This window comes from Mycolicibacter longobardus, assembly GCF_002102265.1.
In the GTDB taxonomy this organism is placed as follows: Bacteria; Actinomycetota; Actinomycetes; order Mycobacteriales; family Mycobacteriaceae; genus Mycobacterium; species Mycobacterium longobardum.
In genome coordinates this window covers 111,148-162,945 of the sequence record NZ_LQPG01000028.1, presented here as the reverse complement: position 1 = coordinate 162,945, position 51,798 = coordinate 111,148, and the positions used below count along the sequence as shown (strand labels likewise).

49 protein-coding genes (1 of these 49 only partly in view) are annotated in these 51,798 nt (G+C 69.0%); 29 read left to right on the top strand and 20 right to left on the bottom strand.

The annotated features are described in order from the left end of the window. The 3 genes from AWC16_RS15935 to AWC16_RS15925 form a co-directional block, all read right to left on the bottom strand. The coding region (locus AWC16_RS15935) for a transglycosylase domain-containing protein (RefSeq protein ID WP_085265730.1) at positions 1-2,315 on the bottom strand (2,315 nt) is incomplete at its 3' end. Positions 2,316-2,849: 534 nt separating this feature from the next. Continuing rightward, positions 2,850-5,351 (bottom strand): transglycosylase domain-containing protein, encoded by a 2,502-nt coding sequence (locus tag AWC16_RS15930; RefSeq protein WP_085265701.1) that lies wholly within the window; start codon positions 5,349-5,351, stop codon positions 2,850-2,852. Continuing rightward, the gene (locus tag AWC16_RS15925; RefSeq protein WP_085265700.1) at positions 5,344-5,769 is read right to left on the bottom strand and encodes a DUF5318 family protein; all 426 of its coding nucleotides are present in this window, start codon (positions 5,767-5,769) and stop codon (positions 5,344-5,346) included. Before AWC16_RS15925 ends, AWC16_RS15930 begins: the two co-directional genes overlap by 8 nt. Before the next feature lie 111 nt (positions 5,770-5,880). Between AWC16_RS15925 and AWC16_RS15920 the strand changes: the two genes are divergently transcribed. From AWC16_RS15920 to AWC16_RS15880, 9 genes are all read left to right on the top strand, one after another. After that, a complete protein-coding gene (locus tag AWC16_RS15920; RefSeq protein ID WP_109561445.1) occupies positions 5,881-6,735 on the top strand; it encodes a DUF1707 SHOCT-like domain-containing protein in 855 nt (284 codons plus the stop codon). Between the two features lie 130 nt (positions 6,736-6,865). Continuing rightward, a complete protein-coding gene (locus AWC16_RS15915) occupies positions 6,866-7,408 on the top strand; it encodes a PadR family transcriptional regulator (RefSeq protein ID WP_085265699.1) in 543 nt (180 codons plus the stop codon). Positions 7,409-7,484: 76 nt separating this feature from the next. After that, complete coding sequence (locus tag AWC16_RS15910) at positions 7,485-8,576, top strand: inositol-3-phosphate synthase (RefSeq protein WP_085265698.1); 1,092 nt, start codon at positions 7,485-7,487, stop codon at positions 8,574-8,576. A gap of 57 nt (positions 8,577-8,633) precedes the next feature. Next, positions 8,634-9,509, top strand: a complete 876-nt coding sequence (locus tag AWC16_RS15905; protein ID WP_085265697.1) for an alpha/beta fold hydrolase — start codon at positions 8,634-8,636, stop codon at positions 9,507-9,509. A gap of 4 nt (positions 9,510-9,513) precedes the next feature. Further along, positions 9,514-10,308: an LLM class F420-dependent oxidoreductase gene (locus tag AWC16_RS15900; protein ID WP_085265728.1), complete on the top strand. Its 795-nt coding sequence runs from the start codon at positions 9,514-9,516 to the stop codon at positions 10,306-10,308. Continuing rightward, positions 10,290-12,071 (top strand): ABC transporter substrate-binding protein/permease, encoded by a 1,782-nt coding sequence (locus AWC16_RS15895; protein WP_085265696.1) that lies wholly within the window; start codon positions 10,290-10,292, stop codon positions 12,069-12,071. The genes AWC16_RS15900 and AWC16_RS15895 overlap by 19 nt, the downstream gene beginning before the upstream one ends. After that, positions 12,068-12,814, top strand: a complete 747-nt coding sequence (locus AWC16_RS15890; protein WP_109561444.1) for an amino acid ABC transporter ATP-binding protein — start codon at positions 12,068-12,070, stop codon at positions 12,812-12,814. The genes AWC16_RS15895 and AWC16_RS15890 overlap by 4 nt, the downstream gene beginning before the upstream one ends. Positions 12,815-12,872: 58 nt before the next feature. Continuing rightward, positions 12,873-13,385: a MarR family winged helix-turn-helix transcriptional regulator gene (locus AWC16_RS15885; protein ID WP_085265695.1), complete on the top strand. Its 513-nt coding sequence runs from the start codon at positions 12,873-12,875 to the stop codon at positions 13,383-13,385. Next, positions 13,385-14,062 (top strand): SDR family oxidoreductase, encoded by a 678-nt coding sequence (locus tag AWC16_RS15880; RefSeq protein ID WP_085265694.1) that lies wholly within the window; start codon positions 13,385-13,387, stop codon positions 14,060-14,062. Before AWC16_RS15885 ends, AWC16_RS15880 begins: the two co-directional genes overlap by 1 nt. A gap of 67 nt (positions 14,063-14,129) precedes the next feature. Here the strand turns inward: AWC16_RS15880 and AWC16_RS15875 are convergent, their stop codons facing one another. Both AWC16_RS15875 and AWC16_RS15870 read right to left on the bottom strand, forming a co-directional pair. Further along, positions 14,130-14,801: a sensor domain-containing protein gene (locus tag AWC16_RS15875; RefSeq protein WP_085265693.1), complete on the bottom strand. Its 672-nt coding sequence runs from the start codon at positions 14,799-14,801 to the stop codon at positions 14,130-14,132. Between the two features lie 47 nt (positions 14,802-14,848). Continuing rightward, positions 14,849-15,511, bottom strand: a complete 663-nt coding sequence (locus AWC16_RS15870; protein WP_165759242.1) for a sensor domain-containing protein — start codon at positions 15,509-15,511, stop codon at positions 14,849-14,851. 157 nt (positions 15,512-15,668) lie between these two features. On the opposite strand from AWC16_RS15870, the gene AWC16_RS15865 reads away from it, so the two are divergent. The 5 genes from AWC16_RS15865 to AWC16_RS15845 are packed head-to-tail and all read left to right on the top strand — an operon-like array spanning position 15,669 to position 19,129. Continuing rightward, entirely contained in the window at positions 15,669-16,379 is a 711-nt protein-coding gene (locus AWC16_RS15865) for a sensor domain-containing protein (protein WP_165759241.1), read from the top strand. After that, positions 16,376-17,185 (top strand): sensor domain-containing protein, encoded by an 810-nt coding sequence (locus tag AWC16_RS15860; RefSeq protein ID WP_165759240.1) that lies wholly within the window; start codon positions 16,376-16,378, stop codon positions 17,183-17,185. Before AWC16_RS15865 ends, AWC16_RS15860 begins: the two co-directional genes overlap by 4 nt. A gap of 26 nt (positions 17,186-17,211) precedes the next feature. After that, positions 17,212-17,901, top strand: coding sequence for a sensor domain-containing protein (locus AWC16_RS15855; protein WP_085265690.1), 690 nt, complete (start codon positions 17,212-17,214; stop codon positions 17,899-17,901). Positions 17,902-17,924: 23 nt separating this feature from the next. Continuing rightward, positions 17,925-18,542: a hypothetical protein gene (locus AWC16_RS15850; RefSeq protein WP_085265689.1), complete on the top strand. Its 618-nt coding sequence runs from the start codon at positions 17,925-17,927 to the stop codon at positions 18,540-18,542. Then, positions 18,539-19,129: a hypothetical protein gene (locus tag AWC16_RS15845; RefSeq protein WP_085265688.1), complete on the top strand. Its 591-nt coding sequence runs from the start codon at positions 18,539-18,541 to the stop codon at positions 19,127-19,129. Before AWC16_RS15850 ends, AWC16_RS15845 begins: the two co-directional genes overlap by 4 nt. 251 nt (positions 19,130-19,380) lie before the next feature. Here AWC16_RS15845 and AWC16_RS15840 read toward each other — a convergent pair whose 3' ends face one another. Continuing rightward, positions 19,381-20,892 carry a hypothetical protein gene (locus AWC16_RS15840; protein WP_234812298.1) on the bottom strand — a complete coding sequence of 504 codons (1,512 nt, stop codon included), beginning with the start codon at positions 20,890-20,892 and terminating at the stop codon, positions 19,381-19,383. Next, positions 20,889-23,756 (bottom strand): leucine--tRNA ligase, encoded by a 2,868-nt coding sequence (gene leuS / locus AWC16_RS15835; RefSeq protein ID WP_085265724.1) that lies wholly within the window; start codon positions 23,754-23,756, stop codon positions 20,889-20,891. The genes AWC16_RS15840 and leuS overlap by 4 nt, the downstream gene beginning before the upstream one ends. 259 nt (positions 23,757-24,015) lie before the next feature. Here leuS and AWC16_RS15830 point away from each other — a divergent pair, with 259 nt between their 5' ends. Beyond that, complete coding sequence (locus AWC16_RS15830; RefSeq protein WP_085265687.1) at positions 24,016-24,900, top strand: LpqN/LpqT family lipoprotein; 885 nt, start codon at positions 24,016-24,018, stop codon at positions 24,898-24,900. 25 nt (positions 24,901-24,925) lie between these two features. Beyond that, on the top strand, positions 24,926-25,372 hold the full coding sequence (locus AWC16_RS15825; RefSeq protein ID WP_085265686.1) for a hypothetical protein: 447 nt from the start codon (positions 24,926-24,928) through the stop codon (positions 25,370-25,372). Positions 25,373-25,387: 15 nt separating this feature from the next. Here AWC16_RS15825 and AWC16_RS15820 read toward each other — a convergent pair whose 3' ends face one another. After that, positions 25,388-25,993, bottom strand: a complete 606-nt coding sequence (locus AWC16_RS15820; protein ID WP_085265685.1) for a YqgE/AlgH family protein — start codon at positions 25,991-25,993, stop codon at positions 25,388-25,390. Between the two features lie 125 nt (positions 25,994-26,118). On the opposite strand from AWC16_RS15820, the gene AWC16_RS15815 reads away from it, so the two are divergent. The 4 genes from AWC16_RS15815 (at position 26,119) to AWC16_RS15800 (ending at position 30,987) form a co-directional block, all read left to right on the top strand. Further along, a complete protein-coding gene (locus AWC16_RS15815) occupies positions 26,119-27,426 on the top strand; it encodes an MFS transporter (protein WP_085265684.1) in 1,308 nt (435 codons plus the stop codon). Further along, positions 27,413-28,186, top strand: a complete 774-nt coding sequence (locus AWC16_RS15810; protein ID WP_085265683.1) for a TIGR03084 family metal-binding protein — start codon at positions 27,413-27,415, stop codon at positions 28,184-28,186. The genes AWC16_RS15815 and AWC16_RS15810 overlap by 14 nt, the downstream gene beginning before the upstream one ends. A 458-nt stretch (positions 28,187-28,644) precedes the next feature. Further along, a complete protein-coding gene (locus AWC16_RS15805; protein WP_085265682.1) occupies positions 28,645-29,826 on the top strand; it encodes a PPE family protein in 1,182 nt (393 codons plus the stop codon). A gap of 21 nt (positions 29,827-29,847) precedes the next feature. After that, a complete protein-coding gene (locus AWC16_RS15800) occupies positions 29,848-30,987 on the top strand; it encodes a PPE family protein (RefSeq protein ID WP_085265681.1) in 1,140 nt (379 codons plus the stop codon). Positions 30,988-30,996: 9 nt separating this feature from the next. Here the strand turns inward: AWC16_RS15800 and AWC16_RS15795 are convergent, their stop codons facing one another. From AWC16_RS15795 to AWC16_RS15785, 3 genes are all read right to left on the bottom strand, one after another. Beyond that, the gene (locus tag AWC16_RS15795) at positions 30,997-31,854 is read right to left on the bottom strand and encodes a PE-PPE domain-containing protein (RefSeq protein WP_085265680.1); all 858 of its coding nucleotides are present in this window, start codon (positions 31,852-31,854) and stop codon (positions 30,997-30,999) included. Between the two features lie 112 nt (positions 31,855-31,966). Continuing rightward, the gene (locus AWC16_RS15790; protein ID WP_085265679.1) at positions 31,967-32,506 is read right to left on the bottom strand and encodes a pullulanase; all 540 of its coding nucleotides are present in this window, start codon (positions 32,504-32,506) and stop codon (positions 31,967-31,969) included. 25 nt (positions 32,507-32,531) lie between these two features. Next, positions 32,532-33,974, bottom strand: a complete 1,443-nt coding sequence (locus AWC16_RS15785; RefSeq protein ID WP_085265678.1) for a CCA tRNA nucleotidyltransferase — start codon at positions 33,972-33,974, stop codon at positions 32,532-32,534. Between the two features lie 105 nt (positions 33,975-34,079). Here AWC16_RS15785 and AWC16_RS15780 point away from each other — a divergent pair, with 105 nt between their 5' ends. The 8 genes from AWC16_RS15780 to AWC16_RS15745 all read left to right on the top strand — a co-directional run bounded on the left by AWC16_RS15780 (position 34,080) and on the right by AWC16_RS15745 (position 44,665). Next, positions 34,080-34,844 (top strand): NUDIX hydrolase, encoded by a 765-nt coding sequence (locus tag AWC16_RS15780; RefSeq protein ID WP_207572333.1) that lies wholly within the window; start codon positions 34,080-34,082, stop codon positions 34,842-34,844. A gap of 29 nt (positions 34,845-34,873) precedes the next feature. Beyond that, positions 34,874-37,195, top strand: coding sequence for a DUF6049 family protein (locus tag AWC16_RS15775; protein WP_420094305.1), 2,322 nt, complete (start codon positions 34,874-34,876; stop codon positions 37,193-37,195). Next, positions 37,192-40,578 carry a murein biosynthesis integral membrane protein MurJ gene (murJ, locus tag AWC16_RS15770; protein ID WP_234812297.1) on the top strand — a complete coding sequence of 1,129 codons (3,387 nt, stop codon included), beginning with the start codon at positions 37,192-37,194 and terminating at the stop codon, positions 40,576-40,578. The genes AWC16_RS15775 and murJ overlap by 4 nt, the downstream gene beginning before the upstream one ends. A gap of 111 nt (positions 40,579-40,689) precedes the next feature. Beyond that, on the top strand, positions 40,690-41,310 hold the full coding sequence (gene sigM / locus AWC16_RS15765; protein ID WP_085265675.1) for an RNA polymerase sigma factor SigM: 621 nt from the start codon (positions 40,690-40,692) through the stop codon (positions 41,308-41,310). A 34-nt stretch (positions 41,311-41,344) separates the two neighbouring features. Then, on the top strand, positions 41,345-41,848 hold the full coding sequence (locus AWC16_RS15760) for a hypothetical protein (protein ID WP_207572332.1): 504 nt from the start codon (positions 41,345-41,347) through the stop codon (positions 41,846-41,848). Between the two features lie 97 nt (positions 41,849-41,945). Continuing rightward, positions 41,946-42,947, top strand: a complete 1,002-nt coding sequence (gene trxB / locus AWC16_RS15755; RefSeq protein WP_085265674.1) for a thioredoxin-disulfide reductase — start codon at positions 41,946-41,948, stop codon at positions 42,945-42,947. Continuing rightward, entirely contained in the window at positions 42,944-43,276 is a 333-nt protein-coding gene (trxA, locus tag AWC16_RS15750; RefSeq protein ID WP_085265673.1) for a thioredoxin, read from the top strand. Before trxB ends, trxA begins: the two co-directional genes overlap by 4 nt. A gap of 168 nt (positions 43,277-43,444) precedes the next feature. After that, complete coding sequence (locus tag AWC16_RS15745; protein WP_085265672.1) at positions 43,445-44,665, top strand: N-acetylmuramoyl-L-alanine amidase; 1,221 nt, start codon at positions 43,445-43,447, stop codon at positions 44,663-44,665. 10 nt (positions 44,666-44,675) lie between these two features. Here the strand turns inward: AWC16_RS15745 and AWC16_RS15740 are convergent, their stop codons facing one another. The 9 genes from AWC16_RS15740 to rpmH all read right to left on the bottom strand — a co-directional run bounded on the left by AWC16_RS15740 (position 44,676) and on the right by rpmH (position 51,084). After that, the gene (locus AWC16_RS15740; RefSeq protein ID WP_085265671.1) at positions 44,676-45,407 is read right to left on the bottom strand and encodes an acetyltransferase; all 732 of its coding nucleotides are present in this window, start codon (positions 45,405-45,407) and stop codon (positions 44,676-44,678) included. A gap of 224 nt (positions 45,408-45,631) precedes the next feature. Next, positions 45,632-46,645: a ParB/RepB/Spo0J family partition protein gene (locus AWC16_RS15735; RefSeq protein ID WP_085265670.1), complete on the bottom strand. Its 1,014-nt coding sequence runs from the start codon at positions 46,643-46,645 to the stop codon at positions 45,632-45,634. Between the two features lie 58 nt (positions 46,646-46,703). Further along, positions 46,704-47,705, bottom strand: a complete 1,002-nt coding sequence (locus AWC16_RS15730) for a ParA family protein (RefSeq protein ID WP_085265669.1) — start codon at positions 47,703-47,705, stop codon at positions 46,704-46,706. Then, a complete protein-coding gene (gene rsmG, locus AWC16_RS15725) occupies positions 47,702-48,436 on the bottom strand; it encodes a 16S rRNA (guanine(527)-N(7))-methyltransferase RsmG (protein WP_085265668.1) in 735 nt (244 codons plus the stop codon). The genes AWC16_RS15730 and rsmG overlap by 4 nt, the downstream gene beginning before the upstream one ends. A 69-nt stretch (positions 48,437-48,505) precedes the next feature. Beyond that, positions 48,506-49,060, bottom strand: a complete 555-nt coding sequence (locus tag AWC16_RS15720) for a Jag family protein (protein WP_207572337.1) — start codon at positions 49,058-49,060, stop codon at positions 48,506-48,508. 72 nt (positions 49,061-49,132) lie between these two features. Further along, positions 49,133-50,176 (bottom strand): membrane protein insertase YidC, encoded by a 1,044-nt coding sequence (gene yidC, locus AWC16_RS15715; protein WP_234812299.1) that lies wholly within the window; start codon positions 50,174-50,176, stop codon positions 49,133-49,135. A 43-nt stretch (positions 50,177-50,219) separates the two neighbouring features. After that, positions 50,220-50,543, bottom strand: coding sequence for a membrane protein insertion efficiency factor YidD (yidD, locus tag AWC16_RS15710; protein ID WP_085265665.1), 324 nt, complete (start codon positions 50,541-50,543; stop codon positions 50,220-50,222). Then, a complete protein-coding gene (gene rnpA / locus AWC16_RS15705) occupies positions 50,543-50,923 on the bottom strand; it encodes a ribonuclease P protein component (RefSeq protein ID WP_085265664.1) in 381 nt (126 codons plus the stop codon). Before rnpA ends, yidD begins: the two co-directional genes overlap by 1 nt. A gap of 17 nt (positions 50,924-50,940) precedes the next feature. Beyond that, positions 50,941-51,084: a 50S ribosomal protein L34 gene (gene rpmH, locus AWC16_RS15700; protein WP_005142265.1), complete on the bottom strand. Its 144-nt coding sequence runs from the start codon at positions 51,082-51,084 to the stop codon at positions 50,941-50,943. Between the two features lie 603 nt (positions 51,085-51,687). Here rpmH and dnaA point away from each other — a divergent pair. After that, a protein-coding gene (gene dnaA / locus AWC16_RS15695) for a chromosomal replication initiator protein DnaA (RefSeq protein WP_085265663.1) crosses the window boundary here: on the top strand, positions 51,688-51,798 show its 5' portion. The gene runs 1,356 nt beyond the window's last position; only the first 111 of its 1,467 coding nucleotides appear in the window; it begins with the start codon at positions 51,688-51,690; its stop codon lies beyond the right edge, outside the window.

Here is a 51,798-nt window from a genome sequence, read left to right as displayed (position 1 = left end):
TGTGGTGGGGGCGGCGGAGGCGGGAACGGCTCCGGCATCGGGAAGGCCGGCGGCGGAGGCGGCGGTGGCGGCGGCTCGTACCAGTCCTGTTGCGGCGGTGAGTACCACTCCGTCGGCGGCGGTAGCGGCGCCGACGCCGGCACCCCGGCGGACCCACCGATCTCGGTGGGCTTGGGGAACTGCAGGATCGGATCTCCCCACAGCGCGCCGTCCATGCTGGCCTTCCAGATGTCACCCGGAAGGCCCGCGCCGTAGACCGGCCCGCCCCACTTGTTGGTCAGCGGCTCGTCACCCTTGTCGGTGCCGACCCAGACCGCCGTCGACAGCGTCGGCGTGTAGCCGACCATCCAGGCGTCCCGGTTGGCGCCGGTGTTGCCGAGCTGGGTGGTGCCGGTCTTGGCGGCGGCGGGACGGCCACCGGCCAAGTCGTGCCCGCCCGAAAAACTGGGGATCGCCTTCATGGCATCGGTCACGTTATCGGCGACCGCTTTCGGGATACGCTGCTCGCCGCTGTCCTCGGCCGCGGCGATGTCGAAGAGCACCCGGTTGTCGGGCCCGACGACCTTCGCGATGAAGTGCGGCTTGTGGTACATCCCCGAGTCGGCCAGGGTGGCGTACGCCGACGCCATATCGATCACCCGGGTCTGGTACTGGCCCAGCACAATCCCGTTTTCGGGCGGCCCACCGCGGCCGTCCTCGGACAGCGTGTAGGGGACGCCCGGGAAACTCTTGGCGATCCCGGCGTCGTGCGCGGCTTCGGCGACGTCTTCGGGGCCGTGCTTGAGCTTGAGCATCAGCCGGTAGTACGACGTGTTCAGCGACCGCTTGAGGGCCTCGGCGATGTTACAGACACCGCAGCTGGCGCCGCCGACGTTGCTGATCTTGGTGCGGCCGACGGTCAGCGGTGCACTGTCGACCTGGTAGCCCAGTCCGATGCCCTGTTTGAGCGCCGCCACCAGGGCGAACACTTTGAACGACGAGCCGGTCTGCAAACCGGCCTGGGCGAAGTCGAAGCCGCCGGCCTCCGCGCCGCCGTAGTAGGCCACCACCGCGCCGTTGCGCGGGTCGATGGAGACCACCGCGGTCCGCAGGGCCGGCTTCTGCCCGGCCATGACCCCCTCGACCGCCCTCTCCACGGCCCGCTGCGCCTTCATGTCGATGGTGGTGGTGATCCGGAAGCCCTGCATGTTCAGCATCTGCTCGTCCATGTGGAACATGTCGAGCAACTCTTCGGTGACCTGGCGCTGAATCAGCCCGTTGGGCCCGGAGGCCTGGTCGGCGTTACGCGCCTGGTCCGGCGGGACCGTCGTCGGGAACATCTGCTTGGCCCGCTCGCTGAGCGTCAGGGCGCCGGTTTCGACCATGCCGTCGAGTACCCAGTTCCAGCGGTCCACAGCCAGGTCCCGGTTGAACGCGGGGTCCAGCGTCGACGGGCGCTGGATCATCGCTGCCAGCAGCGCACCCTCGGAGACGGTCAGTTCCTCGACCGGTTTGTCGAAGAACGCCCGCGCCGCCGCGGCGATCCCGTAGGCGGTGCGTCCGAAGTAGATGATGTTGAGGTAGGCCTCCAGCACCTCGTCTTTGGACCACACCTCGGACATCTTGGTGGCGATGACGAGCTCTTTGCCCTTGCGGACCACTCCCCGCACACCGGCCCGTTCGGATCCGACCAGCGCGTTCTTCACATACTGCTGGGTGATGGTCGAAGCGCCCTGGGTGTCACCGCCGAGCAGGTTGTTCTTCACCGCCCGGAAGACCCCCGAGAAGGAGTACCCGGAGTTGGTGTAGAAGTCGCGGTCCTCGGCGGCCAGCACCGCGTCGCGCACGTGGACCGGCACCTGGTCGATCTTGATATCGATGCGGTTGCCTTCCGGCGGAACGATTCTCGCCAATTCGGTGCCGTCGGCGGCGACGATCGTCGACACCTGGTTGGTGTGCATGTCGCCGGGTTGGGGAACCTCGACCGTGTGGTAGGCCATGGCGAAGGTGACCACCGGGGCCACCAGCATGGTCGCGGTGGCGGCGTACAGACCGCGCCGGATCCAGGCCCAGTTGACCCGCCGTCGCGAACCCGCCTCCTCCTCGTCGTCGGGGTCAGCAGGTGAATCGGCAAGCGCTTTGGCGGGCGGGCTCGGCTTCAGCCGGTCCAGGGCCGCCCTGACCATTTCGAGGGGATCCGGCTCCGGCTCCGGCACTGCGGGAACCTCGTAGACGATCTTGTCCGCGACATCGTCGGGGACGGTGACCGGAGCTTTGGCCAGGTCCTCCTCGACCGGAGCGCTGGCCGGATTCTCCTCGACCGGAGCGCTGGTCAGATCCTTGTCCGGCGCGGCTGCCGGAGCCTTCTTCGCCGGAGCCTTTCTCGCCGGAGCCTTTCTCGCCGGAGCCTTCTTCGCAGTCTTGGCGGGTGCCTTCTTGGCGGGCGTCTTCTTCACGGCTTTCGCCGGAGCCTTCTTCGCGACCGCTTTCTTGACGGCTTTCGCCGGAGCCTTCTTCGCGGCCGTCTTCTTCTCGACCTTGGCCGGTGCCTCTACCGGTGCCTCGACCGGCGAGTCGTTCGCCTCGACAATCTCAGCGACCGACGGTCGGTCACCGACCGTCGAGCGTTCGTCATCAGCGCTGTCCGCCTCCGGCGCTGTCGGACCCTGGCCTCTCACTGGCTCGCGGGGCGTCCCCGCAGGTAAGAACCGGGCTTTCGAGTCTCGCCCCTTGCAGTCGGGGCGCAGCCCATTGCGGCAGTCGGCGAAGTGCTCTGCACGTCTTCATCCCCCCAGCGTCGCTGCAGTCGCATGGACAACAGAGTACTTCCGCGGACCGCGGTGACAAGTTGAAACCGGGTCACAAAGGCGCTACGGCACCGGGGGCGGCGGTTCCCCGGGCGGCGGCGCCGCCGGCTCGGGAGCCTGCGGCGGAGCCGGTGCCTGCGGCGCGGGTGGCGCCTGCGGCGGAGGCGGCCCGGCCGGGATCGTGGTGGGCGGACCGATCGGGATGGTGATGCCCGGCGCTATCTCGATCGTCGGCTGGATAACGGTCTCCGACGGCGGAGGCGGCGGGCCGTAGTCCTGCGGCGGAGGCGGCGGTGCGGCCGGAACGCCGGCGTAGCCGCCGATCTCGGTGGGCGTGGGGAAGGATTCGTTCGGGGTGCCCTGCAGGGCGCCGTCCATGGTGGCCTTCCAGATGTCAGCCGGAATGCTCGCGCCGTACACCGGGCCGCCCCACTGATTCACCAGAGGCTCGTCGCCCCCGGTGGTGCCCACCCACACCGCCGTCGACAACGACGGTGTGTAGCCGACCATCCAGCCGTCCCGGTTGGCTCCGGTGTCGCCCAGCTGCGTGGTCCCGGTCTTGGCCGCCGACGGCCGTCCCCCGGCCAGATTGTGCCCGCGCGACCAGCCGGCGATGGGCTGCATGGCGGCGGTGACGTTGTCGGCGACCGCCTTGGAGATGCGCTGCTCGCCGGTGTCTTCGGCGGTCTGCGCGTCGAAGAGCACCTGGCCGTCGGCGCTGACCACCTTCTGCACGAAGTGCGGCGGGTGGTAGACGCCGGAGTCGGCCAGCGTCGCGTACGCCGATGCCATGTCGATGACCCTGGTCTGGTACTGGCCCAGCACGACGCCGCCTTCCGGCGGACCGCCGTCCTGCGACAGGGTGTGCGGCACACCGGGGAAGCTCTTGGCGACGCCGGCCTGATGCGCCGCGTCGGCGACGTCCTGCGCACCGTTCTTGAGCTTGAGCATCAGCCGGTAGTAGGCGGTGTTCAAGGAGCGTTTGAGCGCCTCGGCGATGTTGCAGACCCCGCAGCTCTCGCCCTCGGCGTTGGTGATCTTGATCCGGCCGTTCTCGACGGTCAGCGGTGAACTGTCGATCTGATAGCCCAGCCCGATGCCCTGCTCGAGCGCGGCCACCAGCGCGAACACCTTGAACGACGACCCGGTCTGCAAACCCGCCTGGGCGAAGTCGAAGCCCGCCGCATCCGAGCCCCCGTAGTAGGCGCGCACCCCGCCGTCGCGCGGGTCGATGGACACCACCGCGGACCGCATGTTGGGGATCTGGTCCTTGAGGTAGGTGGTCACAGCTTCCTCGGCGGCGTCCTGCGCCTGGGGATCGATGGTGGTGGTGATCTGCAGACCCTGGGTGTTCAGGGTCTGCTCGTCGATGTTGAACAGCTCCAGCAGTTCCTGGGTGACCTGCCGCTGGATCAGCCCGTTGGGGCCGGTGGTGATGTTGCGCGAACGAGCCAACTCGGGCGACACCGTCGACGGAAACTCCTGGGTGGCACGCTCACCGGCCGTCAGCGCACCGGTCTCCACCATGCCGTCGAGCACCCAGTTCCACCGTTCGAGAGCACCTTCGGGATCCACGGCGGGATCTAGCGTGGACGGCCGCTGAATCAGCGCCGCCAGCAGCGCCCCCTCGGCGACATCGAGGTGCTCGACGGGCTTGTCGAAATAGGCCTTGGCCGCCGCGGCGATCCCGTAGGCGCTGCGGCCGAAGTAGATGATGTTCAGGTAGGCCTGCAGCACGTCGTCCTTCTGCCACGCGCTGGACATCTTGGTGGCGATCACGAGTTCTTTGGCCTTGCGGACCAACCCGCCCATCCCGGCCCGCTCGGACCCGACCAAAGCGTTCTTGACGTACTGCTGAGTGATGGTCGAGCCGCCCTGGGTGTCGCCGCCGAAGAGGTTGTTCTTGATCGCGCGAGCGAAACCCGACACCGAGAATCCCGGGTTGGAGTAGAAGTCGCGGTCTTCGGCGGCCAACACCGCGTTACGCACGTAGACCGGCACCTGGTTGATGTCGATGTCGACGCGGTTGCCTTCCGGCGGAATGATTTTGGCGAGCTCCGACCCGTCGTTGGCCAGGATGGTCGACACCTGATTGGTCCGGATGTCACCCGGCGAGGGCACGTCGGTGATGGAGTAGGCCATCGCGAACGTGATCACCGGCAGCAGCAGCATGACCGCCGCGGAGATGTAGAGCCCGCGCCGGATCCATCTCCAGTTCGGCGGGTGCTGACGCAGCCACTCCAGCGGATTGGGCGCGACGGGCCGATCGGCGTCGTCGGAACGCTCGGGACGCCGCGGCGGCTCCTCGGGGGGCGCCGCCTTGTCCCGGGGCGGCTCGCGCCGCGGGATGCGGCCGCTCAGCGTCTGCTCGCGTTGCCGGGGCTCTCCGTCGAGGGCCGCCTTGACCGCGTCGATCGGGTCGCGCAGGTCGGCGGTCACGGCGTCATCGACCGCCGGAATGATCGCGGTGAGCCGGTCGTCCGGCCCGGCCGGCGGGCGCTGGCCGCCGCCATCGGAGGGCCCGGTCGAGCCACCATCCGACCGGTCGTCGTGGTGTTTACTCACTGGCGGTACGGGCTCCGCTGCGTGCCGTCCGCCGACCGCGGGATCCTTTGGGCGGGCGCGCGATACCCAGTACGTATGACTTCACCAGATGATTCCAGCTGCAGGTCCGGCACACCTCGACCACGTGCACCGAGAACTCCGGGTAGCGGGTGGCCAGCAGTACCAGTTCCTCGGCGGAACGCGCCGAACCCGACACCGCACCCAGGTGATCGCCGTACACCCACGACACCAAGGTGAGCTGCTCCTTGCGGCAGATCGGACAGACCACGGCACTCTGCTTGCCGTGGAACTTCGCAGCCCGAAGCAGATACGGGTTGGCGTCGCACACTTCGGAAACCCCGGTGCGCCCGGAGTAGACCTCGGCCAGCAGGGAACGGCGCCGAAGCGCGTAGTCCACTACCTGTCGCTGCAATCGCACGGTGACCAGAGTACGTCGGGTGCCTGCGGACCGTGGTGATGAACGCCCCTATCCCGCGTGACGGGCAGATTCGGGAGTCCTGCGGCGTCGAGTTCTTCTACTATCGTCGCCGTGGCAACGCGGCAGACATCCGGAACCCGGGCCAAGGACAGCGATCGGGACGACGTCTGCCGAATCCTGGACAACGCCCTGGCTGAGGGGCAGTTGTCCAGCGCCGAACATCGGGAGCGGGTCAGCGCGGCAACCCGTGCTGTCACGCTGGGCGATCTGCACGCCCTGGTCACCGATCTACAGACCGCGAGCGCACCGGTGAAACTGCCGACGCTGAGCAAACCCACGAAGTTCAGCGTCCGCGGCGTCGGCCTGACCGCGCTGGCCGCTCTGGGCGCGGCAGTGCTGTTGGGGATGGGCCTCGGCTGGGGGGTCTACGGAAACACCAGCTCCCCGCTGAACTTCACCTCCGACCCCGGTGCCAAGCCCGACGGCGTCACGCCGGTGGTGCTCACCCCGCCGCGGCAGCTGCACTCGCTGGGCGGACTCAGCGGCCTGCTGGAACAGGCCCGTGCCAAGTTCGGCGACACCATGGGCTACCGGCTGGTGGTCTACCCCGAGTACGCGTCCCTGGAACGGCCCGATCCCACCGAGCCACGCCGCCAACTGAGTTACCACTACCGCGGCGGCTGGGATGACCCGTCCACCTCGGCCAGGAGCAGCGGCGACACGGAATCGGTCAACCTGGCCGGGTTCGACCTGAAGGCCGCGGTGGGGATTCTGCGGGGAGCCCCCGAGACGCTCGGAATCAAGCCCACCGAGGTCAAGAACACCTACCTGATCATCGGCCCGGCGAAGGATCCGACGGCGCCGGGGGCGGTGTCACTGTCGGCGTACGTTTCCAGCGATTACGGCAGCGGCTACATCGCGTTCGCCGGTGATGGAACTATCAAGCGCGTCAATTACCCTTCTTGAACCGCTGAACTGCCCGTTTCGGGGATCTGAATAGCGAGCGAACAGTAGCGACTTGGGATCGGTTATATCGGCGCGATACTATGGCGCGAACCGTCGACCGGTCGTAGCTGATCATCACAGGAGGTGACTCGTGCTGGAGCTTGCCATTTTGGGCTTGCTGCTCGAGTCGCCGATGCACGGCTACGAGCTCCGGAAGCGGCTGACCGGTCTGCTGGGTGCGTTCCGGGCGTTCTCCTACGGCTCGCTGTACCCCGCGCTGCGGCGCATGCAGGCGGCCGGGATGATCGCCGAAGACGCCGCGCCGGCGGGGACCCCGGTGCGCCGGGCCCGCCGCGTATACCGGCTGACCGACGCCGGTCGTCAGCGTTTCAACGAGCTGGTGGCAGACACCGGCCCGCAGAACTACACCGACGACGGCTTCGGAGTCCACCTGGCGTTCTTCAACCGCACCCCCGCCGAAGCGCGGATGCGGATCCTGGAGGGCCGCCGCCGGCAGGTGGAGGAACGCCGGGAAGGCCTGCGTAACGCGGTGACCCGGGCCAGCAACTCATTGGACCGCTACACCCGCCAACTGCACCAGCTCGGGCTGGAATCCAGTGAGCGGGAGGTCAAGTGGCTCAACGAGCTGATCGCGGCCGAACGGGTGTCGCAGGGCCGGGCCGAACAACCTTGATCCTGCCGGACGCGGGCATCGGGACAACACAACACAGCACGTCAGCAGTGCAAGCAGAAAAAGGAGAGCGTCGGATATGACTGAGCAAACGACGGATGTGCGGGTCGCCATTGTCGGCGTCGGTAACTGCGCGTCCTCGCTGGTCCAAGGCGTGCAGTACTACCAGAACGCCGACGACAGTTCGACGGTGCCCGGTCTGATGCACGTGCGCTTCGGTCCGTACCACGTCCGCGACGTGAAGTTCGTCGCCGCGTTCGACGTGGACGCCAAGAAGGTCGGCTTCGACCTCTCGGAGGCCATCTTCGCCTCGGAGAACAACACCATCAAGATCGCTGACGTGCCGCCGACCAACGTGGTGGTGCAGCGCGGCCCGACCCTCGACGGCATCGGCAAGTACTACGCCGACACCATCGAGGTCTCCGACGCCGAGCCCGTCGACGTGGTCGCGGCGCTGCGGGAGGCCAAGGTCGACGTGCTGGTCTCCTACCTGCCGGTGGGCTCGGACGACGCCGACAAGTTCTACGCCCAGTGCGCCATCGACGCCAACGTCGCGTTCGTCAACGCGCTGCCGGTGTTCATCGCCTCCGACCCGGTGTGGGCCAAGAAGTTCGCCGATGCCGGCGTTCCCATCGTCGGTGACGACATCAAGAGCCAGGTCGGCGCCACCATCACTCACCGGGTGATGGCCAAGCTGTTCGAGGACCGCGGTGTCACCCTGGACCGCACCTACCAGCTCAACGTCGGCGGCAACATGGACTTCAAGAACATGCTCGAGCGTGAGCGGCTGGAGTCCAAGAAGGTGTCCAAGACCCAGGCCGTCACCTCCAACCTGACCGGTTCGCTGGCCGGCAAGGTCGAGGACAAGAACGTCCACATCGGCCCGTCCGACCACGTGGCCTGGCTGGATGACCGCAAGTGGGCCTACGTGCGGCTGGAGGGCCGGGCCTTCGGTGACGCCCCGCTGAACCTGGAGTACAAGCTCGAGGTGTGGGACTCGCCGAACTCGGCCGGCATCATCATCGACGCGGTGCGGGCGGCCAAGATCGCCAAGGACCGCGGCATCGGCGGCCCGATCCTGCCGGCCTCGGCGTACCTGATGAAGAGCCCGCCCAAGCAGCTGCCCGACGACGTCGCGCGCGCCGAACTCGAACAGTTCATCGTCGGCTAGACGTTCACTCTGCGCCCAGGGCGTGACCGACTCGCACTTCTACGCCATGGACGCAGAGTGAGCGAGGAAACACCTGACGAGTTCGCGTTCCTGAGCGGCAACGCCGAACAGGCCGGCGTGGCCGGTCCGCTGCCAACCGTGCAGCGCATCCAGGCCGGCGACACCAGTGCGCTGCGCTGGGGGACCGCCCCACCGCGTGTGGTGTTCCTGCATGGCGGCGCGCAGAACGCCCACACCTGGGACACCGTCATCGTCGGGCTGGGTGAGCCCGCGCTGGCCGTAGACCTGCCCGGCCACGGCCGCTCCGCCTGGCGCGACGACGGCGACTACTCACCCCAGCGCAACGCCGCCGCCCTGGAGCCGGTGCTGCGTGAGCTGGCGCCGAGGGCCGAGTTGGTGGTCGGTATGTCGCTGGGCGGGCTGACCGCGATCCGGTTGGCGGCCACCACACCGGACCTGGTCCCCCGGTTGGCGATCGTGGACGTCACTCCTTCCGCGCTGCAGCGGCACGCACAGATGAGCGCCGCCGACCGCGGGACGGTGGCTTTGGCCCAGGGCGATCGGACCTTCCCCGATTTCGAGTCGATGCTGGCCGTGACGGCAGCGGCGGCGCCGCACCGGGATCCGGAGTCGCTGCGGCGCGGCCTGTTCCACAACACCCGCCGGCTGCCGGACGGCCGCTGGACCTGGCGCTACGACACCATCCGCACCGTCGGCGACTTCACCCCGCTCTGGGCCGATGTCTCGGTGGTCTCCGCGCCGACCACCTTGATCCGCGGCGGTGCTTCGGGGTTCGTGACCGAGGAGGATGTCGCCGAGTACGCGCGGCGCTCGCCGGGCCTGACGACCCACGTCGTGGCCGGTTCCGGACATTCTGTGCAAAGTGATCAACCCCGCGCGCTGGTCGAACTGCTGCGCGCGGCGTTACCGTGACGACGTGAGCCGTCCCAGGATCGGTGTACAACTACAACCCCAGCACGCCCCGCGCTATCGCGCGATCCGCGACGCCGTCCGGCGCTGCGAAGACCTCGGCGTCGACATCGCCTTCAACTGGGATCACTTCTTCCCGCTCTACGGCGACCGCGACGGCCCGCACTTCGAATGCTGGACCATGCTGGGCGCCTGGGCTGAGCAGACCTCGCGGATCGAGATCGGTGCGCTGGTGTCGTGCAACTCCTACCGCAACCCGGAGCTGCTCGCCGACATGGCCCGCACCGTCGATCACATCGGCGACGGCCGGCTGATCCTGGGCATCGGCTCGGGCTGGAAGCACCGGGACTATCGCGAATACGGATACGAGTTCGGTACCGCCGGCAGCCGGCTCGATGATCTGGCCGCCGCGCTGCCAAGGATCAAAAGCCGCCTGGCACAGCTCAATCCGCCGCCCACCCGGCCTATCCCGATGCTGATCGGAGGCGGCGGCGAGCGCAAGACGCTGCGCCTGGTCGCCGAGCACGCCGACATATGGCACAGCTTCGCCGACGCCGACACCTACCCGCACAAAGCGGCGATCCTCGCCGAGCACTGCGCCGCCGTTGGACGCGATCCCGCCACAATCGAACACTCCGCCGCTCTGGGTGGCGACCAGACCCGCGGCAGCGTGGCCGACCTGCTCGCCGAGGCCGACGCGTTGACCCGACTCGGGGTGCGGCTGCTGACCATCGGCAGCAGCGGACCGGACTATGACCTGAGCGCCGTCGAGGCGCTGTGCCGATGGCGCGACCAGCAGTAAGGCTGGCGGCGTTGGTCGCCACCGTGCTGATCGTCGGCGGCCTGGCGGCGGTCCCCCCGGCCGGGGCGGCCCCCGAGCTGTGCGCCCCTCCCGGGGAGCAGGCCGCGGTGACGCTGCCGCTCAAGCTGGCCACCGCCAAGCGCCCGCGCGAGGACAAATACACCACGGCCGGCGTCGACCCGCTGAGTTCGATCGACATCAGCAAGCTACGGCTGGGCACACCGGGCGTGCTGACCGTCGGCACCCTGACCGAGAGCCCCCCGACCAACTGCATCAACGCCAAAGGCCGTTACAGCGGATTCGACAACGAACTGCTGCGGGCCATCGCCAAGAAGCTGGGCCTGCGGATCCAGTTCGTCGGCACCGACTTCTTCGGGCTGCTGGCCCAGGTGGAGTCCGGACGCTTCGACGTCGGGTCGGCGTCGATCAACGCCACCGAAGAACGCCGTCGCACAGTCGGTTTCACCAACGGCTACGACTTCGGCTACATGGCGCTGGTGGTTCCGGCGGGGTCGGGAATCACCGGGTTCGACAACCTGACCGACGGACGCCGCGTCGCGGTGGTCCAGGGCACCGTGGAGGACGCCTACGTCGTCGACACCCTGGAAGTCGAACCCGTGCGGTTCCCCGACTCCATCACGCTCTACGCCAGCCTGAAAAGCCACCAGATCGACGCGTGGGTGGCGCCGTCGCTGACCGCGCTGAACCTGCTGCGGCCCGGCGACCCGGCGCAGATCGTGGGCTACACGTTCAGCCCGGCCGGCTTCGAGGCGTTCGCGGTGGCCAAGAACAACCAACCTCTGATCAACGCGTTGAACTCCGGTCTGGATGCGGTGATCGAGGACGGCACCTGGCCGCAGCTTTACACCGACTGGGTGCCGCGACCGCTGCCGCCGGACTGGCAGCCGGGGTCCAAGTCGGCACCCACCCCGCACCTGCCGGACTTCGCCGCGATCGCCGCCCGTCACCACAAGCCCGAGGCCGAGCCGTACGCGCCCAAGTCGATGCTGGCGCAACTGCGCGACTCCTTCTTCGACTGGCAGCTGTACCGGCAGGCGCTGCCGGACCTGCTCAAGACGGGCCTGCCCAACACCGTGCTGCTAACTTTGAGCGGCGGCGCCATCGGCTTGGTGGCCGGGCTGGGGCTGGCCGTGGCCGGGCTCTCCCGCAGCCGATGGCTGCGCTGGCCGGCCCGGATCTACACCGACATCTTCCGGGGCCTGCCCGAGGTGCTGATCATCCTGCTCATCGGCCTGGCGGTCGGACCGCTGGTGAGCGGGCTGACCCACAACAATCCGTACCCGCTGGGGATCGCGGCACTGGGGCTGACCGCCGCGGCCTACATCGGGGAGATCCTGCGTTCGGGCATCCAGAGTGTGGAGTCCGGTCAGCTGGAGGCCTCGCGCGCACTGGGTTTCGGCTACCCGGCCGCGATGCGCCTGGTGGTGATTCCGCAGGGCATCCGCCGGGTGCTGCCGGCGCTGGTCAATCAGTTCATCGCGCTGCTGAAGGCGTCGGCGCTGCTGTACTTCCTGGGCCTGGTCGCCGGCCAGCGGGAACTGTTCCAGGTGGGCCGCGACTACAACGCCCAGACCGGCAGCCTTTCGCCGCTGGTGGCCGCCGGCATCCTCTACCTCGCGCTGACCATCCCGCTGACGCACCTGGTGAACGTCGTCGACCACCGGTTGCGGCGCGGCAGGCCGGCCGAGGCCGACGATTCCGTCGAGCTGAGCCCGGCGATCTCAAGTCAGGAGATGACGTGACGGTCGACTCCTCCGCTGGGCCGGTGTCTCTGGCGGCCAAAGGAATCCAGTTGTCCTTCGGCAGGCATCAGGTGTTGCGGGGAGTCGACCTCGACGTGCCCGCGGGCTCCACCGCGGCGGTGATCGGTCCCTCCGGCTCGGGCAAGTCGACCATGCTGCGGACCTTGAACCGGCTGCACGAGCCCGACGGCGGCGACGTCCTGCTGGGCGGCCGATCGGTGTTGGCCGACGACCCGGACCTGCTGCGCCAGCGGATCGGGATGGTGTTCCAGCATTTCAACCTGTTTCCGCACCGCAGTGTGCTGGACAACATCACCTTGGCCCCGCGCAAGCTGCGCGGTATGTCCGACGACGCCGCACGCGAACTCGCGCTGGGGCTCCTGGAGCGGGTCGGGCTGAAGAACAAGGCGGCGGCCCGCCCGGCGGCGCTGTCCGGCGGCCAGCAGCAGCGGGTGGCGATCGCGCGGGCCCTGGCGATGCAGCCGCAGGTGATGCTCTTCGACGAGGCGACCTCCGCTCTGGACCCGGAGTTGGTGAAGGGCATCCTGGCGTTGATCGCCGAACTCGGCGCCGACGGCATGACGATGGTGGTGGTCACCCACGAGATGGGCTTCGCGCGGTCGGCGTCGGACACCGTCGTTTTCATGGACCGCGGCATGGTCGTCGAATCCGGCCCGCCGGATCAGATCTTCGACAACGCCGAGACCGAGCGGCTGCAGAAGTTCTTGTCCCAGGTGTTGTGACACCGACCTTCGCCGACCTATCACCCCTAGTGGGGGCCGCCGGTTAGACTGGCGAACTATGACGGAGGGCACGGCCGACACGTCGCAGGTGCCGGCGATCGCGGAGAGCTTGCACCGCTCGCTGTCCAGACTGTTCTCGATACTGCGACGCGGCGACATCAGCGGGGGCACCCCGACCGGCGAGTTGACCCTGGCTCAGCTGTCGATCCTGATCACCCTGCTGGACCGCGGCCCCATCCGGATGACCGAGCTGGCCGCCCACGAGCGGGTTCGCACTCCCACCACCACGGTGGCGATCCGCCGCCTGGAGAAGATCGGTCTGGTCAAGCGCAGCCGGGATCCCTCTGATCTGCGGGCGGTGCTGGTCGACATCACCCCGGAGGGCCTGGCGAGTCACCGCGAGTCGCTGGCCAACCGGCACGCCGCCCTGGCGGCGATGCTGAGCAAGCTCAGCCCGGAGGACCTGGACACGCTGACCCGTGCGCTGGAGCCGCTGGAGCGGCTGGCCACCTGTGATGCGATCGAAGCGGCCGCCGCCGACGGGGCGGGCTGCCCCGTGGACTGCGGTTGATGCCGACCGCCCTGATCACCGGTGCCGGCGGCGGAATCGGATCAGCGATAGCGGCGGCCCTGGCCCCCACCCACACGCTGCTGCTGGCCGGCCGGCCGTCGGCCCGCCTGGACGCGGTGGCGGAGCGGCTCGGCGCCACCACCTGGCCGCTGGATCTCACCGACATCGACGGGATGGAGGCGGCCACCGAGATCGTCGACGAGCTCGACGTGCTGGTGCACAACGCCGGGGTGATGCTGCCCGGCTCGGCCGGAGAGTCCTACATCGAGGAGTGGCGGGCCACCTTCGAGGTCAACGTGTTCGGCGCGGTTGCACTGACGCTGGCGCTGCTACCGGCATTGCGGGCGGCTCGCGGGCAGGTCGTGTTCATCAACTCCGGGGCCGGACAGCGGGTTTCCGCCGGCATGGCCTCGTATTCGGCAAGCAAGTTCGCACTGCGGGCGTTCGCCGACTCGCTGCGCAATGACGAGCCGGCCCTGCGGGTCACCACGGTCTACCCCGGCCGCGTCGACACCGACATGCAGCAGGCCCTGGTCGCCTATGAGGGCGGCGAGTACGACCCGGCCCGATTCCTGCGGCCCGAGACCGTTGCCGAGGTGGTGGCTGCCGCGGTGCGCACCCCGCCGGACGGGCATCTGCAGGAAGTGGTGGTCCGGCCGGGCACCAGCAATTCCTAGTTCCGGATAGCCTGCCGACACCCCCACTGCGGTGCGGCGCAACGTGACATTCGCTGAAGCGCGTGGGTCAGCCGCTGATCCCGGCCCGAACCTGGTCGGCGACCCTGACCGCCTGGTCGGAGATCAAGCCGGTGGTGCACGCCAACACCTCGATGGACGCGTTGGCTTTGCCGGTGATCACGTGCGAGCAAGTCGAGTGATCGGACACCCGGTTGGTCCGCACCGCGAAACCGTTGGCGGTCTCCGAGGGGGTCTGCACGTACCATTTCTCGTCGTCCTGCCCGGCCAATGTCAGGTTGACCTCGTCGCCGGCGCAGTTCTGCCAGGACTGGGCGGTCTCGCTCACGAACGACGTCGCGGCTTCCTCGGTGGGGAACGCCGCGATGGCCGTCGTCACCCGCACCCGGACCGGGCCGGTGGTGTCGCTGGTCAGCGTCTGGATGTCGATCCCCCGGTGAGAACTGCCCCGATAGGCCGATTCCGTCCCGGGATAGACCGCCCCGACGCAGGACCGCTCGGTGGACACGTAATTCTGCAGGTTGGTCGAACGGTCGGTCACGGTCAGCGACGGGTTGCGCAGGCCCGGCCCGGCGAACAGGTCGTTGACCGCCGCGGGGCCAGGCTGCAGGGCAGCGAGGTCACCGGCATCGACCGGAGCGGCGACCGCCGGTGCGGCGAGCACCAGCCCGGCCGCGGCGATAACGGTGGCGAACATGCCGAGGTTGTGCGAATCGCACATGGGGAGCGGGCCTTTCGTCGACGTGGTTCGAGAGGTTTCGGGGGCGGCTAGCCGAGGTTCCGGACGATCTGCGAACGCAGGCTGCGTCCCTTGCCGCCGGGGTTGGTGTCGTTGCACAGCCGGACATCGACGATGTAGTTGTTCTTCGCCTGCAGCACCCGTTCGCAGCCGGCGCTGCCCTTCATCGGGTTGACGAACAGGGTGGCGAACAGCTCCAGCCCGCCCGCGGTGACCACGCCGGCCTTCAGGTCAGAGGTCATGCCGTTGGTGTATTCGGCAGTGAACGGCGTGCCCTTGCAGCTTTTCCAGATGGCCGCCTGGTCGTTGAGGTAGGTCTGCGCCGCCTTGGCGTCGGCGAATTCGGCGACGGCCTGCACCACGTTGGGGGTCACCTCGCCGCCAGGCTGCCGCAGGGTCTGCACAACGATGTCGGTATACCCCGAGCCCTCGTAGCCCGCCGCGGATCCGGGTGCATACACGGCCGCGCAGTTGGCCGGCGCCGTGGTCGGAGCGGTCATCGGGTGGGTACCGGATTCGGCACTGATCACCTGCATCGGGGCGTCCATCCGCTGGCTGACCTCATCGGCGGGAACCAGCACGTCGGCGAGGTCCACCGGCTTGGGAGCCGCCTGCGCGACCGTGCCGTCCAAACCGGCTAATGCGGCACCGATCAACGCCACCGCAGACACCGCGACTACCTGAATACGCATCGCAAACCATTCCGTTTCGCCGTGTTGATGTTCCCCCGAACCGGCGGCTGGGGCTGAACGCATGTTATCCGGAGTTCGCCGCACACCCCACCGACGGCTTGCCCGATGTGGTTCCATCGATAACCGAACCGCCCAACTCCAACGCGAAGGACGTGCAATGCAACGGGATGACACCGGCCGGTGTATCGGTTATCTGGCGCTCGCGATTGCGACCTGCGCCGCCGGGGCGCTCACGGTGCTGCCTGGCCCGGCTTCGGCCACCCCCGGCGCCCCCGGGATCGACACCATCACCACCGTCGACCTGGCCGCCCTGCAACTCACCTCGGAAGATGCGGCGCCCATCGTGAAATGGCCGTCCGACCCGCCGTCGGAGCTGACCGTGTACAAGACCCAGACCCAGCCCGTCGCCGGTTCGGCGGGCACCTCCGACGCACAGTGCGCCACCGCGGTCTACGCCGGGCTGGACAGCACCTACAACGGCAGCGGGTTCACCGGACTGAACTACCAGGAACTCACCGGATTCGGTTCCAAGAACAGCTATTCGGTGGTCTCGGTGGCATCGAGCTACGACGACGAGCACGCCGCGACCAACATGGTCGCCAACACCATTCAGAAGTGGAACGACTGCAACCGCAAGAAGGTGACCGGGGATGTCAGCGGGTCGACCGAGACGCGGACCGTCAACAACGTGGTCTCCACACCGGACGACATCTACCTCGTCAACAACATCACCGACGGCGGCGCCTGCTCGCATGCCATGACCTCGCAGCGCAACGTGGTCGTCGAGGTGTCGGCGTGCCGAACCAATATCGGCCTGGTCAAGCAGGGCCTCCAGCTGGCCAACAAGATGCTGGTCAAACTGCCGTGACGAGCCGGCTTATCGCAGCCTGCTGTGTCGGGTTGACGGCGTGGACCCTCGCCGGCTGCGCCGGCGACGACCCCGACCAGGACGCCGCCGCGGCGGTGACGCCCGCCGCCCCCGCCGCCGAGCCCAGCGTCCAGCAAGATCCAACGGCTCCACCGGTGCCCGCTGCCGCTCCGAGTGTGCCCCGAGAGCCAACGCCGACCCCGGTGGCCGGGCCCCGTTTGGTGACGCCGGGCAAGCTCAGCGCGCTGTTGGTGCCCATCGAGGAGCTGAACGATCTGGTCGGCGCGAAACTGGGCTTCGAGACCGTGTTCACCAGGCCGGGTGCGCCGGCCGGTGGGCTGGGCGACAAATCGGGATGCGCGGTGCTGTTCGGCTCAAATACCGACAGCTACGCCAACGAGTACACGGCGTTCCGGCGCCAGAGCGTACGAGACGGCGAGGACAGCTCCCAGTACTTCGTCGCCCAGGAGGTGGCCACCTTCGCCGATGTCGCCACCGCGCGGGAGAACTTCGGCAAGGCCTACGACAAGAACGCCCTGGCCGGCTGCGACGGCGCCGTCGTGCACCGCCAAGGCGACGATGACCGCATCAAGTGGCGGCTCAACCTGACCGGTATCACCGCCGACACAGCCCGGTGGACGCTGACCCAATACGCCGACGACAAACCCGACGACTGGATCTGCGCGCACGAGGCACGAACCCGCAGCAATGTCGAATTGGCCGTCACCGTATGCCAATTCGGCAACGCCGCACCGGCCGCGACAGCGATCGGCAACCAGATCACCGACTGGATTCCACAACCGTGAACGCCACGCGAAGGGATGGGGCAGCCATGCAGGCACCGCAGGGACGGCTTTTCGGGGTCAGCGTCGCGTGCCTGGGCGTGCTGCTCGCCGGATATCTTCCGGTCGCCGCAGCCGACTCGACCGAGGCGACTGTGCCTGCCGGAAAGGTCGAGTCACTGCTGTTGCCCAGCGAAGCGATCGGCGACATCGTCGGCGTGACATTCGACTGGCAGAAGACCAACCGGCGCCCCTACAAGTCGGATGACCTGGGCAAGGACTCCGCGTGCGCCCTGCTGACCGGTCCAGACGTCGAAACCTTCGGACGGGACTACACCGGCTACCGATTCCAGGCTGACCGGGACAACGCCGAGAACTGGGAGTTCACCGTTCAACAGCGGGTGGCCGCCTACGCCGACTCCGACACGGCGACCCGGGCCTTCGGCAAGGCGTTCAACAAGGGTGTCATGGCCAAGTGCAACGGCACCATCGCCGCGATCAAAGGCAACACCAAGGCGCAGTGGCGGTTCCGGATCCAGACGATCAGCCCCACCGCCGCACGGTGGGTCGAGGATCAACTCGTGAACGAGGAGCCCATCGGCTACGGCTGCTCGAACGTCGCGGGGGTGACTCGCAACGTGCTCTACAGCGCGAAGGTGTGTCAGTACGGCAACGGCGGGCCCGCCGCGGCCACTATGGCCGAACGCATCACCACGCAGGTGGCAGGCGTACGGGCCTGAGTCGAACGGCAACTCCAGGATCGATGGTTCCCAACAACGTCAAGTCCCGCATCGCATCGCTCGGCCAGTGGCTGCGCGGCGAACTCAACCGTCTGAAGCTGCGTCAACTGCGCACGGTTGCGGCCGGATTGATCCTGGCCGTTGCCGGCCTTTTCGGAGGGTTGGACACCGTCGACACCGGGCCCACGGTGTTCGCCGCCGACGAAGCGCACAGCGACGGTGAGTTCACCCTCACGGTCGCCCGCGCCACCGTGGTCGACGAGCTGCGCGCCGGACGCCGGACCATCGCGCCGGCCCAACCCGGCTTCCGCTACCTCGGCGTGGTGAGCACCGTGCGCAACGACGGGACGATCCCGGGCCGGTTGCTCGGCGAAATGCAGCTGCGCGACCAACCGCAAAGCACCTCCGTCGGGGTGTTTCGCCTGGCCGACGGCTCCCCCATCGCCCAGCTCGGGCCGGGGCTGGAGGAGAATCTGGTCTTTGTGTGGCGGGTACCGGACAGCGCGATTCATCCCGACCTCCACGTGACGCTACGAGTCGCGCAGAAGCGCTTCGCCGAGCTGCTGGTCACCTACGGCAAGGACTGGGTGGACAGCTCGACCGACTATGCCGAGATCACCCTGCCGGTGACCATCAAATGAGCGCGCCGGTCCGGCGATCACGCCGCGGACTCCCCGTCCTGGCCGTGGCGCCGATCCTGGTCGCCGCCACACTGCTGTGGCAACACCTTCCCGACAGCACCCTGGTCTACGGGCCGTTCGACGTCCACGGCCGGTTCGGTGTGGAGACCAGCGGTCGGACTTTGGCGGTCACCGTCGACGACGTGCAGCTGACGCGGGAGGTCCAGGGTTCCGCACGGTGGTCGAATCCGCCGCCGGTCACCGCGGCCGGCAGATGGGTGGTGGTGCGGGCGTCGGTGACGGCGACCCAGCAGACCGTACGACCCAACGTGGAGCTACGGGTGGGCCCCAACACCTACCGGCCTTCGGATCGGTTCCCCAGCTACACGTTGAGTTCCCGGGCCGACCCCGGGATCACCCAGCACGGCAGCTGGGTGTTCGACGTGGCGCCGGAGTTGTTCGACCCGCCCGGTGCCGATCCGGTCGAACTGCGGGTGTGGCCGGGACTCGACGAGCGCCTGGACAACCGGTTGGTCATCGACCTGCGCGGGCACCTGGAAACCCGCTCCGACACCGTCATGGTGGTGACGCCCGAGGTGACCGGATGACCGCCCCCACCCTCACACTGTGGCAGCGCAACCTGATCGGTCTCGCGGTGGCCGGTGTCGCCGCAGCGGTCCTCGGTGTGACGGACCTGTACCCGCACTGGTCGGCCTACCACGCGCGAGTCACCCCCGCCGTGCTGGTCGCCAAGGGCAACACGGCCACAGCGTACGGCCAGACGTGGCGGCTCGGCACTGTTCACCACCTCAACGCGGTGCCACACGCCCCCACGGTGACGCTGCCCACCCACACGGCGCTAGCCGTCGTCACGATCGAGCGGGCCGGTACGCCACCACCCGGGGAATGCACCGCCGTCATCACCGACGGGAGGCGTCGTTGGCAGACCGCGGCCATCGGAAATGGAGCGCCACTGATCGACGGCGCCACCGACCGGTGCAGCAGGACCGGGCCTTTGCAACTGAGCTTCCTGCTGCCCTCCGACGCTGTGCCCACCGCCGTAGACCTGATTGCCACCGACGGGGCCATCCTGCTGCGAATCACCTTGTGATCCAGTGATTTCACCACTCAAAGCCGGCAGGTTGGCGCGGCGTACGCAGTAGGCGAACATTGCGGCGATAAGCGTTATCCGCAGCGGTTGCACAATCAGCTGTGAGGCCAGGCTCATGGTGCCGCCGAAGGCCGACCAGAACTCCGGTCCGTGCGGCCCGAGAAGCTTCGCCATGCCCCGGAACAGGTAGCCCTCGGTCAACTGGGTGCGATAGAAGCTTCCCCTCATGTCCAGCCATGCCAGCACGAGATACGCCAGCACGTAACCCGACAGGCCTATCGGGCCACCATGCAGGATCAGCCGGGCCGCGTCGACGATCGGCCCGAACCGCCCGGTCTTCGACTTTGCGTACTCCGACGCCCGGGACCGCAGCTGTTCGGGTGTCTGGCGCCAGCGCTGGGTGATCCCAGCCGCTGCTTCACCGGAGCGATTGGGCCTCCGCAGCATGGTGGGCCAGTCGATCTGTGTCGACACCCCGTAGACGATCCCGGCCGCGGCCAACCACATCAGCGGCACCGCGGCACCACCGAACGCCGTCCGCAGCAGCCACATAGCACCCTTCCATAGCGCTCCCAGCGGCTCGATGTGGGAGAACGCATCAGCGCGAACATTGTCGAACCAGACCACCAGCCGGCGGTGACTGAACCATTCGCCCGGTTTGATCAGGACGGTGATTCCGGCCGCCAAGGAGAAGGTCAGCACCAGGAACACCCACAATGCGTCGACGTAGACCCGCACGGCGGTCAGCGCTGCCGGCAGCCGACTACTGAAGTGCGACAGCAGGAATCGGGACGCCAGCGCAAGGCCGACCACCACCCAGGTGATCCGCGAGATCGGCAGCAGTTCGACGTTGATGCCGCTCATCGCGTCCGCGACCCGGTAATTGAGTACCAACCGCTGATAGGCCAGCCAGTCTTCCTTGAACATCTGCCAGCCGAGGTAGATCGCGAAGAACGGCACGATCACGCTTGTGAACATGTCCACGCTGCGCAGCGACCGCCGCGGCAGCGTCGCCAGCGCTGGAATTCCTGGGCGCAGCACCAGAAACATCGCCACGTACGAACCCAGCTGCGCCAACCCGGCGCAGGGCATGATCAACGCCGCCCACAGCGGATTGCTGTGCCCCGCCCAGGCCGCCGCGGCGATCACCACGCGGCGGATGACCACCCCGGCGAGGTAACACGCAGCCAGCTGCGGCCAGTACCGCCACCACAACGTGAAGGGCGTCAGTAGGTTCCGCAGCACCGGCATCGTTGTCATACCACCAGGTTCACCAGGCGGCCGGGCACCACGATCACCTTCTTCGGCGTGGCACCGGAAAGGAAGGCCTGCACCTTCTCGTCGGCCAGCGCGGCGGCCTCGATCGCATCGGTGCCCGCGTCGGTGGCCACCGTGACCAGTCCCCGCTTCTTGCCGTTGACCTGTACCGGGTAGTCGACGGTGTCGGTCACCAGATACGCCGGGTCGGCCACCGGGAACGGTCCGTGCGCCAGCGAGGACTCGTGGCCGAGTCGCCGCCACAGTTCCTCGGCCAGGTGCGGTGCCAGCGGTGCGAGCATCAGCGCCAGCGGCTCGACCGCCGCGCGCGGGACCCCGTCACGGTGCTCCTTGGTCAGGTGATTGGTGTACTCGATCAGCTTGGCTGCGGCGGTGTTATTGCGCAGTGCCGCATAGTCTTCCGACACCCCGACGATGGTGCGGTGCAGCAGCCGCAGCGTCTCGGTGTCCGGCTCGGTGTCGAGCACCCGGCTGTCGCCGGTCTCCTCGTCGACGATCAGCCGCCACACCCGCTGCAGAAAACGATGTGCGCCGACAACGTCTTTGGTGGCCCACGGCCGCGACATCTCCAGCGGGCCCATCGACATCTCGTACACCCGCAGGGTGTCGGCGCCGTAGCTGTCGCAGATCTCGTCGGGCGACACCGAATTCTTCAGGCTCTTACCCATTTTGCCGAATTCGGCGAAGACCTCCGTGTCGCCGTCCGGGCCGGGCAGGAAGAACTTTCCGTCGCGTTCCACCACGTCGGCGGCCGGCACATAAGATCCCCGCGCGTCGGTGTAGGCGGCAGCCTGAATGTAGCCCTGGTTGACCAGGCGCCGGTAGGGCTCGCGCGAGCTGACGTGGCCGAGGTCATGTAACACCTTGTGCCAGAAGCGGCAGTACAGCAGGTGCAGCACCGCGTGCTCGACGCCGCCGACGTAGACGTCCACTCCGCCGGGATCCTCGGGTCCGTGTTCGGCCGGCCGCGGACCCATCCAGTAGGCCTCGTTCTCCGGGGCGCAGAACTGTTCGGTGTTGTGCGGGTCGGTATAGCGCAACTCGTACCAGGAGCTGCCCGCCCACTGCGGCATGACATTGGTGTCGCGGGTGTAGGACGCCAAGCCGTCACCGAGATCCAGGTCGACATGCACCCAATCGGTCGCTTTGGCCAGCGGCGGTGAGGGTTCGCTGGCGGCGTCGTCCGGATCGAACAGCACCGGCGAGTAGTCCCCGACGTCGGGCAGCTCAACCGGCAGCGCTGCGGAGTCCAGCGGGTGCGGGCGCCCGTCGGCGTCGTAGACGATCGGGAACGGCTCACCCCAGTACCGCTGCCGGGCGAACAGCCAGTCCCGCAACTTGTATTCGATGCGCGCCCAGCCGCGGCCCTGTGCCTCCAGCCGCTGCGTCATCGCCTTCTTGGCGTCGTCGACGGTCATGCCGTCCAGCGGGCCGGAGTTGACCAGCGTGCCGTCGCCCGCGTAGGCGGCTTCCGAGATGTCTCCCCCGGCAATGACTTCGATCACGGGCAGGCCGAACTCGGCGGCGAATTCCCAGTCCCGCTGATCGTGTCCCGGCACGGCCATGATGGCGCCGGTGCCGTAGCCGGCCAGCACGTAGTCGGCGATGAAGATCGGCACCTGCTGGCCATTGGCCGGGTTGGTGGCGTAGCTGCCCAGGAAGACACCGGTTTTGGTCTTGTTCTCCTGGCGTTCCAGATCGGACTTCGCCGCGATCGCCTTCCGGTAGTCGGCGACGGCTGAAGCAGGGGTGGCGGCTCCGAAGGTCCAGTGTTGATCGACCCCGTCCGGCCATTCGGCAACGGTGAGGCGGTCCACCAGGTCGTGCTCGGGCGCCAAGACCAGGTAGCTGGCGCCGAAGAGCGTGTCCGGACGGGTGGTGAACACCTCGATGTCCACCGCGTCACCGCCGGTGGTGGCCGCGCCGAACAACGCCGCCGCGCCGGTGGAGCGCCCGATCCAGTTGCGCTGCATGGTCTTGACCTTCTCCGGCCAGTCCAGCAGGTCGAGATCGTCGAGCAGCCGATCGGAGTAGGCGGTGATCCGCATCATCCACTGCCGCAACCGCTTCCGGAACACCGGGAAGTTGCCGCGGTCACTTCGCCCGTCGGCGGTGACCTCTTCGTTGGCCAGCACGGTACCCAGCCCCGGACACCAGTTGACCATCGAGTCCGAGCGGTAGACCAGCCGGTGGCCGTCGATGATGTCGGCGCGCTCACCGGCCGACAGCTGCGCCCAGTGCCGACCGTCGTCGAGTGTGCGCGTGCCCGCGTCGAATTCGGCGACCAACTCCGCGATCGGGCGGGCCTTGTTCGCGCTGGTGTCGAACCAGGCGTTGTAGATCTGCAGGAAGATCCACTGCGTCCACTTGTAAAAGTCGACGTCGGTGGTAGAGAAGCTGCGACGGCGGTCATGGCCGAGCCCGAGACGCCGCAGTTGCCGGCGGAAGTTCTCGATGTTGGCCTCGGTGCGGATGCGCGGGTGGGTTCCGGTCTGCACCGCGTACTGCTCGGCGGGCAGACCGAACGCGTCGAAGCCCAACGCGTGCAACACGTTGTGCCCGGTCATCCGAAAGTAGCGGGCGTAGACGTCGGTGGCGATGTAGCCGAGCGGGTGGCCGACATGCAGGCCGTCACCGGACGGGTAGGGAAACATGTCCTGGACGAACATCTTGTCGGCGGGCACGGCCGAGCCGTCCGCCGGTGCCAGTGAGCCGACCGGGTTGGCGACGTTGAAGGTCCCGGCCCGGTCCCAGTGTTCCTGCCAGGACTCTTCGATACGCCCGGCCAGCGCCGCGTTGTAGCGATGCGGGGGCACCTGGTCGCTGTGTTCAAGCGGCGGTCCCAGCTTCGCCTCTCCTCCGTCGAGCCTCGCTGAACCGCCGGGGTCGCCAGGTACCTGAGTGGTCGGGGCTTCGTTCACCTCAACAGGGTAAAGGGCGGCGTTCGCCGGGCCGCTCGCCACAGCTTGGTATCGGTTGCATTGCGGGCCGATCAGGGCTTCGTTCCAGGTCGGTTGCGGCCCTGGCGGGGCCCTTACCGGCTGGTTACCGTCGTTTCACGGCCGGGCCAGCGTTGCCCCGCCCGCCCCGGAAGGACCCCTGGAGATGACGAACACCGTGCGCCGCTGGCGGCTACTGGTCGGCTGCGCCGCCCTCGTGGCGGCGGGCTGGGGCGGTATCCCCGCCGTCTCGGCCGATCCGCTGGTCCCGGTCCCGCCGAACCCCTACGGCCCGGCCGCCCAACCCGCAGCAGCACCGGTGACCGCCCCGCTGCCGGCGGCACCCCGGCCGGCAGCTCCCGGCCCGGCGCTGCCTGCCCCGGCCGTCGCACCGCCGGCGCCGCCGAACGGCCTGGTGCCGGCCACCTCCGGCACGTTGCGCGACTACTTCGCGGCCAAGAAGGTGCAGATGGAGCCGCAGCAGGCCGCGAATTTCACCGCGTTCAACATCACCCTGCCGATGCCGGCGGGCTGGACCCACGTCCCCGACCCGAATGTTCCCGACGCGTTCGCCGTCATCGCCGACCGGCACAGCGGGTCGCTGTACACCCCCAACGCGCAGGTCGTGGTCTACCGCCTGAACGGGCAGTTCGATCCGAAGGAAGCGATCACCCACGGATTCGTCGACAGCCAGACGCTGATGGCCTGGCAGACCACCAACGCCTCCCTGGAGGACTTCAACGGGTTCCCCTCCTCGATCATCGAAGGCACCTACCGTGACGCCGACATGACCCTGAACACCTCCCGGCGTCATGTGATCGTCCCCGTCGACGACGCCGCCTACCTGGTCTCGCTGACCGTGACCACCGGCGCCGGCCGCGCCGTCGGCCACGCTCCGGCGACCGACGGGATCGTCAACGGCTTCAGCGTCACTCCAAACGGCGTCACTCCACGCGGCGTGGCGCCGCCCGGCGTCGCCCATCTGCCCGCTGCTCCCCACGGGGCAGGCGCCACGCTCCCGGCGCAACCCCAGGTGGGCACCGCCGGCTGACAACCCGGCTCGTATTCTGGAGCCCATGTTGATCGTGGGTGTTCTGTGCCTGGTTGCGGCGCTGGTATCGCTGGTGTTCGGTGTGCGAACCCTGGCGCGGCCGCTGACCGGTGACCCCGAGCAGCTGGTGCTGCGTGCGGTTGCACCCGCGCAGATCGCGGTCGGGGCGATCCTGGCGGCGGGCGGTGTGCTGGTGATCTTCGCCCCGCCCTCGGTGGGACTGCTGGCACTGATCATCTCGGTCACCGGAGCGCTGGGAACGCTGGCCGCCGGAGCCTGGCAGGGCGCCCGCTACGCGGCGCGCCTGTCCGCTCAAGCCCAGGCGGCCGAAGCCGCCGGCTGTGGGTCCGGCTGCTGTTGTGGCGACAGTGCACCCGCCGAGGAAACCGGCTGCGGAGCGGGCTGCGGTTGCGCGGACAACGCCCCGCCGGAGCCGGCCTCCGGGTGCGGCAGCGGGTGCGGCTGCTCCTGACGCCGGCGGCGCCGCTCAGTTGCGGCTGATGTCGATCGGGTGGGTGGCCAGCAGCGCGGTGGGCCAGGGCTGCCGCCGCAGCGCTCGACCCCACAGGTCCACCCGTGGCGGCACCATCACGTCGGACGGCAACGCCGACAACACGATCCAGTCGTCACGCTCGATCTCTCCCTCGAGCTGGCCGATGGTCCAGCCGGCGTATCCGGCGAAGATCCGCACCCCTTCCACGTGGGGAGCGATGGTCTCCGGCTCGGCGTCGAGGTCGACCATCACCAGCCGGCCGTCGATGTGCCGCAGACCGGGCACACCGTGGTGCTCCGCCCCGACCCGCAGCAGACCGACGCACAACGCCGCGTCGCGTTTCACCGGCCCGCCGATGAACATCGTCTTGGGTTTGGCGGCCAGATCGGACCACTGCGGCAGCACGTTGTAGACCGCGGTTTCACTGGGGCGGTTGAGCACCACGCCCAAGGTGCCACCGTCGTTGTGCTCGACCACGTAGATCACCGTGCGGCGAAAGGTGGGTTCGAGCAGGTCGGTGTTGGCCAGGAGCAGCGTGCCGGCCCGTACCCGATGCGCAGCGGGCGCGACGTAGTCCTCGGGGTCTTCGGGTTGCGCCACTCTCCCATAATGTCACCCGAGACCCGTGATCGTGGGCCAGCTGTGCCGAACGTCAAGCGACCTCAAAGATTTGTACTCTGGTCTGGGGCCGGTGCCGCGTCGCCGCCCGAGTCTGGAGAGGTTCTGTGGTGGACACCCGCGCGCCCGCATCGCTGTGGCGGACCGCGCGCGGCCTACCGGAGTTCCGCCGCCTGCTGGAACTGCGGGCGGTAAGCCAGTTCGGGGACGGCCTGTTTCAGGCCGGGCTGGCCGGCGCCCTGCTGTTCAACCCGGACCGGGCCGCCGACCCGTGGGCGATCGCCGGGGCGTTCACCGTGCTGTTCCTGCCGTATTCCGTCCTGGGACCGTTCGCCGGCGCACTGCTGGACCGGTGGGACCGGCGGATGGTGTTGGTGGTGGCGAACTCCGCTCGTCTGGTGCTGGTGATCGGCATCGCCGCGCTGTTGGCGGCGGGTGCCGATGATCTGCCGGTGCTGTGCGCGGCCCTGATCGCCAACGGGTTCACCCGGTTCATCGCCTCCGGGCTGTCGGCGGCGTTGCCGCACGTGGTGCCTCGCGAGCAGGTCGTGACGATGAATGCCCTGGCGATCGCAACCGGTGCGGTGGCCGCCTTCCTGGGCGCCAACTTCATGCTGCTGCCGCGTTGGCTGGTGGGCTCCGGCGACCGCGGCGCCGCCTCGATCATTGCGGCGGTGACGATTCCCGTCGCGATCGCCTTGGTGCTCTCACTGCGCTTCCCCGCCCGCGTGCTCGGTCCCGACGACACCAAGCGCGCCATCCACGGCTCGGTGCTCTACGCGGTGACGACGGGCTGGCTGCACGGTATCCGGACGGTGCGGGACCGGCCCACCGTCGCCGCCACCCTGTCCGGGCTGGCCACCCACCGAATGGCCTTCGGCATCAACACCTTGCTGGTGCTGGTGATGGTGCGCCACGTCGGCGAGCACGCGGTGGCCGGTCTGGGAACCACGGCGTTGTTCGTCGCCGCCGCGGGCGCCGGATCCTTTCTGGCCACCGTGCTCACGCCGCCCGCGGTGCGCCGCTGGGGCCGCTACGCCACCGCCAACGGCGCCCTGGCGGCAGCCGCGGTGATCCAACTCGGCGCGATCGGGCTGTACCTGCCGGTTCTGGTGGCGTGCGGCTTCCTGCTCGGAGTGGCCGGGCAGGTGGTCAAACTGTGCGCCGACACCGCCATGCAGATCGACGTCGACGACGCTCTGCGCGGGCACGTGTTCGCGGTCCAGGATTCGCTGTTCTGGATGTCGTTCATCGTCGCGGTGGCCGGCACCGCGGCGGTGATTCCCCCCGACGGGCAGTCACCCTCGCTGATCGTCGCCGGCACGCTGCTGTACCTGGTGGGCTTGACCGCGCACGCCATCATCGGGCGGCGGCGCGAACCGGTGGGCTTAAGGTACGGAGATGGCGGAAACTGAACCGATCGTCGCTGATCTGACTGCCGAAAGCGACGAGCTCGATGCCCTGGTCGCCCCGCTCACCAACGGTCAATGGGGCGCCCCCACGCCGGCGGCGGGCTGGTCGATCGCCCACCAGATCGGTCATCTGCTGTGGACCGACCGGCTCTCACTGACCGCCATCACCGACGAAGCCGCCTTCGCCGACGCGCTCGCGGTGGCGATGCGTAATCCGACCGAATTCGTCGACGAGGGCGCCGCCGAGTTGGCGCAGCTCCCGCCCGCCGAGCTGTTGGCGGACTGGCGCTCGACCCGGGCGCGGCTGCACGAGGCGCTGCTCGGCGTCGCCGAGGGCCGCAAGCTGCCGTGGTTCGGGCCGCCGATGAGCGCGACGTCGATGGCCACCGCCCGGCTGATGGAGACCTGGGCGCACGGCTTGGACGTCGCCGACGCGCTCGGGGTGAAGCGGGTGCCGACCGCGCGGTTGCGTTCGATTGCGCATCTGGGTGTCCGGACCCGCGACTTCGCCTTCGCCGTGCACAACCTGACCCCGCCGGCCGAACCGTTTCACGTGGAACTACACGCACCCGGCGGCGGTGTCTGGGCGTGGGGCCCGGTGAACGCCGAGCAGCGGGTAACCGGGTCGGCCGAGGACTTCTGCTTCCTGGTCACGCAGCGCCGTGCGCTCGGTGACCTCGACGTCGTCGCGCACGGGGATGACGCGCAGCGCTGGCTGGAGATCGCCCAGGCTTTCGCGGGGCCTCCCGGCCGGGGGCGCTGAGCGCGCCAGCGCGAAAGCGAGACCCAGCCGCATCAGCACCGCCGGGGGCGCTGAGCGCGCCAGCGCGAAAGCGAGACCCCGGCCGCATAGGCACGCCGCCGCGCGCTAGTCCCGGTCCGACTGGGAACTCTTCGACGCCGTCGCGGTGTCATGTCGTCAGATTCCCACTCGGCGGGAGGCTCGAGACCCGCGCGCCCACCGCCGTCCCGGGCCTGGTGAGGCCGCTTGGCAGCCGAGTTTGACGCACGGTGACCGCAATCCCTGCCGGGCGGTCGCCACAACTTGGCCACCTGGCCTCAATGCCGGGTTTACCTGCCCGTTCGCTCATCTGACGGCCCCGTCCGTCTGGACCCGGCCCCGCCGGCTGACGCGGCGAACCCGCGGACCGGGCTGGACGCACCTGCCGCACGGTTGCGAACCTTCACCCCATTCGGTCGAGCCTGGGAAGGTGCTGTCAAATGCTGGATTTCGGGGTGCTGCCGCCTGAGGTCACATCGGCCCGGATCTACTCCGGGCCGGGTTCGGTCCCGATCATCGCCGCGGCGACGGCCTGGGATGGACTGGCCGCCCAGTTAGAGGCGTTCGCGCAGGGGTACGCGTCGATCACCTTGAGCCTGGAGGGCGAGGGGTGGTCGGGTCCGGCCGCCGCGGCGATGGCGGCCGCGGCGACACCGTTTGCGGAGTGGGCGGCGGCCACCGCGGCGCAGGCCACGCAGGCGGCCAGCCAGGCCCGGGCGGCGGCGGCGGCCTATGAGGCGGCGTTGGCGGCGACAGTGCCGCCGGCGGCGGTCACGGCCAACCGGACGCAGTTGCAGCAGTTGAGCGCGACCAACATATTCGGGCAGAACACGCCGGCGATCGCGACCACCGAGGCGGACTACTCGGAGATGTGGGCCCAGGACACCGGCGCGATGTACGGCTATGCCGCGTCCTCGTCGCACGCCGCCGAGTTGCCGCCGTTCGCCGAGCCCCCGCCGACCACCAACCCCGCCGGGCTGGCTGCACAGGAGGCTTCGGTGGCCGAGGCAGCCGCGACAGCGGGCGCGCAAGACCTCACCAAGGTGATGTCCGCGCTGCCTCAGCAGCTGGAAAACCTCTCCACCGGGCCGGGTGCCGTCTCCGCAACGGCGGCGCCGACGCTCAAGGAACTGTTGCTGCTGGAAGAGATCGGCATGGTCAACACCCTGTCGGGTCCGTCGACCTATGCCCTCCAACTGGTCCGCACCCTTGCCAACGGGGGATCCTTCCTGCTGGCGGCCCAAAAGTTTCTCAGCGCCGGAGCCGGCGCCGCGGCGGCCGCGGCGCCGGCGGTGGCCACGGCCGGCGCGGCCGAGCTGGACGCGGCAGGTGCCGGTGGCGCGGTGCTGGCCAGTGTCGGAGAAGCGACGTCGGTGGGAGCGCTATCTGCACCACATGCCTGGGCCGAAGCTGTGCCCGTGGCCACCATGGCCGAAGATCCGCTGTTCTTGTCTGACGTCGAGCTGGCCGCCGAGTCCGAGGCCGAGGGACTCACGCCGAGCATGATGGGCGCACTGCCGGCCGCGGCGCTGGGCGGCGCGCTCGCGCGGGGTTCGGTCAGCAATGTGCTGCGGGTCGCGCCCCGGCGCTTCAAGATGCCCCGCCACTCTGCCGGCGGCTGAGCGACCAGGTCGGCGATTCTGATGTTTCACTTCGCGATGTTGCCGCCCGAGATCAACTCGGCCCGCATGTATGCCGGGCCGGGTTCGGGGCCGCTGATGGCGGCGGCGTCTGCCTGGGACGGCCTGGCCCTGCAGCTCGAACTGTCCGCGATCGGCTACTCCGAGGCGCTGACGAGTCTGCACGGTCACAGCTGGTCGGGTCCGTCGGCGACCGCTATGGCCACCGCCGCCGCACCGTACGTCGAGTGGGTCACCAGGACCGCACTCCAGGCCGAGCAGGCAGCCGCCCAGGCCCGGATGGCAGCGGCCGCCTACGAGGCCGCGTTTGCCGCCACCGTGCCGCCGGCGGTGGTCGCCGCCAACCGCACCTTGTTGGCCGCGTTGGTTGCGACCAACTTCTTCGGACAGAACCTGCCGGCGATCGCGGCTACCGAGGCCGCCTACGGCGAGATGTGGGCCCAAGACGCCGCCGCGATGTTCGGCTACGCCGAAGCGTCCGCGCCTTCCGCGGACTTGTCGCCGTTTGCCGAACCGCCGGCGACCACCACCCAGGCTGGCCTGGCCGCACAGGAGGCCGCGGTGGGCCGTGCCGCCGCCACCCCGGTCGAGGGCGAGGCAGCGTCGACGCTGCCCCAACAGCTGCAAACCCTGTCGGCGCCGGCAACGGCGGACCCCGCACCGACACAGCCGCCGCCCCCGTCGGTGCTCGAACTGCACCAGTACTTCAACGCCTACACCAAGTTCACGCAAACACCGATACAGATTCAGCTCACCAGCGGAGCGTGGGGAAGTCTGCTGTTCAAACTGGGAGAGGGCGTCTTGCCGCACAAGGCAGCGGCGATCATGCCGGCCGCCGGGCTCGGGGCCGCGTCGGCGGGTGTTCACCCGACGGCGGTTCACGCCCGGGTGGGCACCGCGATGCCGATGGGCCCGCTGTCGGTTCCGCCGGGCTGGGCGGCGGCGACACCGTCGGCCGGCACCGCCGCGGTGCAGTTGACCAGCGCAAGCACGCCGGCCATCACCGCGACGCCGGGCTCGACCCCACACTTGATGGCTCCGCCGCTGGCGGGCGCGGGGGCGCAGCAGCGCACCGGGGGCACCCCCGTGCTTCGTACCCTCAATCGGCGTTTCCGGATGCCCCGGCCCGCCTTCGCGGGATAACGGCACCACTCACAACAACTCCAGCAGCCCGCCCATGATCATCTGGGCCGAGTTCATCAACGCTTGGAACATGTTCACGTCCCAGGTATCGATCATGAAGTAGCGCGTGAGGTCTGAGCCGATATCGGGATTCAGGGTCGCCCCCGCGACCTCCTCCGGCGACAGGCCGAGGTAGGCCAGGTGGTCGGAGAACATGCCGAACATGTTGGCGCCACCCGCCCAGTTGGACCAGCCATCGCTGGTCAAGGCGTAGACGTCCGTGGGGTACAGGTCATTCGGGGTCAGCTGACCCATCGCCTCATCGACCCGGAGCATCCTGAAGATCTCCGCGGCCAGGTCGGCCACATCGTCGCGCCAGGGCTCCGGAACCCAACTGAGCAAGGTCTCCATGAACCCGGTCAGAAACCCGCCCTCGGCGGCGCTGTTGCCCACGAGCACGAAATGCAGCGCCTCCGTGGGTATCCCGTACTCGGCGAGTTGTAACTGTGCCTGCCCCGCCACCACGGAGGCCTGCGAGTATCCGAAGACATACAGCGGGTCCTCCGCGTCGAATGTTCCAGCGTCCCATCTGTTCTGGATCGCCGCCACGAGGATCTCGGTGGCACCTCGCAGACTGGCGTTCAGATCGTAGGTCTGAGGCACCTGGAGAAACGTCGCTGTGCCGTCTTCGGGGAACCCGTTCGGTATCAGGTAGCGGTCTTTGCTCAGATCCAGCCAGTACTGGTTCATCGCCGGGATCATCACCAGGGCTTCGCTGGTCAGGGCGAAGTCCGGGTGCATCGCGTGGGTCGCCCCCGCCGGCCCCGCCGTTACGCCCGCGACCATCAGCGGCACCGCCAGCAGGCTGCCAATTGTCTTCGCGCTCACCACTGTTTCCCCAACATCACGGGCTCCCGACCGTGCCGCGCTATCGACGCGCCAATCGGATTCAACATTAACATAGCCGCCATCTGCGGTCTGCTGAATCGCAGTCGGGGCCTCACAAGATCATGGCCCCGTCGGCGGCGCCGTCGCCGTCGGCATCGGTGAGCTTGACGTCCCACCGCCCGTCGCCGTCGGTGTCGACGTAGGCCGCGCCGTAGCCGACGGTGCCGTCTGAGTCATGGCCGATCAGCACCCGATCGGCCCGGCCGTCGCCGTCGAAGTCGAGCAGCCGGTCATCGATGCGTCCGTCGCCGTCGAAATCCACCATCGGGCCGCCGGTGTGCTCGGCGCCGTCGAGCCCCAACCAGCGCAGCCCGCCCGATCGGTCCGCGGCGCCGGCGGCGAGACCATGCCCCCAGGTGCCGGAGCCGTCGTCGGTGAAGTCGGCCTCCGGGTAGCCGTCGTCGTCGAGGTCCAGCATCAGGTGATCGGCCACCCCGTCACCGTCGAGATCCACCAGCGCGTCGTCGCGCAGCCCATCACCGTCGAAATCGAGGCTGATCGCATCGGCCAGCCCGTCCCCGTCGAGATCGAGGTCCGCAGGCCCGCTCCACATCGTCGCCGCACCGTCACCGTCGCCCAGGCAGTAGTCCATACCCTCATCAGACGGAACGGCGTTGCTATCGGTTCCCCTGCGTCTGCCACCACGCCAGCAGTTCGGCGGTGGCCTCCTCGCGCGACAGCGGCCCCCGCTCCAGGCGAAGCTCCTTGAGATAGCTCCACGCCCGGCCCACCTGCGGGCCCGCGGGGATGCCCAGCAGCTCCATGATCTCGTTGCCGTCCAGATCCGGCCGCACCCGCTGCAGGTCTTCCTGGGCGGCCAGCACGGCGATCCGTGCCTCGAGCTCGTCGTAGCTGGCCTGCAGGCGCGCCGCGCGCCGCTTGTTGCGGGTGGTGCAGTCCGCGCGGACCAGCTTGTGCAGCCGGCCCAACAATGGTCCGGCGTCGGTGACGTAGCGGCGCACCGCCGAGTCGGTCCACCTGCCGTCGCCGTATCCGTGGAACCGCAGATGCAGGTAGACCAGCTGGGAGACGTCGTCGATCATCTGCTTGGAGTAGCGCAGCGCACGCATCCGCTTGCGGACCATCTTCGCGCCCACCACCTCGTGGTGGTGAAAACTGACCCCGCCGTCGGGTTCGTGGCGGCGGGTGGCCGGCTTGCCGATGTCGTGCAGCAGCGCCGCCCACCGCAGCACCAGGTCCGGGCCGTCATCCTCCAGGTCGATCGCCTGCCGCAGCACGGTCAGCGAATGCTGGTAAACGTCCTTGTGCTGGTGGTGCTCGTCGATCGCCATGCGCATGCCGCCGACCTCGGGCAGCACCACATCGCCCATCCCGCTGGCCACCATCAGGTCCAGTCCGGCGGCCGGGTCGGCGCCCAACACCAGCTTGTCCAGCTCGGCGGCCACCCGCTCGGCGGTGATGCGAGCCAGCTCGGGCGCCATGTCCTCGATCGCGGCGCGCACCCGCGGCGCCACCGTGAAACCGAGCTGGGCGACGAACCGTGCGGCGCGCAACATCCGCAGCGGGTCGTCGCCGAAGGAGTCCTGCGGTGCCGTCGGCGTGTCCAACACGCGATCCCGCAATGCGGCCAGGCCACCGAGTGGGTCGAGGAACTCCCCCGGACCGTCCGGGGTGATCCGGACCGCCATCGCGTTGGCGGTGAAATCGCGGCGCACCAGATCCTGCTCAAGCGAATCACCGAACCGCACTTCGGGATTGCGGGACACCCGGTCGTACTGGTCGGCCCGGAAGGTGGTGATCTCGAGACGCTGCCCACCCAGGGCGGCGCCGACGGTGCCGAACTCGATGCCGGTGTCCCACATCGCCTCGGCCCGTCCCCGCAGAATGCTCTGCACCTGCTCCGGCCTGGCGTCGGTGGTGAAATCCAGATCCGGGCCCGGCCGGCCCAGCAGGGCGTCGCGCACCGATCCGCCGACCAGATACAGCTGGTGGCCGGATTCGACGAACATCGAGCCGAGGCTGCGCAACAACTCGGCGTGCCGGTTCAGCACGACCGCCGCCGCTGTCAGCAGGTCGGCGTCCTGGTGGGCTTCGGGCACGTTCGATGAGCTTAGCGGCGATCGCCAGGACGGCGAAGCCGGGCGAAGCGGGTGGTCCGGCGAGGCAGGCAGGTTGGCCCGAGCGTGCCAGCTACTATCACATGGGTGTCGGCCGACGGCGGAGAAGCCAACTCGGGACGGCGCCGCAGGCGGCGCCGCGGTCGACGCACCTCAGGTCCGAAGGCCAGCCACGCCGAATCGCCGGCCGCCGACAACAACCCCGGTGCGGCCACGCCTACCGGCCGATCGGCGCAGAGCCGGCCCCGCAGCGCGCGACACGGACCGGACCGCCTTCGCACCGTGCATGAGACGTCCGCCGGCGGCCTGGTCGTCGACGGCATCGACGGGCCGCGGGAGGAGCAGGTCGCGGCCCTGATCGGCCGCGTCGACCGGCGGGGCAGAATGTTGTGGTCACTGCCCAAGGGTCACATCGAGGTCGGCGAGACCGCCGAACAGACCGCGATCCGCGAGGTCGCCGAGGAAACCGGCGTCCAGGGCGACGTGCTGGCCGTCCTGGGCAGCATCGACTACTGGTTCGTCACCGACGGCCGCCGGGTGCACAAGACCGTGCACCATTACCTGATGCGGTTCTCCAGTGGAGAGCTGTGCGACGACGACGTGGAGGTCACCGAAGTGGCCTGGGTGCCGATCCGGGAACTGCCGTCGCGGTTGGCCTACGCCGACGAGCGCCGCCTCGCCCTGGTCGCCGACGAGTTGATCGACCGGTTGCAGTCCGACGGCCCGGCCGCCCTGCCGCCGCTGCCGGTGACCGCGCCCTGGCGGCGACCGCAGACGCATTCGCGCGCTCGCCGCACCCGCGCAGGCGAGTCCTCGCCGGACCGGAAGAACGGTCGCGGGCTGGACCCGTGATCCGCACGCGACCAAGCGGCGTGGGTACCTTGCCTACCTTGTCAGGGCCCCTCAACGCCTTTCCGGCGGTACTGGCCGCCCTCCTGATGATCCTCGGCACGGCGCTCGCCGCCGCCGCTCCGCACGCCACGGCCGGCGAACCCGACACGGCGCCGTTCGTCCAGATCCGCATCGACCGCGTCACCCCGGAGGTCGTCACCACCTCCAGCGCCCCGGTCGTCACCGTCGCCGGCACGGTGAGCAATGTCGGCGACCGGCCGGTCCGGGATGTGATGGTGCGCCTCGAACAGGCCGGCGCCGTCGCCTCATCGGCCGGCCTGCGCACCAACCTCAGCGGCACCAACGACCAGTACCGCCCGGTGGGTGCGTTCAGCACGGTGGCCGACGAGCTGCAACGCGGCCAGGAAGTCCGCTTCACGCTGTCCGCCCCGCTGCGTGCTTCGAACCAGCCGGCGCTCAACGTCGACCGTCCCGGCATCTACCCGGTGCTGGTCAACGTCAACGGCACGCCCGACTACGGCGAGCCGACCCGCCTCGACGACGCCCGCTTCCTGCTCCCGGTGACCGGGCTGCCCCGAACCGACGCCGGATCCGAACCGTCCGCGGGCGCCGTCGCTCCCGACATCTCTGCACCGGTGCGGCTCACCATGCTGTGGCCGCTGGCCGACCGGCCCCGGCTGACACCCGGCGCACCCGGCGGCACGCTGCCGGTGCGGCTCACCGACGACGACCTGGCGACTTCACTGGCCCCGGGCGGCCGGCTGGACGCGCTGCTGTCCGCTGCGGAATTCGCCACCAGCCCGACCGTCGACGGCAGCGGAGTGGTCAACAAGTCGCTGTGCCTGGCGATCGACCCCGACCTACTGGTCACGGTCAACGCGATGACCGGCGGTTACGTCGTCGCCGACTCCCCCGAGGGCGCCAGCTCCCATCCGGGCACCGGCCAGGCGGCGGCCGCGCTCTGGCTGGAACGGCTGCGTCGGCTCGCCCACCGCAGCTGTGTCACCGCAATCCCCTACGCCCAGGCCGACCTCGACGCACTGGCCCGGGTGGGTGATCCCCGGCTCGCCGAGACCGCGGTCAGCAAGCCCGCCGACATCGTCGACCGGATCCTGCAGGTGACCTCGATCCGCGGTGCGGTCCCGCTCGGCGACGGCCGGCTCACGGCGGGCGCCGCGGACCTGATCGGCGCACAGGGCTCGGAGGGGCCAGCGGTGGTGATCACCGCCGGCGACTGTTCGGCCCAGGACTCGATCACCGGGGCCTCCGCCACCGCCGACGTCACCCCCCGGCGGCTGTCCCCCGAACTGGTGACCGCCCCGTACGACCCCGCCGTCGGCGCGGCCCTGGCCGCGATGGGCACCGATCCGGTGGCACCCAGCTATCTGGACGGGTCCCTGGCCGTCCGGTTGCACCACGACTCCGCGCTGGCTCGTCGCCAGGACGCTCTCGGCTCGATGCTGTGGCGGGGGCTGGAGTCCCCGGAGAGTCCGGGCGAGCCCCGCGACGAGATTCTGATGCCGCCGGCGTACTGGAAGCCCCGGGCTGACGATGCCCAGGCCGTGCTGACCACATTGGCCACCGCACTGCGTTCCGGGCTGGCGGTGCCCCGGCCGCTGACCACGGTGATCGCCGAGTCCCGGGACGTCACCACCGCGCCCGCACATCCGCTGCCGGCGGTGCAGCCGGTCGGCGGCTTCGGCCCGGACGTCACCGATGCGGTGGCGAACGACATCGGCAGGCTCTGGGCGTTGACCTCGGCGCTGACCACCGACGTCCGGACCGGGCTGACCGGTGAGGCGTACACGGCGCCGATCGCCGAAGGCATGCTGCGGGCCCTGACCCAGTCCGAGCCCCTCGATGTGCGCAATGGCCTGGCGGCGCAGCGGATGGCGATCATCGGCGGCACCGTCGCGGATCTGATCGGTGCGGTCACCATCGTCAATCCGGCCGACTCGTACACGCTGGCCACCGAGCACAGCCCGCTGCCGCTGGCGCTGCGCAATGATCTGGCGGTGCCCATCCGAGTACGGCTGCACGTCGACGCCCCGCCCGGCATGACGGTGACCGATGTCGGCGAGTTGGAGTTGCCGCCGGGCTACCTGCCGCTGCGCGTTCCGGTGGAGGTGCGGGTCAACCAGCACTTCGTCGTCGATGCGGCGCTGCAGACCCCCGACGGGCTGCCGCTGGGCGAGCCCGCGCGGTTGTCGGTGCACTCCAATGCCTACGGCATGGTGCTGTTCCTGATCACCATGACCGCTGCGGCGGTGCTCACCGCGCTGACCGGACGTCGGCTCTGGCACCGTTTCCGCGGCCAGCCCGACCGCGCCGACTTGGACCGGCCCCGGTGAGCACGCCGGCCCCGCAGCCCGCGCGCCCCGAGCTGACCGACGCCGCGGTGGTGTCCCGCTCGTGGGGGATGGCGCTGGCCACCCTGGTCAGCCGGATCACCGGGTTTGTTCGCGTGGTGTTGCTGGCGGCCATTCTGGGGGCGGCGCTGTCCAGCGCGTTCTCCGTGGCCAACCAGCTGCCCAACCAGATCGCGGCGCTGGTGTTGGAGGCGACGTTCACCGCGATCTTCGTGCCGGTGCTGGCCCGCGCCGAACGCGACGACCCCGACGGCGGGGCCGCGTTCGTGCGGCGCCTGGTTACGCTGGCCACGGCGCTGCTGCTGGCCACCACGGTGATCTCGGTGGCGGCGGCGCCGTTGCTGGTGAGGTTGATGCTGGGCGGCGACCCGCAGGTGAATCAGCCCCTGACAACTGCGTTCGCCTACCTGCTCCTTCCCCAGGTGATCTGCTACGGACTGTCCTCGGTGTTCATGGCGATCCTGAACACCCGCAACATCTTCGGGGCGCCGGCCTGGGCCCCGGTGGTCAACAACGTGGTCGCGATCGCCACGCTGGTGGCCTACCTGCTGATGCCGGGTGAATTGTCCGTCGACCCGGTGCGGATGGGCAACGCCAAGCTGCTGGTGCTTGGCCTGGGCACCACCGCCGGGGTCGTGGCCCAGACCGCGGTGCTGCTGGTGGCGATACGGCGGGAGCGGATCAGCCTTCGTCCGCTGTGGGGAATCGACGACCGGCTCAAGCGATTCGGCACGATGGCCGCCGCGATGGTGCTCTACGTGCTGATCAGCCAGATCGGCCTGGTGGTGACCAACCAGATCGCCAGCACATCGGCCGCATCCGGCCCGGCGATCTATTACTACACCTGGCTGTTGCTGCAGCTCCCGTTCGGCATGATCGGGGTGACGGTGCTGACGGTGGTGATGCCGCGGCTGAGCCGTAACGCGGCCGCCGGTGACGACCCCGCGGTGCTCGCCGACCTGTCGCTGGCCACCCGTTTGATGATGATCACGCTGATTCCGATCGTGGCGCTGATGACGGTGGGCGGCCCGGCGATCGGCAGTGCGCTGTTCGCCTACGGCAACTTCGGCAATGTCGACGCCGGCTACCTGGGTGCCGCGGTCGCCATGTCGGCGTTCACGCTGATCCCGTACGCCATGGTGCTGCTGCAACTCCGGGTTTTCTACGCCCGGGAGCAACCGTGGATTCCGATCGCGATCATCGTGGTGATCACCGCGGTGAAGATCGCCGCCTCGGTGATCGCCCCGCACCTGACCGAAACGCCGGATCTGGTGGCCGCCTACCTGGGCCTGGCCAACGGGCTGGGCTTCCTCGCCGGGGCGGTCGTCGGGCACCTGCTGCTGCGACGCTCGTTGCGTCCGGTCAGCGGTCACCTCCTGGGCCCGGAGGTGGTGCGCACCGTCCTGGTCACGCTGACGGCTTCGCTGCTGGCCGGGCTGGTCGCCGAAATGCTCGACCGGACGCTGGGCCTGCGCGGCCTGACCGATCACGGCGCGGCCGGATCGATGCTGCGCCTGCTGGCGCTGACACTGGTGATGCTGCCGATCATCGCGGTGGTGATGCTGCGCGCACAGGTGCCCGAAGCCACGGCAGCCCTGACCGCGGTGCGCCGCCGGATCGGTGCGCGCGGGCCCCAGACCGGCGTGACCAACCCGCCTTCCCCCGATGCGAGTGTCCCGTACGCTGAGCACAACCGTTTGCCCACACCGGGCGGGGACGTGACGAACGGTCCCGCCCGGCACATGCCTCCGGAGCACATCGCCGGTGGCTGGACACCGAAAGGCGCGGAGGTGGCCAACATTCCCTCGGAGGGCGCCGGCGCTCGGGCCGCGTCGCGGACCGTTGCTCAGCCGCAGACCAAGCGGCCCGCCGGCGGCTCGGCCGGCTCCGAGCCGGTGGTCGACGACAGCCAGCTGACACCGGGCCTGAGCATCGCCGGCGGCCGTTACCGGCTGCTGGTGCGCCACGGCGGCACCCGGGTGCTGCAGTTCTGGCAGGCACTGGACACCGCGCTGGACCGGCAGGTGGCGCTGACGTTCGTCGACCCGGATCAGACCATGCCCGAGGAACAGCTCACCGGCATCCTGTCGCGCACCCAGCGGCTCAGCCAGATCGACCTACCCGGTATCGCCCGGGTGCTCGACGTGGTGCGCATCGGCTCGGGCGGGCTCGTCGTCTCCGAGTGGGTGCGCGGCGCCTCGTTGCAGGAGGTCGCCGGCACAGCACCGTCGCCGATCGGCGCGGCCCGGGCGATCCGGTCGCTGGCCGCCGCCGCCGAGAAAGCCCACCACAGCGGCGTGGCGCTCTCGATCGACCATCCGGCCCGAGTCCGGGTCAGCATCGACGGCGATGTCACCCTGGCCTTCCCAGCGACCCTGCCCGACACCAAGCCCGAAGACGACATCCGCGGGATCGGCGCCACCTTGTACGCGCTGCTGGTCAACCGGTGGCCGCTGGCCGATATCGGGGTCAACGGCGGGCTCGCACCGGCGGACCGGGACGCAAACGGCAACCCGATCAAACCCGACGCGATCAATCCCGAGATCCCGTTCCAGATCTCCGCGGCCGCCAGCCACGCGATCCAGCCCGACGGTGGTATCCGCGGCGCCTCAACGCTGTCGAACCTGCTGCAACAGGCCACCGCCGTGCACGAGCAGACCGACCTGCTCGGACCCGTCGCCGACGAGCCGCCCGCGCCGCGTCCCAAACCGCAGCCGGACCCCGAGACGCTGGCGGAGCGGCGCCGGAGGATGCTGATCGGAGCCGGTATCGGCGGGGCCGTCATCCTGATCGCGCTGCTGGTGTTGGCCTCGGTGCTCAACCGGATCTTCGGTGACGTCAACGGGTTGGACAAGACCGAGCTGGGTCTGAGCAGTCCGTCGGCGTCGGCGCTGCCCGGCGCCACCGGCCCCAGCGGCGTCGTGAAGCCGGTACAGGCGACAGTGTTCTCCCCCGGCGGTGAAGCCGACCGGCCGCAGGACGCCGGTTTGGCCATCGACGGAAATCCGGCGACCTTCTGGTCGACGGACACCTACTCCGATCCGGTGCCCTTCCCGAATTTCAAGAACGGCGTCGGGCTGATACTGCAGCTGCCCAAACCCACGGTGATCAGCAACGTCTCGCTCAACGTGTCCAGCACCGGAACCCGGGTGGAGCTGCGCTCCTCCCCCACCCCGAAGCCCGCGCGGCTCGAGGACACCACGCTGCTGGCCCCCGCCAAGGCGCTGCAGCCCGGTACCAACAAGATCATTGCGGACTCCTCGGAGCCGACGTCGAACCTGCTGGTGTGGATCTCCACGATGGGCAGCACCGGCGGCGAGAGCCGCACCCAGATCTCCGAGATCACCGTGCAGGGTGCCTCCTAGGCGGATCGCAAGCGCGGGTCGCCGTTGTGGCCCCAGCGATCGCAGCCGGCCTGTGCACAGGGCCGCTGAGGTGAAGTGCCGCCGGGCCGCCGGCTGATTACTGTCCGGCCCATGGAGCACCCGGACCGCAGCGACGCAGAACTGCTGGCCGCACATGTGGCCGGTGACCGCCATGCCTTCGGCGAGCTCTACAGCCGCCACCACCGCCGGCTGCGCCGACTGGCCCGGCTCACCACCGGTTGCCCGGAAGACGCCGAAGACGCCCTGCAGGACGCCATGCTCTCTGCGCACCGGGGCGCCGGATCGTTTCGGCACAACGCCGCCGTCGGCAGCTGGCTGCATCGGATCGTGGTCAATGCCTGCCTGGATCGGCTGCGCCGCAATCGGATTCACCGTACTGAACCGCTCGGCGACCACGCCCTCGTCGGCGATCGCACCGCCGAGGTGGAGACCGCGCTGGAGGTGCGCGCGGCACTGCGGCGGCTACCGGCCGGCCAGCGTGCCGCGGTGGTCGCCGTCGACATCGAGGGGTACTCGGTCGCTGACGCCGCCGGCATGCTCGGCGTGGCACCGGGCACCGTCAAGAGCCGCTGCGCCCGCGGTCGCGCCCGGCTGGCGGTTCTTCTCGGCCGGTGCCACACCGTGGCCGCCACCGCGGTCCGGCCGACCGCCACCCGGTTAACCTTGGGCCCTGAGGGTGCCATTGCCGGTCGGGTCGACGACTGCGCGTAGCGGCACGCAACCGAGCGGAAGCGGCGGCATGCCAATGGATACCGGTGATCACGAGACTCGGGCCCCCGCTGGACCACCGGCACATTCGAGCCGTCCCCTGCCCCGGCTCAACCGCATCGGCGCCTACGCCGGGGGTGCGGCTGCCCTGATCGCGATCGGGCTCGGCACGGTGGCGTTGATCCGGTTGCCGGGTGACACCTCCAGCAGTCCCCGCTCCCTGGATGCCATAACGGTGGCCTCCGAGCCGACCGCGGTGCTGCCGTTGTCCGAAACGGAGATCCTCGAGCTGCTGGACCGCCGCCCCGAGTACGGCCCGCTGGCCGATGCGGGTCGCCGGACCGGCTGCCTGGCCGGCCTGGGCTATCCGGCCTCGACTCGCGTGCTGGGCGCACGCGAGGTGGAGGTCAACGGCCATCCCGGCGTCGTGCTGGTGTTACCCGGCACCGCCACCGGCACGGTCGTCGCCCTGGCGGTGGCTCCCAACTGCAGTTCCGCGGACACCGGACTGCTGGCGGACACCACCGTCCGGCGTCCGTAGCGGCGCTGCCAACCGGTCGGGGAACACCGCCGCCTACGCTGACGTTGGTAGCCCCTGTAACCAGATCCCCAGCGGACCCGAGAAGAAGAGGCCCTCGATGTCCTCGATCCCTGAGACACCGACCATCCACGATGTGATCGTCATCGGTTCCGGCCCGGCCGGGTACACCGCCGCGATCTACGCCGCCCGAGCACAGCTGGCCCCGCTGGTGTTCGAGGGAACCGCTTTCGGCGGCGCGCTGATGACCACCACCGAGGTGGAGAACTTCCCGGGCTTCCGCAACGGCATCATGGGGCCGGAGCTGATGGACGAGATGCGTGAACAGGCGCTGCGCTTCGGCGCCGACCTGCGCATGGAGGACGTCGAATCGGTCGACCTGGACGGGCCGGTCAAGTCCGTCGTCACCGCCGACGGCGAGACCCACCGGGCGCGGGCGGTCATCTTGGCCATGGGCGCCGCCGCCCGCTACCTCAACATCCCCGGTGAGCAGGAACTGCTCGGCCGGGGGGTGAGCTCCTGTGCCACCTGCGACGGATTCTTCTTCCGCGATCAGGACATCGCCGTGATCGGCGGCGGTGACTCCGCGATGGAGGAGGCCACCTTCCTGACTCGGTTCGCCCGCAGCGTCACCCTGATCCACCGCCGCGAGGAGTTCCGCGCGTCGAAGATCATGCTCAACCGCGCCCGCGAGAACGACAAGATCCGCTTCCTCACCAACACCGTCCCGGTGGCGGTCGAGGGTGAGGCCACCGTGACCGGGCTGCGGGTACGCGACACCGAGACCGGCGAAGAGACCACCCTGCCGGTGACCGGGGTGTTCGTCGCGATCGGCCACGACCCTCGCTCGGCGCTGGTGCGCGGGGCGGTCCAGCTGGATCCGGAGGGCTACGTGGTTGTCGAGCAGCCGAGCTCGCGCACCTCGTTGGAGGGCGTGTTCGCCGCCGGCGACCTGGTGGACCGCACCTACCGGCAGGCGATCACCGCGGCCGGGACCGGCTGTGCGGCCGCCATCGACGCCGAACGCTGGCTGGCAGAATCGGCTGACGCCGCCGAACCGCACGACTCCGGTACCGAAACCTTGATGGGAGCACCACAGTGACTGACAACCACGGCACGGTGACCGTGTCCGACGCCACCTTTGCCGCCGACGTATTGGCCAGCAGCAAGCCGGTGCTCGTGGACTTCTGGGCGACCTGGTGCGGCCCCTGCAAGATGGTGGCCCCGGTGCTTGAGGAGATCGCCGCCGAGCAGGGCGACCAGCTCACCGTCGCCAAGCTTGACGTGGATGCCAATCCGGATACCGCGCGGGACTTCAACGTGGTCTCGATTCCCACGCTGATCCTGTTCAAGGACGGTCAGCCGGTGAAGCGGATCGTCGGCGCGAAGGGCAAGGCCGCCCTGCTGAGAGAGCTGTCCGACGTCACGTAGGCCACAGACGGGCCACCAAACGGGCCCTGATCGGGCTTCGCGGAGACGTCCCGTTCCGGCCTCGCCGTTTTCCGCAAATCGCCCAGCATCTGAGACAATGCTGGCTAATCTGCTGGCAACCGCCAGCTACGGTTCCACCGCCAACAGCGATAACCGGAGGACTCAGTAATGTCGGGTCGGCATCGCGGCGCCGAGCAGGGGCTGCGTCGTGGTGACCGCAATGGCGCCGTGGTGGAGATCCGGGCGTCGCTGGCCGCGCTGGGCCTGGTGAACAGCCCCGACGCGGATCTGACCACCGGTAAACACGTCGCGTTGGACGTCTTCGACGACGAGCTGGACCAGGCGGTACGTGCCTTCCAGCAGCAGCGCGGACTGCTCGTCGACGGGATCATCGGCGAGGCCACCTACCGGGCACTCAAAGAGGCGTCCTACCGGCTGGGTGCCCGCATTCTCAACCATCAGTTCGGGGCGCCGATGTACGGCGACGACGTGGCCACCTTGCAGGCCCGCCTGCAGGACCTGGGTTTCTACACCGGAATGGTCGACGGCTACTTCGGTATTCAGACCCACAACGCCTTGATGTCCTACCAGCGCGAGTACGGCCTGTACGCCGACGGCATCTGCGGCCCGGAAACATTGCGCTCCTTGAACTTCCTGGCATCTCGGGTCAGCGGCGGCTCACCCCACGCGATCCGCGAGGAGGAGCTGGTGCGGCGCTCCGGGCCGCGGTTGTCCGGCAAGCGGATCGTCATCGACCCGGGCCGCGGCGGCCGCGACAACGGGCTGATCACCCAGACACCGTCGGGCCCGATCAGCGAAGCAGACATCTTGTGGGACTTGGCAAGTCGCCTGGAAGGCCGGATGACCGCGATCGGGATGGACACCTTCCTGTCCCGCCCCAACGGCCGCAGCCCGTCCGACGCCGAGCGTGCCGCCACCGCGAACGCGGTTGGTGCCGACTTGATGATCAGCCTGCGCTGCGCTACCCACGTCAGTCCGGCGGCCAACGGGGTGGCGTCTTTCCACTTCGGCAATTCGCATGGCTCGGTGTCCACCATCGGTCGCAATCTCGCCGACTTCATTCAGCGAGAAATAGTGGCCCGCACCGGATTACAGGACTGTCGAGCACACGGCCGGACCTGGGACCTGTTGCGCCTGACCCGGATGCCCACCGTCGAGGTCGACGTCGGTTACATCACCAGTCCGCGTGATCGCGGCATGCTGGCCTCCCCCGCGATGCGCGACGCCATCGCCGAAGGAATCCTCGCCGCGGTCAAGCGGTTGTACCTGCTCGGCAAGAACGACCGGCCGACCGGCACCTTCACCTTCGCCGAATTGCTGGCCCACGAGCTGTCGGTCGAGCGGACCGGCCAGCTCGGCGGTCCCTGACCACCCCCGCCTACGCCGATGCCGCCGGGGCGCCCGCCCCGATCGGCTGCTCCAGCCGCGAGCTTTCCAGCAGCCGCTCCAGCGCCGCCTCCACCTCCGCCTTCCAGCCCAGGCCCTTGTCCAGCTCCAGCCGCAGCCGCGGGAAGTACCGGTGCGGTGCCACCACGGTGAACCCGACGTCGGTCAAGAACTCCGCCTCGATGACGCAGTGCTCGACCGTACAGTCGCCGAGTGCTTCGAGCACCGGTGCGACATCGGGCGGGACGGTCCCCGCGTCCAGCAGCTCGGCCACCGCCGGCGTCCTGCCGAACGCCTCCAGTGCCCGGACCCCGCGGCGCATCAACTCATCGACCACCCGAGAGATCAGCTCGCGCGGGAGCCCATCGGCCATCGGAGCCGGGTCGACGCCTATCGACGTCAGCAGCACCGCGTCGGCCGAGACCGGTCCCGTCGGGAACCGGTGCGCCCGCGGCACGGCTCGCGGCGGCGCGTAGAGCACGTAGCCCAGGCAGAGCGGGTCCCCGACTCCGCGAGTGGGTGCCGACGGCGTGGCGACCTGGCCGCAGGACCCCCACTCCAGCATCACCATCGACAGCCAGGCTTCCTTTTCGAACTCGGGATCGGAGAGGTGCTCGTCGCAGCCGAGGGTGGCCGGGTCCACCTCCCAGAAGACACAGCGACGCGCGTGCTTGGGAAGCTGCTCGAACCCCTCGAGCTTCAGTGGTGCGATTCGGACAGACACTGGACTCCCGGCCTCAACCCGTGCTGCCACCGACGACAGCCCTTTAAGAATAGGAGGGTCGAGCCACCGGATGCCACCATCGGCGCCGGTCGGCGGTCGCGACCCCTGAAAACACGAAAGTTGTTGTCGATCAACATAATTCACATCGCCTGCCGGAATAGGGGCGCCATACCGTCACAGTGACGTAACGGCCGTGGGGCCCTGGACCTGGGTCAACAGCGGCGTCAAGTGGTTCGCGAGTCCATCATCGCGACAATGCGCTGCAGATCGTCCACGGACCCGAATTCCACCACAATCTTGCCCTTGCGCTTGCCCACACTGACCGTCACCCGGGTGTCGAAGGTGGTCGACAACCGCTCCGCGACGTCCTGCAGACCGGGCATCTGGATCGGTTTGCGCCGGGGTGCGGGGTGGTGCTCCGGGGTGCCTTCCCGGTTGGCCAGCGTGACCGCTTCCTCGGTGGCTCGCACCGACAGCCCCTCGGCGACGATCCGTGCCGCCAGCTCCTCCTGCGCCTCGGACCCGCCCTCCAACGCCAGCAGCGCCCGGGCGTGGCCCGCCGACAAGACCCCGGCGGCGACGCGGCGCTGCACCGCGATGGGCAACCGCAGCAACCGGATCATGTTGGTCACCAGGGGTCGCGATCGCCCGAGGCGGGTGGCCAGCTCATCGTGTGTCACGCCGAACTCGTCCAACAACTGTTGGTAGGCCGCCGCCTCTTCCAACGGGTTCAGCTGCACCCGGTGGATGTTCTCGAGCAGCGCGTCGCGCAGTAGGTTGTCGTCTTCGGTCTCCCGCACGATCGCCGGGATGGTCTCCAGGCCGGCCTGCTGAGATGCGCGCCAACGTCGCTCCCCCATGACCAACTGGTAGCGCGGAGCACCCGGCGCGGCGCCGGGGGTGGCCCGAACGACGATCGGTTGCATCAGCCCGAATTCCCGGATCGAATGCACCAGCTCGGCCAGTGCTTCGTCATCGAAAACCTGGCGGGGCTGGCGCGGGTTCGGCTCGATGTCGGCCGGGCTGATCTCGCGGTACACCGCGCCCACATCCGCCGGGGAGGTACCTGTCAGGTTCCCCCGACTCCCGAGCACCACGTCGGCTGCGGCGTCGCCCATTCGCGGCCCGAGGCCCGCGCCGCCATCTGGCGAGGCCGCCGTCCCGTCGCCGGGTCCGGTCGGGATGAGCGAAGCCAGGCCGCGGCCCAGGCCGCCCTTCTTACGCGACGGTCCGGTCATCTGCGCCGCTCCTCCTCATCACGCCGGTGCGCTCCCCGCGTACCTCGTTCGCCGGCGGTCATTGTTGCCGCCTCTGCTGGCCGCCGGCCAAGTCCCGCTCGACGAGCTCGCGGCTGGCGTCCAGGTAGCTCATCGCGCCGCGCGAACCGGGGTCGTACTCGATGATCGTCATGCTGTAGCCCGGCGCTTCCGAGACCTTGACGCTGCGCGGAATCACCGTGCGGAGCACCCGGTCGCCGAAGTACCGCCGCACCTCATCGGCGACTTGGTCGGCGAGCTTGGTCCGACCGTCGTACATCGTCAGCAGCACGGTCGTCACCTCCAGCCGGGGGTTCAGGTGGGCCTTGACCATCTCGATGTTGCGCATCAGCTGGGACACGCCCTCCAGCGCGTAGTACTCGCACTGGATCGGGATCAACACCTCCGGCGCCGCGACCAACGCGTTCACGGTCAGCAGACCGAGCGACGGCGGGCAATCGATGAAGACGTAGTCGAAGTCGAAGCTGTCCAGCTCGGCCAGCGCGGTCCGCAACCGGTTCTCCCGCGCGACCATGCTCACCAACTCGATCTCGGCGCCCGCCAGGTCGATGGTGGCCGGGATGCAGAACAGGCGCTCGCTGTGCGGACTCTGCTGCAGCGCGGCCGCCACCGGTATCTCGCCGATCAGCACCTCGTACGACGACGGGGTGCCGGATTGGCGATCGGCGATGCCCAGGGCGGTGCTGGCGTTGCCCTGCGGGTCCAGATCGATCACCAGAGTCTTGATCCCCTGCACCGCGAGCGCGGCGGCGAGATTGACGGCCGTGGTGGTCTTGCCGACGCCGCCCTTCTGATTGGCCACCGTGAACACTCGGCGGCGCTTCGGCCGGGGCAGCCGGTTGTGGGTGTGCAGCACCTGCATCGCACGCTCAGCGGCGGCGCCGATCGGAGTGTCGAACTCCACCGATGTTTCACGTGAAACCGGGGCGGTCGACGTTTCACGTGAAACCACGCCGGGTGGGCGCTCCGCCTGTGCGGCCGCCGGCGGGGGCGTAGCGGCCGGGCCGACTGGTCTGCTCATGTTGGCCTCCTGCTGGGCCGTCTCGCCGGGCTTCCCGGTGGCCGCCGGCGCGCGCGTGCCGCCTTGGGCTCCCCCCGCAGTGCCATCACCACGGTCGCGGGCGGGGTTAAATAGTTCACGCCACATCTCACCACCCTTACCTCGTTCGCGCCTAGTCCGATCATCACACGGCGGTATTCGTCGACCTCGGCCTGCGCGCGCTCCCCCTTCATGGCCAGCATCCGCCCGCCCTTGCGCAACAGCGGCAGGCTCCACCGGCTGATCTTGTCGAGGCTGGCAACCGCCCGGGAGACCACGGCGTCGAACTCGCCGGCCTCATCGCGGACGGCCCGGTCCTCGGCACGCCCCCGTACAACTTCCACTTCACCGAGCCCCAGTTCGTCGACTGCCTCGCGGAGGAACTCGCTGCGCCGAAGCAGCGGCTCGACAAGCGTCATTCGCAGATCCGGTCGCGCGATGGCTAACGGTATCCCCGGCAGGCCCGCGCCGCTGCCGATATCGGCGACCTTCTCCCCCGGCTCGAACAGCTCCCCGATCGCCGCGCAGTTGAGCAGGTGTCGTTCCCAGAGCCGGTCGACTTCCCGCGGACCCAGCAGGCCTCGCTCCACACCGGGCCCGGCCAACAGTTGGGCGTAGCGCCGAGCGATGGGAAGTCGTGCGCCGAATACTTCAGCCGCCTCGGGTGGTGGCTCGGGCGCCGGTGCTCCCTCGACATGTTTCACGTGAAACATTCCTCCGGCTTGCCGGGAATGGGTCGCGCCAGAAAATTACGTTGCTGTAATTCTCCGGACTGAGCTCCGTCAGTCCCGCCGAACGACCACGCGGCGTGACGGCTCGACGCCCTGACTCTCACTGTGCACGCCTGCAACGGCGGCCACCGCATCGTGGACGATCTTACGTTCGAACGGGCTCATCGGAGCCAGTTCCTCGTCGGCCCCGCTCTCCAACACCCGGCGGGCCACCTCGTCGCCCAGCGCCGTCAGATCGTCGCGGCGGCGACGGCGCCAGCCGGCGATGTCCAGCATCAGCCGGCTCCGTTCACCCGTCTTCTGATGCACCGCCAGCCGCGTCAGCTCCTGCAGGGCGTCGAGCACCTCACCCTTGCGGCCGACCAGCTTCGTCAGGTCCTCGCCCCCGTCGATGCTCACCACGGCGCGGCGCCCCTCGACGTCCAAGTCGATATCGCCGTCGAAGTCGAGCAGGTCCAGCAACTCCTCCAGATAGTCGCCGGCGATCTCACCCTCGGCGACCAGTCGCTCCTCCAAGTCGGACGGCGGTGAGGCGTTACCGGTGGTGTCCTCCGGCTCCCCCACAGACTCCACGGCGTCGCGCTCCGTTGTCTCTGCGCCGTTCATGTCGGTTGTATCGGTCATGTCGTCTCCCTCCGTGCCCGGCAGCTCACGCGCCGGCTGGCTTGTGGCGGTCGGTCACCGCTTGCGTTTCTTCGGCTTCGCGCCGGCTCCCGGGCGCCCCCCGCGGGCGGGTGCGCGGCCCGGATTCTGCTTGGTGCTCTCAGGCTTGGTGGCGGTACCGGTGCTCGCCTCGGGCTCCGATGCGGACGCCTCGGCTTCTACGGCTTCCTGGGCGCCCGCGTCCGCCGTCGCGGTACGGGCGGCCCGCTTGGGCTTGGCTCCGGGCGCCGGGGCATTGGCCGCCCGCCGCCGCAGCGCCTCCTCCTTCTTCTCCTCGTCCTCCTTGGCGATCAGACCGAACACGTAGTGCTGCTGCCCAAACGTCCAGATGTTGTTGGAGAACCAGTACAAGATGATCGCCAGGGGCAGGAACGGCCCACCGACCACCACGCCGAGCGGGAACACATAGAGCGCCAGTTTGTTCATCATGGCGGTCTGCGGATTGGCCGCGGCTTCCGGGCTCTGCCGCGCCACCGATGCCCGGCTGTTGAAGTAGGTGGCGATACCGGCGGCGATCATGATCGGCACACCGACCGCGATGACCGACACCCGGTTGAACTCCGCGAAGGCATCCAAGCCGGTGCGCTGGATCATCGTCGCGCCCAGCGGGGCACCGAACAGATTCGCGTCCAGGAAGTGGCCGACGTCCTCCGCGCTGAAGAAGTAGTTGCCCAGTTGCCGGTTCAGCTCCGGCGACAGCCCCAGCTGACCGATCCCGGTGCTGGTGCGGTTGAAGGAGCGCAGGACATGGAACAGGCCCAGAAAGACCGGGATCTGCGCCAGCATCGGCAGGCAGCCCAGGATCGGGTTGAAGCCGTGTTCACGTTGCAGCTTCTGCATCTCCAAGGCCATGCGCTGACGGTCTTTGCCGTACTTCTTCTGCAGCGCCTTGATCTGCGGCTGCAGCTCCTGCATCTGCCGGGTGGTGCGGATCTGCTTGACGAACGGCTTGTACAGCAGGGCCCGCAGCGTGAACACCAGGAACATCACCGACAACGCCCAGGTGAAGAAGCTCGCCGGACCCAGCAGAAGGCCAAAAGCCTTGTACCACAACCACATAATGCCCGAAACCGGGTAGTACACGTAGTCCAGGCTGCGCGGATCAAAGGACACGGTATTCACTCTCCGCTCGCTTGACTTGCTTGTCCGGGACGACTCCGGACGGGCAGCCGCACCCGGCTTCACCCTGGGACCGTTCAGGTATCGGATCCCATCCACCTTCATGCCACGGTCCGCACTTGGCCAGGCGCACCGCCGCCAACCAGCTGCCCCGAATCAGGCCGTACTCACCCAAGGCGTCCACCGCGTACTGGCTGCAGGTCGGCATGAAGCGGCAACTGGGCAGCCGCAGTGGGGAGACCAGATTCCGGTAGAGCTGGATGACGAAGATCAGCCCCCGCACCGGCGCCGCCGCAAGACCGTGCATCAGCGCACCGCGCTCGCCGAGCGTCGGATCGACCGCAACCCGGCATGCAGCTGGGTTCGCAGTGCCGCCGAGGACGCGCCGTTGCTGCCGGGAAGTGCACGGATCACCAATTGCTCGCGGGGCTGCAGATCGCCCAGCGCCTCGCGCGCCACATGGCGCAGTCGACGAGCCACCCGGTGTCGGTCCACCGCCGAACCTACTGACTTGGCGATGATGAGGCCCACCCGCGGGGGCGCCACCGTTGCGGCGTCGGCCACCGATTCAGACGGATCGGGCTGCCGGCTGTAGACGATGACGTCGGGCTGTACCGCCCTTCGGCCCTGTTTTACGGTCGCACCGAAATCCGCCGACCGCCTCATCCGGTACTGAGCCGGGAGCACCGCCGAGCTGCCCGTGCTCAAGCAGTCAGCGAGCGCCGGCCCTTGCGACGCCGGCCGGTGACAATGGCACGGCCGGCGCGGGTCCGCATCCGCAGGCGGAACCCGTGCACCCGGGCCCGACGACGGTTGTTGGGCTGGAAGGTCCGCTTGCCCTTGGCCACGGCACACTCTCCTCGTTGCGTCTTGCGCCGCGTCTGGGCAGTACACACCGGAATCCCGTTGTGCCTGCCGCACGCGACGCACTCGGTAAGCTCGGTGAACTTCTGCGTCTTGCTCGTAACCGGCGCGGTCTCCGGCAAGAAGCCGGTCGCTGCCGTATCGCCGACGTTCGGGCGACTGTTCGAGGGTACTGATGCAGGTTCGCCGGGTCAAACCCCGCCGCCACAGACCGCCCTGCCGACCGCTCCGGCCCTCCCGAATCGGCCCATAATTCACACTGGTCACACCCGTCTCGACCGTTCTTATGACACTTGTTTTCATACGATTCATATGTCTGAAACGAGTAGTCGTCCGGCCCGAAACCTGTTAACTTGCTTGCCAGCGCCGTTTCGGTATCGGAGCGGTTTTCCACCACGAACCGAAGATGACGAAGCGGCTGGCGCTTCAGATATAGCGTCTCTGTCTGGAGTATCCGTTGCCGACCAAACGGCCCAGAGGGCCTCACCAGGGAATACGCACCTCATCCACACCTGTGGATAACTGTGTGGATAGCATGTCCGGGTACGGCATCCGTGCACCACATGTCGAACCAGGGGGATGGGGCTTTGAGTGATGACCCCGGAACAGCGTTCCTCACCCTGTGGGACGAGGTCGTGGCCGAACTCAACGGCGAAGCCCCGGGATCCAACGGTTCCGCCCCCGCTCTGACACCCCAG

Bases quoted from the DNA above. Each gene is read 5' to 3' on its own strand.
- yidD (WP_085265665.1), bottom strand. From the start codon at position 50,543: ATGCACGGTCTTGCGGCGGCGCCGGTGCGGGGGCTGATCTTCGTCATC.
- AWC16_RS15910 (WP_085265698.1), top strand. From the start codon at position 7,485: ATGACTGAGCAAACGACGGATGTGCGGGTCGCCATTGTCGGCGTCGGT.
- rsmG (WP_085265668.1), bottom strand. From the start codon at position 48,436: ATGTTTCACGTGAAACATGTCGAGGGAGCACCGGCGCCCGAGCCACCA.
- AWC16_RS15720 (WP_207572337.1), bottom strand. From the start codon at position 49,060: ATGAACGGCGCAGAGACAACGGAGCGCGACGCCGTGGAGTCTGTGGGG.
- AWC16_RS15805 (WP_085265682.1), top strand. From the start codon at position 28,645: ATGCTGGATTTCGGGGTGCTGCCGCCTGAGGTCACATCGGCCCGGATC.
- AWC16_RS15800 (WP_085265681.1), top strand. From the start codon at position 29,848: ATGTTTCACTTCGCGATGTTGCCGCCCGAGATCAACTCGGCCCGCATG.
- AWC16_RS15865 (WP_165759241.1), top strand. From the start codon at position 15,669: ATGCAACGGGATGACACCGGCCGGTGTATCGGTTATCTGGCGCTCGCG.
- AWC16_RS15850 (WP_085265689.1), top strand. From the start codon at position 17,925: ATGGTTCCCAACAACGTCAAGTCCCGCATCGCATCGCTCGGCCAGTGG.
- AWC16_RS15840 (WP_234812298.1), bottom strand. From the start codon at position 20,892: ATGACAACGATGCCGGTGCTGCGGAACCTACTGACGCCCTTCACGTTG.
- AWC16_RS15855 (WP_085265690.1), top strand. From the start codon at position 17,212: ATGCAGGCACCGCAGGGACGGCTTTTCGGGGTCAGCGTCGCGTGCCTG.
- AWC16_RS15875 (WP_085265693.1), bottom strand. From the start codon at position 14,801: ATGTGCGATTCGCACAACCTCGGCATGTTCGCCACCGTTATCGCCGCG.
- AWC16_RS15825 (WP_085265686.1), top strand. From the start codon at position 24,926: ATGTTGATCGTGGGTGTTCTGTGCCTGGTTGCGGCGCTGGTATCGCTG.
- trxB (WP_085265674.1), top strand. From the start codon at position 41,946: ATGTCCTCGATCCCTGAGACACCGACCATCCACGATGTGATCGTCATC.
- AWC16_RS15885 (WP_085265695.1), top strand. From the start codon at position 12,873: ATGACGGAGGGCACGGCCGACACGTCGCAGGTGCCGGCGATCGCGGAG.
- AWC16_RS15830 (WP_085265687.1), top strand. From the start codon at position 24,016: ATGACGAACACCGTGCGCCGCTGGCGGCTACTGGTCGGCTGCGCCGCC.
- AWC16_RS15735 (WP_085265670.1), bottom strand. From the start codon at position 46,645: ATGACCGGACCGTCGCGTAAGAAGGGCGGCCTGGGCCGCGGCCTGGCT.
- AWC16_RS15870 (WP_165759242.1), bottom strand. From the start codon at position 15,511: ATGCGTATTCAGGTAGTCGCGGTGTCTGCGGTGGCGTTGATCGGTGCC.
- AWC16_RS15745 (WP_085265672.1), top strand. From the start codon at position 43,445: ATGTCGGGTCGGCATCGCGGCGCCGAGCAGGGGCTGCGTCGTGGTGAC.
- yidC (WP_234812299.1), bottom strand. From the start codon at position 50,176: ATGTGGTTGTGGTACAAGGCTTTTGGCCTTCTGCTGGGTCCGGCGAGC.
- AWC16_RS15730 (WP_085265669.1), bottom strand. From the start codon at position 47,705: ATGAGCAGACCAGTCGGCCCGGCCGCTACGCCCCCGCCGGCGGCCGCA.
- AWC16_RS15760 (WP_207572332.1), top strand. From the start codon at position 41,345: ATGGATACCGGTGATCACGAGACTCGGGCCCCCGCTGGACCACCGGCA.
- AWC16_RS15895 (WP_085265696.1), top strand. From the start codon at position 10,290: ATGGCGCGACCAGCAGTAAGGCTGGCGGCGTTGGTCGCCACCGTGCTG.
- AWC16_RS15845 (WP_085265688.1), top strand. From the start codon at position 18,539: ATGAGCGCGCCGGTCCGGCGATCACGCCGCGGACTCCCCGTCCTGGCC.
- AWC16_RS15790 (WP_085265679.1), bottom strand. From the start codon at position 32,506: ATGGACTACTGCCTGGGCGACGGTGACGGTGCGGCGACGATGTGGAGC.
- AWC16_RS15810 (WP_085265683.1), top strand. From the start codon at position 27,413: ATGGCGGAAACTGAACCGATCGTCGCTGATCTGACTGCCGAAAGCGAC.
- AWC16_RS15880 (WP_085265694.1), top strand. From the start codon at position 13,385: ATGCCGACCGCCCTGATCACCGGTGCCGGCGGCGGAATCGGATCAGCG.
- sigM (WP_085265675.1), top strand. From the start codon at position 40,690: ATGGAGCACCCGGACCGCAGCGACGCAGAACTGCTGGCCGCACATGTG.